This window comes from Kitasatospora sp. NPDC049285 (assembly GCF_040678815.1).
In the GTDB taxonomy this organism is placed as follows: Bacteria; Actinomycetota; Actinomycetes; order Streptomycetales; family Streptomycetaceae; genus Kitasatospora.
Window position 1 is genome coordinate 1 of the sequence record NZ_JBFAQR010000044.1, and the last position, 55,794, is coordinate 55,794.

The following is a 55,794-nucleotide window of genomic DNA, read 5'->3' on the forward strand; positions in this document are numbered from 1 at the left end:
CGGACCTCGGTGAGCAGGGCCTCCGTGCCGTCGGGGGTGGGCGTGAAGGTCTTCACCAGGCCGGTGGCGGGGTCGGTGACGGTGAACAGGCCGTCGTGCAGGGCGAGTTCGTGGCGGGATCCGGCCGAGGCGTATACCGGGTCGCCGGGCTCGGGCAGCGGGTAGGCCTGGGTGATGCGGTCGGGGCGCAGGTGGACCACGCCGTCCTCGTCGAGTTCCAGGCGCTCGTCGAAGCTGCAGATCCAGTGCGCGCCCATCCACCGGCCCGCCCGGTACCCGGACTCGAAGTTCCGGGTGAACAGCAGTGGCAGCGAACCGGGCAGGTTCACATCCGTCTGGTCGATGAACATCCGGCCCGTCGCGATGTCGACGGGCTCACCCGGGCACTTGCGTGAGACGTGCTCACGGCCTTCGGTCCGCGGCGACTTCACCTGCTCGCGGCCGCGGCCCTTCGGATGCGAGCCACCGCGCCGGCCGTGACCACCGCCGCCGGAGCGGGGGTGGTTCAGGCCCTTGCCCTCGCCCTTGAAGATCTTCTCGAGGTCCTTGGCGTGCTTCTCCTCGATGTCCCGGACGTTCTTGGCGACCTTCTTCAGGTTGTCGCCCGCATGCCGGTAGAAGTTCTTCAACGCCTTCCCGGCGTCCTCCACCAAGGTCTTGCCCAGCCGCTGCGCCCCGTCCTCCAGCGCCTTGACGATCTGGTTGCTCACCACAGTCCCCCGTGAACGACGGTGCCCAGCAAGTGGGTTCAATCATCGACGGGGGAGACGGTAGTCGAACGGTCGGCGGTTGCGGCGGGATTTGCGGGGGGTCAGAGCATCGCGGCCGCGGGCTTGACCATGCTGCGGGCGGTCTTGGCGTCGACGTACTCGCCGAGCGCGGTCATCACCCACTCGCCGGAGAACTGGCGGACCAGCTTGCACATGGCGACGCCGGTGCGGGCCTCCGCGTGGGTGAGGTCGAAGCGGACGAGCTCCTCGCCGGTGGAGGCGTCGAGGAGGCGGCAGTAGGCGTTCTTGACGTCGGTGAACTTCTGGCCGGAGAAGGAGTTGACCACGAAGACCAGGCCGCAGACCTCGGCCGGCAGGCCGCCCAGGTGGACGGTGATCGCCTCGTCGTCGCCCTCGCCCTTGCCGGTGAGGTTGTCGCCGGAGTGGGCGATGGCGCCGTCGAAGAGGGACAGCTTCATGAACCAGGCGGTGTCGATCTTGCCGCGTTGGGCGTCGAAGGCGATGACCGAGGCGTCCAGGTCGATGTTGCGGCCGCGGCCGGCGGGCTCCCAGCCGAGACCCATCCGGACCGAGGCGAGGAACGGCTTCCCGGCCTTCTCCAGTGAGACCGAGCCGCCCTTGACCAGGTTGACCCGGCCCTTGTCGAGGGTGATCTTGCCGACGGCGGGCGAGCCGGACGGCATCGGCGGCGGGGCGGCGGGCACCCCAGCGGTGGGCATGGCGGGCGGCATCGGCGGGGCCGCCGGGGGCGCCGGCGGCGCCGGCGGGGGCGTGGCGGGGACCGAGGGGGCGGCAGGGGCCGCGGCGGCGGCAGTTGACGCACCGTCGTCGACCGCGACGCCGAAGTCGGTGGCGATGCCCGCCAGGCCGTTGGCGTAGCCCTGGCCGACGGCGCGGATCTTCCACTCGATGCCGCGCCGGTAGACCTCGACCACCACCAGGGCGGTCTCCCGGCCGAGGCGCGGCGGGGTGAAGGTGAAGAGCTCGCGGCCGGAGTCGGCGTCCCGGACGGTGGCGGTCGGCTCCGTCCCGGCGAAGGTGGCCTGCTGGTCGTCGAGGGAGGCGGTGACCACGATCCGGCTGATGTCGGCGGGGACGGCCGCGGTGTCGACGGTGATCGCGTCGGGCGCGCCGCCGGTCGCCGGGCGGTGCGTGACGCCGGGGCCGTGCGGGGAGTTGAAGAAGACGAAGTCGGCGTCCGAGCGGACCTTTCCGGACTCGGTGAGCAGCAGTCCGGAGACGTCCAGCCGCTTGGGCGCGGTGACCTCCACGACCACTCGGGGCGCGCCCAGCGGTGCGTTCCCGCCCTGGCTCAGAACAGACACGTGCTCCTCCTCGACTCGGCGCACCCCACCCTAGCCAAGTCGCCGCTCCACCGGAGGTTCGCCGCAAGCGGAACCCCGGCGATTCCCGGCGAAGGCGCTTGCCCGGTTCGGGCAGGCTCGGCGAGCATGCGGTCATGCCAGCACTGCAACGATCCGAAGCAACTGACCGTGCCCGCCTGCTGGAGGTCCGCGGCTACACCGTCGACCTCGACCTGACGCGTGGCGCGGAGCGGTTCGGCAGCACCTCCGTGATCCGGTTCGGGTGCGCCGAGCCCGGCACCGACAGCTTCGTCGACCTCGAACCGGCCGTCCTGCACCGCGCCGTCCTCAACGGCCGCGCGCTGGACGTCGCCGCCCTGGACGGCAACCGGCTCGCGCTGCCGGAGCTGCGGGCCGAGAACGAGCTGCTGATCGAGGCCGAGATGCGCTACTCGCGCACCGGCGAGGGCCTGCACCGCTACACCGATCCCGCCGACGGCGCGGTCTACCTGTACGCCACCTGCGGGCCCGACCTGGCCGCCAAGGTCTTCGCCTGCTTCGACCAGCCCGACCTGAAGGCCCCGATCACCCTCACCGCCACCGCGCCCGAGGAGTGGACCCTGGTCGCCAACGGCGCCCGGGTGAAGGCCGCGGACGGGCACTGGGAGTTCGCCGCGACCAAGCCGATCTCCACCTACCTGTTCACGGTGGTGGCCGGTCCGCTGCACTCGGTGTTCGGCGAGCACGACGGCATCCCGCTCGGCCTGCACGCCCGCCGCTCGCTGGCCGCCGAACTCGACCGCGAGGCCGCGGAGTTGTTCGAGGTGACGGCCGCCTCGCTGGACCGGCTGCACGAACTGTTCGACGAGCGCTACCCGTTCGGCGAGTACCACCAGGCGTTCGTCCCCGAGTTCAACTGGGGCGCGATGGAGAACCCCGGCTGCGTGGTCTTCCGCGACGAGATGCTGTTCCGCTCCCAGGCCACCGAGGCCGACCGGGAGCGCCGCGCCATGGTGATCTGCCACGAGATGGCGCACATGTGGTTCGGCGACCTGGTCACCATGCGCTGGTGGGACGACCTGTGGCTGAACGAGTCCTTCGCCGAGATGCTCGGCTACCGGGTCGCCGGCGAGGCCACCCGCTTCACCGGCACCTGGACCAGCTTCGCCGTCCAGCGCAAGGGTTGGGGCTACGACGCCGACCAGCGCGACTCCACCCACCCGGTGGCCGGCAACGGGACCCGCTCGGTCGCCGAGGCCATGGTCAACTTCGACGGCATCTCGTACGCCAAGGGCGCCTCCGCGCTGCGCCAGCTGGTCGCCTGGCTCGGTGACGACGCCTTCTTCGCCGGGATCAACGCCTACTTCGCCGAGCACCGCTACGGCAACGCCGAACTCCCGGACTTCCTGGCCGCGTTGGCCGCCAGCAGCGGCCGCGACGTGCACGCCTGGGCGGAGTCCTGGCTGCGCACCAGCGGCGTCGACACCCTCCGGGTGGAGGCCGAGCGGACCGCCGGCGGCGCCCTGGCCTCGCTGCACGTGGTGAACGAGGGCAGCCGCCCGCACCTGATCGAGGTCGGCGGCTACCGCCGGGACGGCGCGCGCCTGGTGCCCGCCGGCCGGGCCGCGATCGAGGTCGGACCGGGTCGCCGGGTCGCCGTCCCCGACCTGGTGGAGGCCGGAGCCGAGCTGGTCGTCCCCAACGACGGCGACCTCACCTGGGCGAAGGTCCGCCTGGACGAGCACTCCTGGCGGATCGTCGGCGAGTCGCTGTCCACGCTCGCCGACGAGGTCACCCGGGCGGTGCTCTGGGAGCACGCCCGTGACCTGGTGCGCGACGCCGAGCTGGCGCCGAGCGCCTACCTGGAGCTGATGGAGCGTCACCTCCCGGCCGAGGAGTCGGTGGTGATCGTCCAGACGGTGCTCACCTTCGCGCGCGCCGGGGTGGTCGGCCGGTACGCCGCTCCCGCGGAGCGGGCCGCGGCGCTCGCTGCGGTGAGCCGCACCGCGCGGGTCCTGCTGGCGGACGACCGGAGCGAGGACGTCCGGGTCGCGGCGCTCCGGGCCGCGGCGGACAGCGCCGGGACGGACACCGAACTCGCCGAGCTGCGCGGCTGGTTGGCGGGCGACGGGGTGCCGCGGGGCCTGCACCTGAGCCCCGAGGTGCGCTGGGCGGCGATCGTCCGGCTGGCGTCGGTCGGCGCGGCCGGCGAGCCGGAGATCGCGGCGGAGCTGGCCCGCGACCCCGGCAGCGAGGCGGAGACCGGCGCCGCCCGGGCCCGCGCCGCGCTGCCCGACCCGGCGGCGAAGGCCGCCGCGTGGCAGGCGCTGTTCACGCCCGACGCGCTCTCCAACCACCTGGTCGAGGCCGCCGCCGAGGGCTTCTGGCGCTCTGGCGAGGAGTCCCTCCAGGCCGACTACGCGCGGGAGTTCTTCGCCCGGATCGGCGAGGCGAACGGTCGCGGCGACATGGTCGCCAGGTTGCTCGGGCGCGTCCTCTTCCCGAACGCGCAGGCCGACGACGCCACCGTCACCGCCGCTGAGGCCGCCCTCGCCGAGCCCGGTCTGACGCCGTCCCTGCGCCGGACCCTGAACGACGCGACCGACGACCTGCGCCGGACCCGGGCCGTGCGGGCCGCGTTCGCCGGCTAGCCGGCAGGAGTCGTCAAGCGCAGGACACGTGGGATCAGGAGGCGTCCGGCGGGCAACTGCCGGGCGCCTCCGGCGTGTTCGGGGGCGGCCGGGCCGCGGGTCAGAAGGTGCCGCGAGCGGTGAGGGCGCGGGTGGTGGGGAGGGCGAAGGCGGAGGCCGTCCAGGATTCGGGGGCGGCGGCGGTGGGGGCGGGGAGCGCGCCGGTGACGGTGAAGGTGTAGGTGCCGGCGGCGAGGGTGAGGCCGGGCGGGGTGGCGAACCGGTAGATCAGGGTGTCCCGGTCGAGCGAGATGGTGGTCAGGGCGCCGGGGAGGTCGGTCCCGGGGGTGGTGCCCGGCAGGGCGGTGGGGCGCTGCAGGCGGAACTCGACGAGTAACGCGGTCATCGGTTCGGCGAGTTCGAGCTGCACGGTGTGCCGGGTGCCGGTGCGGCCCAGCGAGTCGATCCGGGCCTCGCCGGTGAGCGTGTGCGGCGGCGCGGGCGACGCGGTGGGGCGCAGCGAGGGCGGGGCCGACGGGGAGGCGGACGGGCTGGGGCTGGTGGTGGCGGCGGTCGGGCTCACCGAGGGGCGGACCGCGGCCACCGGGGTGGCCGGAGCGGTGCTGCCGGCGGCGGTGGCCGGGCGGGCGCTCGACCGGGTCGGGGTGGCACTCGGGCGGGTGGACGGGGTCGTGGCGGACGTCGGCTGCTGCCCGTCGGCGTCCGTGTCGGGCGTCGGCCCCGGGCCCTGGCCGGCCGTGGTGCTCGGCGCGGGGGCGGGCTCGGAGGCGTCCGGGCTGGGCACCGGCGGACCGCCGACGCTGACGCCGGGGCGGCGGCCGACCTGCTGCTGCTCGCTCAGAAGCCAGGTGGTGGCCAGGCTGATGCCGACCACGGTGGACATCGCCATCGCGGCGCCGGAGAACCGGATGGTGGGCAGCCGCAGCCGCCCGCCGAAGGGCCGCGCGCGGCCGTGTCGTCCTCCGCGGCCGGTGGCGGCCGACCGGGAGTGCTCGCGGAGCGCCACCGGGCTCTCCCCTTCCTGGTGTGGTTCCACGCCTTCCGCCCGGTTCGCGGGTTCGGCGCGGGGCGGGAGGGTCGAGATTACCAGCGGTCTGACGGACCGCCAGATCTGTGACGAAACCGATGTCTGATTTCGAGTTCCTTGCCGTGGCGGGGAGTTGGCGGCTCCCGATGGACGGAATAGGCCAGTCCGAACGGCCGCTGCAACCCCCTGCAACCGTTGCGGTGACCTGGGCCGTGCAGCAGGCTGGGCCAGGAACCCAGCCGCTTCGGAGAGATCGTCATGCCGTGCGACCCGCTGTCCGCCGCCTCCAACCAACCGCTCGCCGCTACCCCCACGGGCGGCGACCCGGACGGGACCACCGCGCCCCCGTCGCTGGTCGAAGAGGTCCTGGTGCTGCGGATCGCACTGGACCAGGACCTGGTGGGGGAGGTGCGCACCCTGTTCCGGTACGCCGCCGAGCGGCCGTACGAGGTGCGGCTGACCTTCCACCTGGGCCGTCCCGACGAGGCGGACTGGGTCTTCTCCCGTGAACTGCTGCGCGACGGAATGGAGTCGCTGAGCGGCCAGGGGGACATCAAGCTGTGGCCCGCGTACTGCCCCTGCCACGGATCGACCCTGCATCTGGCGCTGGAGTCCCCGCACGGCAGCGCGCTGCTGGAGGCCTCGCGGCCGCAGGTGCGGGACTGGCTGGAACGCACCTACGCGCTGGTTCCGGAGGCCACGGAGGCCGAACTGCTGCCCAGTGACGAGGAGTTGGCCGAGCTGCTGGCCGACGGCTGAGCGCTTTGCCGGTACCTGCGGAATCAGGCCGGTTCGCGCGGGCCGCGCCGGTCGGGTAGCCGCAGGGCGCCGCAGGCGAGTTCGGCGCGCAGTTCGCGGACGGCGGGGGCGGCCGAGCCGGGCAGCAGGTCGGCGGGGTCGTCGGGGCCGAGCACGGTGATCTCGGCGGCGGTCGACAGCCGGTACGGGCGGGCCTCCAACAGGCCGCCCAAGTGGCGTCTGAGCCGGGAGAGTTCGGCCCGGATGGTGACCGTGCGGGTGTAGTCGTCGAAGAGCGCCTCGGCGAGGTCGGCGGCGCTCAGCCCGTCCCGGTGCAGTGAGAGCAGCAGCAGGAGTTCGGTGTGCCGGGGGCTCGGGCTGTGCGACCAGCCCCCGGCCGCGCCGCGGACCCGCAGCTCGGGGCGGTCGGGGGCCCGCAGGTCGAGTTCGAGGACGGCGGCCTCCGCCTGCTCGGAGAGTTCGGCGGCGCCGGTGCCGGTCGGGCGGATCAGCCAGCCCTCGGCGAGCGGTTCGACCGCGCACTCGCCGAGCGTGGGCACCCAGTGAGTGGCGGCGGTGCCCCAGGTCTCCGGCGGCAGGGCGAGGCGGGGCGTCGCGGGCAGCCCGACCGCGGCGGCGGTCCAGCCCGCGCCGTCCACCACCAGGGCCGGGCCGCGGAAGCGGGCCAGCAGCGGCACCGCGACGGTGCGCAGCCGGTGCAGCGCCTCCAGGTGCCGGGCCCGCAGTTCGGTCTCGGCCAACCGGCCGGCGGTCAGCGTGAGTTGGCGCAGGTACGGGTTGTCGCCGGTGGCCGGTCCGCTCAGGTCGATCACCCCGGCCACCCGGCCGGTGCGCGGGTCGCGGATCGGCACCCCGACGCACGTCCAGCCGTGGTGGCTGCGCAGGTAGTGCTCGGCGGAGTGCACCTGGGCGGGGCGGGCGATCCGGGCGGCCAGGCCGATGCCGTTGGTGCCCACCTCGTCCTCGGACCACTGCGCGCCCTGCTCGAAGCCGATCGCGTCGACCTCGCGCTTGAGCCGTCGCTCGCCGTCCATCCACAGGATCCGGCTCTTCGGGTCGGCGACCGCCAGCACGATCGGGGCGGTGTCGCCCGGCATGAACAGCGTGGAGCGCAGCGCCGGCAGCACCTGGTCCAGACCGTTCTCCCGGCGCAGCTGCTCCAGTTCGGCCGGTGCGACGCGATGCGCGCTGCGGCCGCGCTCCGGGTCCAGGCCGAGCCGGCGCAGCCGCGCCCAGGAGTCCTCGATCTCCGGCCGGACCAGCGCCGTCTCACCGGCCATGGTCCGTTCGTACGCCCGGGCCAGAGTGCCCGTGACCAGCGGCCGGCGGACGCCTAGCCGTCGGGTTCCCCGCTGCATGCCGCGCCCCCGTCCCCGTCACCTCTCGTGCGCTGCCAGGGTAAGGCCGCGCGGCCGGGACACGCCGGGTCGGCGGAAAAGAATCGTCCCTGCTGGAGCGGTGGTGCACACTGGTCGGTTTTCGGTGTGCGCCGCCGTGTGCGCCGGGTGGTGCGCCGGTCACGGTCTGACGTGGTGTCAGGCGTTCCGGTGCCCGCGCGGAGGCCGTGGCCGGGACGGACTCAGCGGCCGGCCGGCTGGTCGCCCTGGGCGATCTCGACCTCCTGGTGGAGGTCGTGGGTGGCCTCCACGGCGGTGGTGGCGGCCAGGGCGAGGCAGGTGGCCAGGGCGAGCGCGCCGAGGGTGCGGGTGGTGGGCCGGTGCGCGGGACGCGGGGAGAGCAGGGCCAGCACCCGGCGCGGGACGGGTCCGGTGTGGGCGGCGGGGGCCAGGCCCGGGCGGGTGCGGCCCGGGGCGGCGGAGGCGGCGAGCGCGGCGCGGCCGATCGCCCGGGCGGTCAGCGCGCGGTCGCCGACCTCGGCGGCGGCGCACTCGTCGGCCCAGCGCTCCAGGTGGTAGCCGAGCGCCCCGCGCAGCGGGCGCAGCGCCGGATGGCAGGCGGCGGCGTACTCCGCGGCGGCCAGCAGGACGTGGTGGCGCCCGGCCAGGTGGGCGCGCTCGTGGGCGAGCAGCGCGGCCCGCTCGGGTCCGCTCAGCGCGGCGAGCATCCCGGCGGTGGCGACGATCCGCGGCGGCCGGCCGGGCAGCGCGTAGGCGTCGGCGGTGTGGTCGGGCAGCACGGCCAGCGGGAAGCCGGCCGGGTCGGGCCGGCGGGCCGGGGCGCGGAGCAGTCGGCCGAGCGGGCGGGGCCGGACGCCGCGGCGGGCTGACGGTGCGTCAGCGTCCGGCCGGCCCGTGGCGCGGCGCAGCAGGGCGGCGGTTCGGCGGGTCAGTTCGCGCAGGCGGGTGGCGGGCGGTGCCGGCGGCGCGTCGCCGAGGGCCCGGCGGGCGCGGCGCAGGTCGCGGCGCTGGCGGTGCGCGGTGCGGACGGCGAGGCCGGTGATGGCGAGCAGGGCGAGCGCGGCCGCGGCGGCGGTGTGCGGGATCGCCGCGGGGTGCCAGTGGGCGGGGGAGAGGCGGGCCAGGGCGGCCGGGTAGGGCAGGTGGAGCAGGCCGGTCAGGGTGAGCAGGCCGAGCGAGGCGAGCGAGGCGGTGCCGAGGGCGACCGCGGTGACGGCCAGCGTGAGGGCGGCGGCGCGCGGGGCGAGCAGCTCGGCGACCCGCCGGGCGAGCGGGACGGCGAGCAGCGGCAGCAGCAGCGGGGCCCAGACGGCGAGGGTCACGGCTGCTCCCCGAGCAGGTCGCGCAGCAGCCGCTCGTCCTCGCTGGTGAGGTCGGAGACGAAGCGGGCGAGCACGGTGGAGCGGTCGCGGCCGCGGTCGAGTTCGGTGCGCATCCGGCGGGCGGCGAGGCCGTCGGCGTCCTGGACGGTCGGCGTGTAGGCGAAGGCGCGGCCGGCCTTGGTGCGGGCGACGGTGCCCTTCTCGTGCAGCCTGGCCAGGATCGTGGCGACGGTGGTGCGGGCCAGCTCCGCGCCGATCGCGGCCTGCACCTGCTGCGGGGTGAGCGGTTCGCCGGCGGCCCACAGGGCGGCCAGTACCTGGGCTTCCAGTCCCCCCGCGGGGCGACGGGCGGGTGAGTCCGTCATGTCGCGCGTTCCTCCGGCGTTCGTCTACAGTCCTGTCGACGTCTACATCACTGTAGACGTCCCGGGGGTGCCCCGTCCGGACACCCCCAAACGTAACGGGAGGTCCGCCAACCTTGCCTCTGTCCCCCGCGATCGCGGCCGGGAGTGAGCTGTATCGCACGCCCGGTCTGGTAGATGTTGTCCCCATGGCACCACTTGTTCATCCCCCGTCCCGCCTGCTCGCCTACGACGGCAGCGGCCTCGACGGCGGCCTCTACACCCGGGTGCTCGGGTGGGCCGAGGCCGCGCCCTCCTGGCTGGACCAGGCGATCAGGATCTGGTCGGCGCTCGGCCTCGCGGTGTTCGCGGTGCTGATGGTGGCCGGCTGGTGGAAGGCCCGCAGCGCCGACTCGGTGGTGATGGCGCGGGTGCTCGCCTCGCCGCTGATCGTGGTCGCCGCGTACGTCGCCAACTCGGCGCTGAAGGGGGTCGTCGAGGAGGTGCGCCCCTGCCGGCAGCTGGCGGTCGGCGCCACCCTTGAGGCCTGTCCGGGGGCGGGCGACTGGTCGTTCCCCAGCAACCACACGGTGATCGCCTTCGCCGCCGCCACCGCGCTCTGGTTCGCCGACCGCCGGCTGGGCTGGATCGCGGGCCTCGCCGCCGTGCTGATGGGCGCCTCCCGGGTCTGGGTGGGCGTGCACTACCCGCACGACGTGGCGGTCGGCGCACTGGTCGGGGTGCTGGTGGCGATCCCGCTCGCGCTGCTCGCCGGACGCGCCGCGCCGCTGGTCGACCGGCTGCGGGCGAGCCGGCTGGCGCCCGTGCTCGGGACCAGGTTGGGCTGATCGACGCGGGCGTGACGGCCTCTTGTGCCGTCGCGCCGCACGGGGAGAGCATGTGAGCCGGGCCGGGCCGAACGCCCCGCCCGGCTCGGTGTTTCTGCAGCACTGCGGAGGGATGCGCCATGCCGTACCGACTCGATGTCATCCAGGGGGACTGGCCCGCGGAGGAGCTCGGGAAGGGGGTGGAGGGCATCCTCGCGGAGAGCATGGTGCTGACCCTGGCCACCGCTGGGCACGAGCGCGGGCCGCACGCCAACCTGGCCTTCTTCGCGTACGACGCCGACCTGGTGCTGTACTTCGTCAGCGAGCGCTCCACCCGGCACAGCCTTCACCTCGCCGAGGAGGCCCGGGCCGCCGCGACCGTCTTCCTGCCGCCGCCGGTCTTCGGCGAGCAGCTGCGCGGCGTCCAGCTGACCGGCGGCGCGGGCGAGGCGTGGGGCCTGCAGGCCGAGGCGGCGCTCGCCGCCTACCAGGCGCGTTACCCCGACTTCGCCCGCGACCCCGAGGTGCGGGCGCAGTTCCTGGAGGGCCGGGGCGCGGCCTCGCTGTACCGATTCCAGGTGGAGGAGCTGACCGCGGTGGACGAGCCGCAGTTCGGGCGCCGCAACTACCTGCACGCCCGGGTGGTGCGCTGACCTGCGGCACCGCGGCCCTCCGGGTGCCGGACGACGGGCCATCGGCTCCAGGTTGTATGGACAACTCTTGCGGTCGGTTCACCTGCGCGTCGTGAGTCGGACGACCTGCGGCCACCTTGCCGCCCGAGGCTGTCCGCATGAGAGTCATCGTCGTAGGAGCAGGCGTGCTCGGCAGCATGCACGCCTGGCAGGCCGTCGAGCGCGGTCACGAGGTCGTCCACCTGGAGCGCGAGGCCGAGGCGCGCGGCGCCTCCGTCCGCAACTTCGGCCTGGTCTGGGTCAGCGGCCGCGCCGCTGGCGAGGAACTGGCAACCGCGCTGCGCGCCCGCGAGCTGTGGGAGCAGATCGGGGCCCGTGTCCCCGGCCTGTACTTCCGGCCCAACGGCTCGCTCACGCTGGCCCGTACGGAGGCCGAACTCGCGGTCGCCGAGGCCGCGTTGAAGCTCCCCGACGCCGCCGAGCGGGGCTACCGGATGCTCAGCGCCGCCGAGGTGCGGGACGCCAACCCGGCGCTGCGCGGCCGCTTCCTCGGCGGCCTGCAGTGCACCCGGGACGCCGCCGTCGAGCCCCGGGTCGCGCAGCCCGCGCTGCGCGCCGCGCTGGAGGCCAGCGGCCGCTACACCTTCCTGCCCGGCCGCGAGGTGCGCGACCTGGTCGGCGCCTCCGCCGTCCGCGACGACCACGGCCAGCTGCACGAGGGCGACCTGGTGATCCTCTGCACCGGTGCCTGGCTCGGCGGCCTGGTCCGCGAGCTCGCCCCCGAACTGCCGGTGCGCAAGGTCCGGTTGCAGATGATGCAGACCGACCCGCTGGGCGACGTACTGACCACCTCGGTCGCCGACGGCGACAGCTTCCGCTACTACCCGGCCTTCGCCGGCCCCGAACTGGAGGCGCTGCGCGCCGCGCAGCCGCAGCCGCCGACCGCCGCCGAGCACAAGATGCAGCTGCTGATGGTCCAGCGCCAGGACGGCGGCCTGACGATCGGTGACACCCACGAGTACGACCACCCGTTCGCCTTCGACGTGGACGAGGACCCGTACGAGCACCTGGCCGGCGTCGCCGAGGAGCTGCTCGGCCGGCCGCTGCCGAGGATCCGCCGCCGCTGGGCCGGCGTCTACGCCCAGTGCGTCGACACCACCCGGGTGGTGCACCGCCAGCAGGTCGCCGACGGCGCGTGGCTGGTCACCGGCCCCGGCGGGCGCGGCATGACCTGCTCGCCGGCCATCGCCGAGACCACCGCGGACCAGATCGGCCTCTGAGTCCGCCGATCGCCGCCGACGCCGCGTCAACCTCATTTCCCACCGAGACAGTTGGATCATCACATGAGCAAGCTTGATGTCACCCTGGTGGTGCTCGACATGGCCGGCACCACCGTCGCCGACGACGGCCTGGTCGAACTCGCCTTCACCTCCGCCGCCCGCTCGCAGGGCGTCGAGGCCGGCACCGCCGAGCACGCCACCATGCTGGAGCACGTCCGCGCCACCATGGGCGAGTCCAAGATCTCCGTCTTCCGGCACCTGTTCGGCGACGAGGACCGCGCCCAGCAGGCCAACCTCGCCTTCGAGGCCGCCTACCACGACCTGGTCGACGAGGGCCGCTGCGAGCCGCTGCCCGGCGCCGCCGACGCCATCGCCGAACTGCGCGCCCAGGGCCGCAAGGTGGTCCTCACCACCGGCTTCTCCCGCTCCACCCAGGACCGCATCCTCGCGGCCCTCGGCTGGCAGGACATCGCCGACCTGACGCTCTGCCCCGCCGACGCCGGCCGCGGCCGCCCCTACCCGGACCTCGCCCTCACCGCCCTGCTGCGCACCGGCACCGACTCGGTCCGGCAGGTCGCGGTGGCCGGCGACACCGGCTACGACATGCTCACCGGCACCCGGGCCGGGGCCCTGGTGGTGGCCGGCGTGCTCACCGGCGCCCACGACGAGGCCCGGCTGCGCGCCGACGGCGCCACCCACGTGCTGGCCTCCGTCGCCGAGCTGCCCGGCCTGCTGGGCTGACGGCGGCTCAGGCTTGCCGGTTGCCGGTTGCCGGTTGCCGGTTGCCGGGCCGGCGGATGACGGCCGATGGCTGACGCCTGATGGCTGACGGCAGCTCAGGGGGCGTGCCGGTTCGGAGCAACGGGGGCGCGGCGGCCGGTGACGGTGCTGGTCCTGGACCGGTACGCGTGCTTATCTGAAGGTATGTCGCTGTCGTTGCGGTCGGTGGGCGTGCTCGCGCTGGGCCTGGTGCTGCTCACCGGCTGCGGGTCGTCCGGGTCGGGGGCGGGCGCCGGGTCCGCCCCGGCCAGCCCGTCCCCGTCCGCGCCCGCGACCAGCAGCGCGAGCGCCGAGCCCAGCGGGAGCACCGCGGTGACCACCACCCAGCCCGCCACCCCGACGCCCTCCGCCAGCCCGTCCCCGTCGCCCGGCTCCAAGTGGACGCCGGAGCAGCTGGCCGGGCAGCGGATCGTCTACTCCTACCCCGGCACCGTCCCGCCCGCCGCCCTGCTGGACCGGATCCGGGCCGGACGCGTCGCCGGGGTGATCTTCTTCGCCGAGAACGTCGGCGCCGACCCGTCGGTGCTGCGCGGCGCCGTCGACCAGCTCCGGCAGGCCCAGCGGGAGAGCCCGGTCGCCCAGCCGCTGCTGCTGATGACCGACCAGGAGGGCGGCAAGGTCCGCCGGCTGCCCGGCGCGCCCGTCGAGTCGGCCCGCCAGGTGGGGCTCTCCGCCGATCCGGTCGCCGCGGCCACCCGCACCGGCGGCGCCGCGGCCGCGAACCTCACCGGGTACGGGCTGAACACCAACCTGGCGCCGGTCCTCGACGTCTTCCGGACCCCCGGCGACTTCGCCGACAGCCTGCAGCGCTCCTACAGCAACGACCCCGCCACCGTCGGGCGGCTCGGCTCCGCCTTCATCCGCGCCCAGCAGGGCGCCGGCGTCGCCGCCACCGCCAAACACTTCCCGGGCCTGGGAACCGCCCCCGCCGGTGCCAACACCGACGAGGAACCCGTCACCCTCCCGGTCGCCCTCGACCGGCTGCGCGCCGTCGACGAACGCCCCTACCAGGACGCCGTCGCCGCCGGGGTCCGCCTGGTGATGCTCTCCTGGGCGATCTACCCCGCGCTGCACCCCGGCGTCCCCGCCGGGATGTCCTCCGTCGCCATCCAGGACGAGCTGCGCGGCCGCCTCCACTTCACCGGCGTCACCATCACCGACGCCATCGAGGCCCAGGCCCTCGCCCCCGTCGGTTCCACCGCCGACCGCGCCCTGGCCGCCGCCTCGGCCGGCTCCGACCTGCTGCTCTGCTCCGCCCGCGACGTCGCCCAGGGCGACCAGGCCGCCGCCGCCCTCGCCACCGCGCTCTCCGCCGGCCGGCTCAACCGCGACGCCTTCACCGCCTCCGTCGACCGGATCACCGCGCTGCGCGGCACCCTGAAGTGACGATCCGTCAGGCGGCCCTAGGCTGGAGCCCATGGCGGACTTCCTCGTACCGGCCGCACTGGCAGGCGTCTTCCCGGCGACCGGGGAGGACTCGAAGGCCGACCTCGTCGACCGGATCCGCGGCGCCCGGCAGCGGATCGACATGTTCGGCCTCACCCGGAACTTCTACGCGTCGGCGGAGCTGATGCCGCTGTTCCTCGCCAAGTCGCACGAGGTGCCGATCCGGATCTACGCCATGGACCCGTACTGCGCCTCGCGGCGGGACCGCTACCGGGTCGAGCCCGCGGACGCCGAACGGGGCGACCCCGACCGGTACGAACGCGAGGTGCTGCGCCCGCTCGCCGACGCGGCCGCCGCGGACGGCGGGGACCTGCGGATCCACCTGTACGACTTCCCGTGCAGCTTCGCGATGGAGCGGATCGACGACTCGGTCCGGGTCATGCTCTACGGCCACGGCAAGCGTGGCACCGACGGGCCGATCCTCACCTTCGACCGCTTCCACAGCGGCGATCGCGGGGCCGGACCGACGCCCTACTGGACGTACTTCGTCGGGCAGTTGGAGTGGCTGGAGGCCCTGGCCGAGGCGCCCGGGATCCCCGAGCCGTGGCGGTCCAAGGGCGTCCACGTCCGGGAGTACCGGTAGGCGCGTTCCGGCGCGGTGGCACCTGCGGCCCGGCTAGGGTCTGACGCGCAGTCACATCGCTTTGAGGGGGGCGGATGGCGGGCACCGAGGAGCATCGACGGGACGGGCTGGTCGTCGCCGGTGACGCGACCGTCACGGCGTCGGACGGTGCGGTCGCCGCGCTGTGGATGGGCGAGGTGACGGTGGGCGCCGTCGACGGTGGCGTCGCCGCCGGGTCGATCCAGACGTTCAACTACCACGCCGCGCCGCCCCCGCCTGTCTCCTGGCCGCTCACCGTCGGACTTCCGCCCGCCGCGGACGCGGCCGCCCAGCCGCGCACCGCCGCCGCCGAGGAACTGGCGCAGGCGCTGGCGGAGCACCGGTCCGTGCTGCTCAGCGGCCCCGGCGGGGTCGGCAAGTCACAGCTGGTCGCCGCCCACGCGCAGCACGCGCTGGACAGCGGCGCCAGCCGGTTCGTGCTGTGGGCGGACGCCACGGACGGGCCCTCGCTCACCACCGCCTACGCCGAGGCCGCGCGGAAGCTGAACCTGGTCGACCCGAACGACCGCGACCTCGACCGCCAGGAGACGCTCTTCCTGGAGTGGTTCCGTACTCCCGGCCCGTCCGCGCTGATCGTCCTGGACAACCTGGCCGACCCGGAGACCCTGGCCGACCGGCTGCCGCACAGCACGGCCGGGGACCGGCAGGTCGTCGCGACCACGCGGCGGCGCGGGGCCGACGCCGACGGGGCGTTCGGCGCGGTGGTGCCACTCGGGACCTTCGGGCCGGACGAGTCGCTCGCCCTGCTGCGCGGACGCCTGCGCGCCCGTCCGGCGACCGCCTACCTGGCGGCGGACGAGCACACCCCCAAGCTGGCCGAACTCGCCGAGGAGCTCGGGCACTTGCCGCTGGCCATGGGCTACGCCGCAGCGATGATGGCGCACGACGAACTGACCGCCGACGAGTACCTGGACGACCTGCGGGAGCAGTCCGCGACCCTGGACGAGGCGCTGACCCCCCGCCACGTGGACGGCCGACCCGGTGTCACCGCCGCCCTGCTGCTCGCCCTGAAAACGGCGCAGCGCCAACACCCTGAGGGCGCCGCGATCCCGGCCTTGCGGCTCGCCTCCTGCTACGACCCGGCCGGGCACCCCGAACGCCTCTGGAAGGCGTCGGAGGTGAGGGAGTTGCTGGTCCGTCAGGGTGCGCAGGAACAGCGCCGGTCGGGCCGCCGCGGCATCGGCGACGCGGCGCTGCGGGTGCTGCACGAGTACGGGCTGATCACGCACGAGCGGCGCGCCGAGCCACGGGCCGTCCAACTGCACGCGCTCACCGCGCGGGCCGCCCGCGACGACACGCCGCCCGCGGAGCTCGCCGCACAGACCGCCTGCGCGGCCACCGCCCTGCTCGGCCTGTGGCCCGAGTTCGACTACACCGACGCCGGGTGGGAGGAGGTCCTGCGGGCCAACACGCGCGCCCTGCACCGCCACCTGGGCGACCTGCTGTACGACGCCCCGGACGGCCCCCGGCTGCTCACCCGCCACGCCCGCAGCACGGCTGCCGCCGGACTGCTCCGTGACGCGGCGGACCTCTGGGAACAGCACGCCGAGACCACCGAGCGCAGGCTCGGACCGGACGCGCCCGAGACCGTCGCGGCCCTCTCCGGTCGGGCCGAGACGCTGGTCTCCGCCGGAGACCACCTCCGCGGTCTGGCCCTCGCCGAGGACGCGGCCGGGCGCGCACTGCGCACGGCAGGCCAGGACTCCGAGCCGTACCTCTCCGCGCGGCTGGTCGTGGTCGAAGCCCACCTCGCCGCCGGCCGGTACGAGCAGGCCGCGGCGCTGGCCCGCGAGCTGGTCCGCGACACGGCGACCGCGCTGGGTCCGGACGACCGCGTGGCCCTCGCGGCCCGGCTGGCCGCCGCCGACGCCGAACGCGCCTGCGGGCGGCTGCAGCTGGCGGCCGAGCACGAGCAGGCGATCCTGGACCGGTCGAGCATCTCCGACCTCCTCGACCGGAGCGGCGAACTGCGGCTGGAGGGAGCGGCGTTGATGACCGGCCTGCTCCGCACCGGCGACGCCCGGGCCGCCCACCAGGCGGCCACCCACCTGCTGGAGCGCCGGACGCAGCTGCACGGCCCCGACCATCCGGAGACCGCGGGAGCGCGGCTCGCCGTCGCCATCGCCGCGCTGCGCAGCGGGCAGCCGGCCGCGGCCCTGGAGCAGGGGACGGCGGTGGAAGCCGCCCTGGCAGCCGTGCTGGGCGACCGGCACGAGGCGGTGCACGTCGCGCGGTTGGTCGTCGCCACGGCACTGCTCGCGCTCGGTCGGTTGGCCGAGGCGCTGGAGGCCTCGGTGGCCGGGCGGACGGCTGCCGCCGATGCGCTGGGGGAGGAGCACCCGACCGCGCTGCACAGCGCCACCGTGCTGGCCACGGCCCTGACCGCCGCGGGCCGGCACGCCGAGGCCCTGCCGGTGCTGGAGCGCACCCTGGAACAGCGCACCGCCGTCCTCGGCCCGATCCACCCGGACACCCTGGCCGCGCAGGCCAACCTCGCCCTGGCCAGGAACCTCGCCGGTGAGCTGGCCGAGGCGGAGAAGACCCTGCGGGAGGTGCGCGAGGCCCTGGCCGCCCAGCGCGGCGACGGCCACCCGGACACCTTGACGGTGCGGCACAACCTGGCGGTGACCCGGTCGAGGTCGGGCCGCGACCGGGAGGCCGCGGAGGAACTGGTCGAGGTCGTCCGGCTGCGCACCGAGCTGCTCGGCCCCGCACATCCCGACACCCTGACGGCGCGTCAGTCCCTGGCGAGCGTCCTGGCCCGTGGCGGGCGGACCCAAGACGCCCTCGCGGAGGGCCGCGCCGCCCTGGAGGTCCAGGCGCAGACGCTCGGTCTCGCCCATCCCGACACGCTGCGCAGCCGCCTGAACGCGGCGTTCGCCCTCCAGCTGGGCGGACGCGTCGCGCAGGCGGCGGACGAGGTCACCGGCGTCGCCGTCGACGCGGCCCGGGTGCTGGGCGAGGACCATCCGGTCACGAAGGCCGCGTGGTCGAACCTCAGCGCGGCCCTGTCCGGCCTGGGCCGGCACCAGGAGGCGCTCGACCTGGCCCGGTCACTGGTGGAGCGGACGACGCCGGGCGATCCCACGCTCGCGGCGCTGCGCACCGGGCTGGCCCGGAGCCTGCGGGACGCCGGCCGGGCATCCGAGGCGGTCGCCGTCCAGGAACAGTCCCTCGCGGACGCCGAGTCCGCGTTCGGCCCCGACCACCCGACCACCCTGCTCGCCCGCGGCGACCTCGGCAACATGCTGGCCGAGGCGGGCGAACCCGCCCGAGCGGTCGAACTCGCCCACACCACCTTGACGGGCATGTCGGAGCGTTACGGGGAGGCCCACCCGCAGAGCATGAAGGCCGCGGGCAACCTCGGCGCGGTCCTGTACGCGGCCGGTCTGGTCGAGCAGTCGCTCGCGGTGACCGAGGCGATCGCCCGGACCCACGAGCGGGTGAGCGGACCGCTGTCGCCCGCCGCGATCACCGCGCGGGGCAACCTGGCGGTCGCGCTGAGCGGGATCGGCCGTACCGCCGAGGCGATCGAGATCGGCCGGGACGTGGTGGACCGGCGGACCGAGTCGGGCGGTCCCCGCCGTCCCGACACGCTCACCGCGAAGGCGAACCTGGCGGCCGCCCTGCACGGGGCGGGCGAGTTCGACGAGGCACTCGCGCTCGGCCGCGAGGTCGCCGAGGTCCGGCGCGAGGTGCTCGGCCCGGAACACCCCGACACGCTCACCTCCGACGTCGGCCTGGCGGTGCACCTCTGGCAGGCGGATCGGGTGGACGAGGCGATCGCCACCGAGAAGCGTGTCCTACGGGTGCGGGAAGCGGCGCTCGGCCCCGCGCACCCCGACACCAGGCTGATCCGCAACAACCTCGCGCACAGCCTGTCCGCCCTCGGCCACTTCCGCACCGCCGCCGAACTGCACGCCAGGAACGCGGAACTCGGCGCCGAGGTCCTCGGCCCCGACCACCTGTCCGTCCTGCAGGACCGCAGCGCCCATGCCCGCGAACTGAGCGAGGACGGACGGCACGCGGAGGCGGTGGCCGAACTGCAGGACGTGGTGGCCCGGGCGGACGCGAACGTCGAGGACGCGGGGCCCCGGTCCGACCTGCGGCTCGACCTCGGTCTGGTGCTCGACGAAGCGGGACGCGTCGGCGACGCGCTCACACTGATGCGGCAGGTCGCGGCGGAGAGGGCCGCCCGGCTGGGACCGGAAGCGAGGGACACGCTGACGGCTCTCGGCAACGTCGCGGTGTTCCTCGGGAAGCTCGGCCGGACCGGCGAGGCGCTCACGCTCCAGCAGGAACTGCTCGGCATCCGCGAGCGGCTGGCGGGGCCGGACCACCCGGACAGCCTCACCGCCCGCGCCGACCTCGCCGCGGCCACGCACCGTTCGGGCCGCTTCGCCGAAGCCGCGGCCCTGATGGAACCGGTCCAGGCCGCCCGGCTCGCGGCGCTCGGGCCGGACGATCCCCGGGTCCTGCTGCTGACCGGCAACCTGGCGGGCTCGCGGTCGCGCGCCGGTCTCCTCGATGCGGCCATGGCGATGGAGGAGGACGTGCTGGCGCGGCGCGAACGCGTCTACGGCCCACAGAACCCCAACACCATCTGGGCCCGCGGCAACCTCGGGGCCAGCTACCGCCGAGCCGGCCGCACCGCTGACGCCGTCCGGCACCTGCGGCGGGCCCACCAGGACTCGCTCACCGTGCACGGTCCGGGCCACCCGGACGGTGAGAGCATCACCGTCGGCCTGGCCGCCGCGCTGGTCGCCGACGGGCAGCCCGCGGAGGCGGCCGAACTCGCCGGACCCGTCCGGGCCGCGGCGCTCGCCGCCGGCACTCCGGGGCATCCGACCGCCGTCCAGGCGGCCACCGTGCTGGCCCGGGTCGCGCTCGCTACCGGGCACCCCGAGCAGGTGGCCCAGATCGCCGCGCCCGCGCTCGCCGCCGCGCCGGCCACCATCGGTGCGGACCACCCCGACACGCTGATCCTCCGTCACCTCGCCGCCCTCGCCGCGGGATCGGAGGCGGCCGAGCCACTCGCGGCACTGGCCGCCGCCCTCGGCGAACAGCACCCGGAATACCTGCGGGCGCTCCACGAGGAGCCGCCGGCGCGGGCGTAGGGCGTGGCTTTCGGATCACGCCGGGCGGTCGCCGCCGGGGCACGCACCTCGACGGCTTCTCGTCAGTCGCCGACGGCCCCCCTTGGGGCTGGGGGAGACGCCCGCTGTCCGACGTGATCCGGACGCCACGCGCTAGCGGTACACCAGCGCGATCAGGAGGACGGACGCGGCGAGCAGCAGGGTCAGGCGGAAGGCGCCCACGGCCATCGAGACCGGTTCGGTGGGCGGCGGCGGGAGGTGCTTGCGGAGGGGGACAGGCCGGGCGGCCAGCGGGCGGGGCGGCCGCGGCCGAGTGGGCAGCGGGACGGGGGACCTGGTCGTCTGCGCGTCCTCGGGGTGGTCCGGCCAGGTCGGTGCCAGGCCGGTCGCCTCGCGGTACAGCGCGGCGAGCCGGCGCCGTGCGATCGGCGTGGCGGGCGGGTTGCTCGCCGGGTCGGGCCAGCGCAGCGCCGCCAGGCGGCGGGCCGGGGTGTGGTAGCGGCGCTCGAAGCCGTCGAGCTCGGCGAGGTCGAACGTCTCGTCGAGGTAGTTCCACCGCCCGGCCTCGTCGAGCAGCATCGACTCCCGGTAGGCCTCCGCCAGCCGGTGACGCACCGTCAGGTCGTCCGGGTAGCTGGACACCAGCCCGCGGATCCGCCGCCTGGCCTGACCGGACTCCCCGGCACGCAGCTCGGCACCGGCCCTGGCGAGAGTGGACTGAATCGACATGCCCGGATGCTCTCCGCCGCCCCACCCGCAGGTCAACCCGGTTTCCCCACGGGGCCGACAGCCGGGCCGACGCCCGGAGCAGTGAGACGTCCCGCGTGGTCAGAGCATCCAGCCGACGGCGGTCACCGCGCCGACGACGGCGAGGAACGCCACCACCACGGCGGCGACGACGAGGAGTACGCAGCCGGCGGTCCCGTCGTCGTGGCTGCTGGTGTCGGAAGGCCGCGCGGCGTCGAGCTCGTGCCAGTGGACCGGTCGGCCGAGCCGGTCGCCGGCCGTCTCGCGGAGGGCGGCGAGCCGGGCGCGGGCGTGCTCGGTGGCGGCGTGGCGTTCGTGACCGCGCCAGGCGAGGGCGGCCATCCGGTCCAGTGGATCGGGGTAGCGGGCCTCGAACGCGGCGGTCTCGGCCGGGTCGGCGTCCTCCTCCAGGTAGTTCCACCGCCCGGCCTGGGACGGTTCGCCGTACAGCCGGTACACCTCGGCCAGCCGCCGACGGGCCACCAGCTCGGTCGGACAGCTGTTCACCAGGCTGCGCAGGCGCTGCCGGGCGACGGGTGTCCGACCGGCGCGCAGATCGGCTTCGGCCTTGGCGAGGGTGGACTGAATCGGCATGCCGGGATGCTGGCGGCTCGCCCCGGTGCAGGTCAAACGGCTTTCCGGCAGGCGGGCCCGGTCAGTGGGTGGAGCGGAGGTTGAGCAGGACCACGCCGACGATGACCAGGGCGATGCCGAGCCACTGGAGGCGGCCGAGGGACTCGTGGAAGAACGTGGCTCCGATGGCGGCGACCGCGGCGGTGCCGGCGCCGGACCAGACGGCGTAGGCGACGGAGACCGGGATGTGCTTGAGGGCGCGGCCGAGGAGGTAGAAGGAGAGGACGTAGCCGGCGGCGACGGCGAGGCTGGGCCAGAGGCGGGTGAAGCCGTCGGTGAGCTTGAGCATGCTGGTGGCGCAGACCTCGCTGGTGATGGCGAGGGCGAGCAGCAGGTAGGGCATCAGGCCTCCGGGCGGTCGGCGGCGGTGAGGCTGGCGAGCAGGGCCAGGTCGGCGTGCTCCAGGCTGTCCAGCAGGGTGACCCGGACCGCGGCGGGGATCGGCACGGTGGAGGGCACGGCCAGCACGGCGCAGCCGGCGGCGCGGGCGGAGGCGACACCGGTGGGGGTGTCCTCGACGGCGACGCAGTCGGCGGGGTCGAGGCCCAGGCGGGCGGCGGCGGCCAGGTACGGGTCCGGCTCGGGCTTGGTGCGGGGGGTGTCCTCGGCGGCGAGGGTGGTGGTGAACCACTGCGGGCCGAGCGAGCCGAGCACCAGGTCGACGACGCGGCGCGGGGAGGCGGACACCAGCGCGGTGGGCACCTCGGCGCGGCGGAGTTCGGCGAGCAGCGAGAGGGCGCCGGGACGGGGCACGATCTCGGCGGCGACCTTGCCGGCGAAGGAGTCGTTGAGGCTGGCGATCAGCTCGGCCTCGGGCCGGTCGGTGTTGCTGGCGCGGTGCAGGTGGGCGGCGGTGTGCTCGACGGCGCGGCCGAGGACCTCGGGGAGGTCCGCGTCGGTGAGGGCGAAGTCGAGCTCGGCGGCCAGTTCGGCCGCGGCCTGCCACCACAGGTGTTCGGTGTCGACCAGGGTTCCGTCCATGTCAAAGAGGACGGCGGCGGGGTGGGATGCAGGCATGGCGGTACCTTACGAGGATCGGGAGGAGGGCCCGCGACGCATGGGCGCGGCACGGGCACGGCGGACTCGGGGGCGGTCGGCCGACCGACCGGTCGTCAGCACCGGTCGTCGGCCAGGAGCCTGACGGGGCGTCGGGGCACGGTGACCCGACGTCCCGTCCGAGCGTTCGTCAGGCGCCGGCCGGGACGCGGTCGACGAGGACCGGGCGGGCCGGGAGGGCGAGGGCGGCGCGGGTCCCGATGGGGAGCGCCGCGGCGGCCTCGGTGGGGAGGTCGGACTTGATCTCGGTGCCGTCGGCGAGGCGCACCGTGAGGCGGGTGACGGCGCCGAGGAACGCGGCGGCGACCACCTGTGCGGGGCCGTGGGCCGACGGGGCCAGCTCGACGTTCTCCGGGCGGACCAGGACGTGCAGCTCGCCGTCGGCGGGCAGGACGCCGTCCACCGGGTGGCGGCGGCCGAGCACCTCGACCTGGCCGTCGCCGGTGCGCACGCACGGGATGCGGCTCATCGTGCCGACGAACTCGGCGACGAAGGCGGTGGCCGGGCGGGAGTACAGCTCCGACGGGGTGGCGCACTGCTCCAGGCGGCCGGCCCGCAGGACGGCGACCCGGTCGGCCATCGAGAGGGCCTCCTCCTGGTCGTGGGTGACGAACAGGGTGGTGATGCCGAGCTCCTGCTGGAGGCGGCGGATCTCCTCGCGCAGCGCCAGGCGGACCTTGGCGTCGAGGGCCGACAGCGGCTCGTCGAGCAGCAGGACGCGCGGCTGCAGGGCCAGCGCGCGGGCCAGCGCGATGCGCTGCTGCTGGCCGCCGGACATCTGGTGCGGGTAGTGCTCGGCGCGCTGCGGCAGGCCGACCAGCTCCAGCAACTCCTGCGCGCGGCGGCGCCGTTCGGTCTTGCCGACGCCGCGCATGCGCAGCCCGAAGGCGACGTTGTCGGCGGCGGTCAGGTGCGGGAAGAGGCTGTAGGACTGGAACACCATGCCCGCGTCGCGCTTGTGCGCGGGGATCCGGGTGATGTCCTCGCCGTCGACCAGGACCTGGCCGGAGTCGTGGGTCTCGAAGCCGGCCAGGATGCGCAGCGCGGTCGTCTTGCCGCAGCCGGACGGGCCGAGCAGCGCGAGCAGTTCGCCCGGGTTGACGGTCAGGTCGAGGCCGTCGAGGGCGGTGGTGGCGCCGAAGGTGCGACGCAGTCCGCGGAACTCGACGGTGGCGCTGGTGGCGCCGGCGGTGGTCTTGGCGAGAGTGGCGGTGCTCATGGGGGTTGGTCTCCGGTCAGGCTCAGGAGGTGGCGGTCTTGTGGCGGCGCTCGCGGCCGGCGGCGGCCAGCAGGAGCAGCAGCACCCAGGTGATCAGCAGGCTGAGCACGGACACCGCGACGGACATCTGGCCCTTGCTGTTGCCGACCGAGTAGATCCACACGGCGAAGGGCTGGTAGCCGAGGATCGAGGCGGCCGTGAACTCGCCGAGGACCAGGGCCAGGGTGAGGAACGAGGCGTTCAGCAGCGCGCCGCGCAGGTTGGGCAGGATCACCGAGACGACGGCGCGCGGCCAGCTCGCGCCGCAGTTGCGGGCGGCCTCGACCAGGGTGCGGACGTCGACCGCGCGCAGTCCGGCGTCCAGCGCGCGGTAGGCGAGCGGGAGGGCCATCAGCACGTACGCGATCACCAGCACCAGCGGGAACTCCGGCTGCTGGATGAACACGAAGGTCTGGAAGAACGGCGTGTCCATCAGGTAGTCGGGGCCCCAGCGCAGCACGCCGATCAGGCCGGCGGTCAGCGCGACCGGCGGCACCACCAGCGGCAGGGTGCAGACCACTTCGAGCACCGGGCGGAGCTTCGGCGCGCCGATCCGGACCGCGATCATCGCGGGCACCAGCAGGAGCAGCAGCACCACCACGGTGGCGGCGGCCAGTTCGAGGGTGAGCACCAGGGCGTCGGTGAAGCCGGGGGCGCTCAGCAGACCGGTGTACGCGTCGAAGGAGATGCCGTTGGCGTCGTCGATGGAGAACCAGACCGACGCGGCCATCGGGATCAGGAAGTACAGGCCGGCCAGCAGCAGCACCGCTCCGCGCCAGACCCGCAGACGGGAGATCAGCTGAGCCATCGGGCACTCCGGCGCTGGAGGGGCAGGTAGACGGCCATCACCAGGACGGCGACGATGATCATGTCCAGGCTGAGCGCCAGCGCCAGGTTGCCCTGGCCGACCAGCACGTTGCCGGAGAGCGCGTCGGCGATCTGACGGCTGATCAGCGGGACGGTCGCACCGACCATCGCGGCGGCGGTGGCGTACGCGGCGAAGGCGCTGCCGAACAGCAGCACGAACCCGCCGAGCAGCGACGGGAACAGGATCGGCAGGGCGACGTGGCGCCAGTACTGCAGGGTGGTGGCCCGGTTGTTCTGGGCCGCCTCGCGCCACTGCACCCGCAGGCCCTCCAGGGCCGGGGTGATGGTGAGCACCATCAGCGGCACCAGGAAGTACAGGTAGGCGACGGTCAGGCCGGTGAAGCTGTACAGCGACCAGCCGTGGTCGGTCAGGTGGAACATCTTGGTGAGCTCGCCGGCGTTGCCGAGGGTGGCGACGAAGGCGAAGGCCAGCGGCAGGCCGCCGAAGTTGGCGAGCACGCCGGAGGCGGTCAGCGCGGCCTCGCGCAGCATCCGGAACCGGGAGGTGATCACCGCCTGGGCGATCGGGACGCCGACGACGGTGCCGATCAGCGCGGTGAGTCCGGAGAGCTTCAGGCTGGACAGCAGCGCGGTCCAGTAGGCGCCCTGCACCGAGTCGGTGACGTTGGCCGTGGTGAAGCTGCCCGCGCCGGTGTCGGCGTCGGAGGAGACGGTGAACGCGCCGGTGATGATGGCGACGGCCGGCAGGCCGAAGCCGATCACGAAGAAGGCCAGCAGCGGAACGGTGGCCAGCCAGGAACCGCCGCGCAGCAGGCGGCGCTTGGCGGGCGGCGTGGGGGAGAGCGCGGTGCCGGGGGCCCCCGGGCCGCCACTGAGGTCAGTGGCGGCCGGGGTCGGCACCGGGGTGGGAGCCGTGGTCATGTCGGTGATCAGCCCGCGATCGCCTTGGCCCAGTTCTCGGTCACGACCTTCTTGGCCGCGTCGATCTGGTCCGAGGTCGGGAAGTTGGTGAAGGGCTTCTCGACGACCGGCAGCTTGGCGGCCGCGGCGGTGTCCAGGGTGCCGTCCTTCTTCATGGCGTCGAACAGCGCCGGGGTGGCGTAGCCGCCGATGAAGCCGTTCTGGCCCTCGGCCGAGAACAGGAACTCCTGCCACAGGCGGGCGGCCGCCGGGTGCGGGGCGTCCTTGTTGACGGCCTGGTTGTAGAACTGGGCGTAGGAGCCGTCCGACGGGACGGAGACCTGCCAGTCGATGCCCTTGCCCTTGAGCTCGTCGGTGTAACCGGCGTTCAGGTACGACCAGTCGATCGAGATCGGGGTCTCGCCCTTCTCGATGGTGGCCGGGGTCGACTCGACCGGGTTGAAGTTGCCGGACTGCTTCAGCTTGGCGAAGAAGTCGATGCCGGGCTGGATGTTGTCCAGCGAACCGCCGTTGGCCAGCGCGGCCGCGTACACGCCGCCGAAGGCCGAGCCCGACTTGGTCGGGTTGCCGTTCAGCGCGACCTGGCCCTTGTACTCGGGCTTCAGCAGGTCGGCGAAGGTCTTCGGGCAGTTGGGGACCTTCTTGGCGTCGCAGCCGATCGAGACGTAGCCGCCGTAGTCGTTGACCCGCAGGCCGTCCTTGTCCTTCATGGTGTCGGCGATCTTGTCGAAGGCCACCACCTTGTAGGGGGCGAGGATGCCCTCCTTCGCGGCGGACAGCGCGAACGCCGAGCCCAGGTCGACCACGTCGGGGGCGCGGTCCTGGCCCTTGCGGGACTTGATCGCGTTGATCTCGTCCTGCGAGGAGCCGTCCGGGTTCTCGTCCTCGATCTCGATGCCGTACTTGGCCTTGAACGAGTCCATCAGCTTGCCGTAGTTGGCCCAGTCGCGGGGAAGGGTGATGACGTGCAGCTTCCCCTCCTTCTTGGCGGCCTCGACCAGCTTGTCCATCCCACCGAAGTCGGCGGCGGAGGTGGCGGTCTTGGCGTCCTTGGCACCGCCCTTGGCGGCGTCACCGGACTTGGTCGAGCCGGCGGAGCCGCAGGCGGAGAGGGAGAGCGCGGCGGCGGTCAGCACGGCCGCGATGGCGGCGGCGCGGGGGCGGTGCACGGTCACGAGAGGGTCTCCTGGAAGAAGTGGAGCAGAAGAGTTCACGAGTGGTGTATCGCTGCGGGGGCGAGGAGTTCACGTGGCCAAGTTGGCCAGCCAACTTTCGTCGCCAGAGGTAAGTACGCCCGATTCCGGTGACGGGAAGGTGAACGGACGACTCAGTACAGGGGGCGGCTGCGGGAACGGTCGCGCCCCGGTCCGATCGTCCGATTCGCAGCGGCTACAGTCAGTGGTGTACGCGCGATCGCGCTGCGCACTCGTTCTGCACACGCTTCACCCGCTGCTCCAACTCCGCTCCAGCAAAGGGAAATCGACGCACGTGGCACTCGACCAGGACCGCGCCGCCGGCTCGCTCTACCGCAAGGTGGCGGCCGACCTGCGCGAAGCGATCACCTCCGGCTCGTTCGGGGACTCCGGTCGACTCCCGGCGGAGGGCGCCCTCGCCGAGCAGTACGGCGTCTCCCGCGGCACCGTCCGGCAGGCGCTCGCCATGCTGCGCGCCGACGGGTTGGTCACCTCCCGTCGCGGCACCCGCCGGGTGGTCCTCGGCAGCGCCCGGGTGCAGAGCTTCTCCGAACTGCTCTCCTTCACCCACTGGGCCCGCTCCATGGGCGAGGAGCCCGGCGGCCGCCTGGAGTCGCTGATCCGCCGGCCCGCCGACGCCGCCGAGCGCGAGCAACTGCGCCTGGAGCCGGGCACCGAGGTGTACGTGACGCTCCGTCTGCGCACCCTCTCCGGCACGCCGGTGATGGTCGAGCGCACCGTCTACCCGCCCCGGGTCGGCGAGGTCGTCGCCCAGCTCCCGCCGGACGTGGTCTCGCACACCGAGCCGCTGCGCGAACACGGCATCCTCTTCACCGACGCCGACCACACCATCGACGTGGTCGCCGCCAACGCCGACGACGCCCGCCTGCTCGGCTGCCGCCGCGGCAGCCCGCTGCTGCGCGAGAAGCGCCGCACCACCGACCCCACCGGCACCCCGGTCGAGTGGTCCCAGGACCGCTACCTGCCCGGCACCGTGGCCTTCTCCATCCACAACTCGCTGGCCTCCTCCGCGCTTTCGCGGCACGCCCGGGACAACGACTGAAATCCGGATGCCGGTCCGGCCGCCGGCGGTGACGATCGCGGGATGACCGACATCGGACGCACCGACATCGCAGGTACCGACATCGCACGCATCGACCCGGCCGACCTGCACCCGACGGCGGGGTACGCGCACATCACGGTGGTGCAGGCCGGGCGGACGGCCCACCTGGCCGGCCAGTGCCCGCTGGACCGCTCCGGGACGCTGGTCGGGAGCGGAGACCTGGACGCCCAGATCGACCAGGTGGTGGCCAACGCGATGACCGCGCTGGCCGCGGTCGCGGCCGGTCCGGAGCGGGTGGTCCGCTCGGTGATCTACGTGGTCGACGACCGCAGCGCCGTCCTCGCCGCCGCCTGGGACCGGCTCAACGCCTCCCCCCTCGCCCCCGCCTTCCGCACCGCCAGCACCCTGCTCGGCGTCGCAGCCCTCGGCTACACCGGACAACTGGTCGAGATCGACCTGACGGTGGCGCTGCCCTAACCGTGCGTCAGCACGGCCTCGGTCCAGCGGCGCAGCACGGTGAGCAGGGTGGACAGGCGGCGGACACCGTCGGGGAGGGCGGGGAGCAGCAGGACGGCGGGCAGGCACGCCGCGGTGACCATGACGACGGGCAGCACGGCCAGTGCCACGACGACCGGGCGCTGACAGGCCGTCAGTCCGCGGAGGACTTCGGTGGACATCACTGTGCCTTTCGCCACCGATGCCGTGGAGGTGGCGCAGGGCCCGGTCGGCCTGCGGATGATGTGGACCGACCGCCTGCTCGTCGAGGTCGCCGACGACCACGGCGAACTCCCCGCCCTGGAGACGGTCGACCCGTTCGAGGAGGAGGGGGCCGGCCGGGGCCTGCTGCTGGTCAGCAGGCTCGCCGACCGGTGGGGGGCCGAGCGTCGGACGGGTGGTCGCACGGTCTGGTTCGAACTGCGGATCCGGTCCGACTAGCTCATCAACTCCAGCAGCAGCGAACGGAATTCGGCGAAGGCGGGGGTGACGGCGGCGGGGTCCTTGGCGGCGTCGTCCAGCCGGCGGACGGCGACCGCCTCGGCGCTGTGGGGGCGGGCGGCGAAGGCGGCGGCCTCCTGCTCGGACATCGGGCCGCCCTGGAGGGCGAGGGTGTGCACGGAGGCGGGGGAGAGCTTGGCGAAGTAGTCGGGTTCGGCGGTGCAGAGGTAGCGCTTGGCCTCGACGTGCAGGCGGACGGGCTCGGTGACGGCGGTGGGGAAGTAGCGGGAGAGCCAGGTGGCGGCGGTCTCGCCGTGGCGGTTGTCGGTGCCGGCCATCAACTCCAGCCCGCTGCCGTGGAAGTGGCCGATGTCGTGGAGCAGGGCCGCGGCGACCAGCGCGGGCGGGGCGCCGGCGGCACGGGCCAGCGCGCCGGCCTGGAGCATGTGCTCGGCCATGGTGACGGCCTCGCCGAGGTACTCGCCGGCGCCCTCGCCCTCGAACAGCGCCTCCAGCTCGTCGAGGGCCGCGGTGTTGCGGCGCAGCACCGCGAGGGTGGAGGCGAGCGAGTCGAGGTCGGCGTAGCAGCCCTGGAGGTGGCGGCGGCCCTCCTGCTCGAAGGCGGTGCGGGCGTGCAGCAGGCGGGTGTTGTCGAAGATCAGGCAGTCGCCGGGGCCGAGGCGGAACTCCAGCTGGAGTTCGGGCCGCAGGGTGATCGCGGCGAAGCCGCGGTACGCGGCGTAGAAGGCGTCGAGTTCCTCGCCGGAGAGCCCGCGCAGGGTGTCGATGGACCGGTTGTTGAAGCGGACCTCGCGGATCGCACCGCGCGGGTCGAGGCCGATCATCGGCATCTCGGCGGACAGGTCGGCGTCGCGGTCGCGGTAACGGAACGGGACGGGCGTACGGGCGAGCAGCGCGAACGCCGCCGGGTCCTCCGCGCGCAGCAGGGCGGCGGCGCGGAAGCCGTCGACCAGTCCGGAGTCGCCGCCGACGGCGTCGTTGTCGAGGCAGTGCAGCAGCTGCAGGGTGGGCACCGGGTCGCGGTACGGGTTGTCGGTGTGCGGGGCGATCGCGACGCTGGTGAACGCCAGGTTGGCCGGGTCGGGCTCGACCCGGACGTCGAACAGCTCGCCGTAGTTGGTCTCCCGCACGAAGCCGAACGTCCGCGCCACGGCCAGCACCTGGCCCTCCTCGACCGGCACGCCGCGCAGGACCGCGAAGCCGGAGCGGCGCACCGCGGCCAGCACCGCGATCTTCTCCTCGGGCTCGGCCAGGTACACCGGCCAGTCCGCCTCGGGCAGGCCGCGGGAGAAGTCCGCGGCCTGCCACAGCCGCTTGGCGTGCTCGGTGCGCCCGTCGCCGTCCGGGTCCGCCTCGGCCCACCCGGTCGGGTAGAACGAGCGGTGGCCGTCGGACCAGACGACCCGCAGCCCCTGCTCCTCCTGCACCGCCTCGGTGGCCTGCAGGCCGTCCGGCAGGTCGCCGATCTGGAAGCGCTTCTGCCCGCTGCGCGGGTCGCGGCAGTCGGTGCACGGGCAGTTGTCGCGCAGCCAGTAGGGAGTGGGCACGGTCATGGCGGAGCCTCCAGAGTTGTATAGACAACTTCGCGGGAGGCTCAGCCAAATCGTCGTCCGCGTACGGCGGTTGCCCGCCAGGTGAACGGCGTGGAACCGGCCGTCGAACCCTGGATGCGGTCCGGTCAGCCCGCCTGCTCCCAGGCGGCGGTGGCCGCCGCCACCGCGGGGGCCGCGGGGGCGCCGAGGGCCTCGGCGAGGAGTTCGAGGGCGGTCAGCACGGTCTCGGCGGTGGCGGCCGGGCCGTAGTGGTTGAGCCGGAGCATCGTGGCGGCCAGCGGGCCGCCGCCGGCCTGGACGGGCAGCTGCGGGGCGTGGCGGCGGAGTTCGGCGGCCAGCTCGGCGGCGTTCAGGCCGCCGCTGGTGCGCAGGGTGGTGGCGACCGGGGCGGCGTGCTCGGCGCGGTGCACGTACGGGGCGAGGCCGGGCAGTGCGGCGGCGCCCGCGCGGGTGGCGGCGGCCGCGGCACGGTGCCGGGCGATCACCGCGTCGAGCGTCTCGGCGGCGATCGCGGTCAGGCAGGCGTCCAGCGCCAGCATCTCCAACTGGGCGGGGGCGTGAGGGAGTTGGGTTCGCCCGGCGTCGGTCCAGCGCTCCTTCCAGTCCAGCAGCGAGAGATAGGAGCGGCGCGGCGCGGCCGGGTTGGCGGCGATCCGCCGCCAGGCCCGCTCGCTCACCGACACCGCGGAGACCCCGGCCGGGCCGCCCATCGCCTTCTGCCCGCCGATCACGCACAGGTCGATGCCCCAGGCGTCGGTGAGCAGCGGCTCGGCGGCCACCGAGGCCACCGCGTCCACCATCAGCAGCGCGCCGTGCTCGCGCACCACCGCGGCGATCTCGGCGACCGGGTTGGTGTTGCCGGTGGCGGCCTCCGCGTGCACCAGCGAGACGAAGTCGATCTCCGGGTGCGCGGCGAGCGCCTCGGCGACCTGCTCGGCGCCGACCGCCTCGTCGTACGGCACCGCCAGGTCGACCACCTTCGCCCCGGCGTCCCGCAGCCAGCCGCCGAAGGTCTGTCCGTACGGGCCGGTGACGACGTTCAGCGCGGTCGAACCCGGGTGCGCGGCGCCCTTGATCGCGGCCTCCAGCGGCAGCAGCGCCTCGCCCTGGGTGACGATCACGTCCGCCCCGGTGTGCAGCAGCGCCGCCACCCTGTCCTCGATCGCGGCGAACTCGGCGGCGGTGAGCGGTGGGAGGTCGAGCAGCATGCGCAGGCCTTTCGGGACGGGAGGGTCGCCTCGACGGGAGGCGGGTCGCCGTCGAACAGTCTGCCCCAGCTCACCCGCCGCACCGGCTGCGGCGCTGGGTAAAGTGCGGGGCATGACAGACGGTGGGGTGCTGCACATCAAGGGCCGGGTGCTGGTCGGGCCCGAGGACGTCCGCGACGAACTCTGGGTGGTGGACGGGCGGGTGACCTTCCGCCGCCCCGCCGCCGAGCCGTCCGGCACGCTCACCGGCTGGGCGCTGCCCGGCCTGGTGGACGCCCACTGCCACGTCGGCCTGGACGCGCACGGCGCCGTCGACCGCGCCACCAGCGAGAAGCAGGCGCTCACCGACCGGGACGCCGGCACCCTGCTGATCCGGGACGCCGGCTCCGCCGCCGACACCCGCTGGATCGACGACCGCGACGACCTGCCGAAGATCATCCGGGCCGGCCGGCACATCGCCCGCACCCGCCGCTACATCCGCAACTACGCCCACGAGATCGAGCCCGGCGACCTCGCCGCGTACGTCACCGCGGAGGCCCGGCGCGGCGACGGCTGGGTGAAGCTGGTCGGCGACTGGATCGACCGCGGCGTCGGCGACCTCACCGCCTGCTGGCCCGCGGACTCGCTGCGCGAGGCGATCGCCGCCGCGCACGCCGAGGGCGCCCGGGTCACCGCGCACTGCTTCGCCACCGAGTCGCTGCCCGACCTGCTCGCCGCCGGCATCGACTGCGTCGAGCACGCCACCGGCCTCACCGAGGAGCTCATCCCCGAGTTCGTCGCCCGCGGCGTGGCGATCGTCCCCACCCTGGTCAACATCGCCACCTTCCCCGGCCTGGCGGACGGCGGCGAGGACAAGTTCCCGCACTGGGCCGCGCACATGCGCCGCCTGCACGCGCGCCGCTACGACACCGTCGCCGCCGCGCACGACGCCGGCATCCCGATCTACGTCGGCACCGACGCGGGCGGCTCGCTGGCCCACGGCCTGGTCGCCGAGGAGGTGCTGGAGCTCACCCGGGCCGGCCTCACGCCCGCCGAGGCGCTCTCCGCCGCCACCTGGTCCGCCCGTGCGTGGCTCGGCCGCCCCGGCCTGACCGAGGGCGCCCCCGCCGACCTGGTCCTCTACGACGCCGACCCGCGCGCCGACGTCCGGGTGCTGGCCGCGCCGACGCACGTGGTGCTGAACGGCCGGGTGCTCTGAACTCGGCGTGTCGGTGCGGCCGATAGGCTTCGGGCATGGCTGCGCGACCGTTGCACGAGATCGTTGAACCCGGCTGGGCCCAGGCGTTGGCCCCGGTGGCGGGGCGGGTCGCCTCGATGGGCGAGTTCCTGCGGGGCGAACTGGCGGCGGGGCGCACGTACCTGCCGCCGGGGCCGCAGGTGCTGCGGGCGTTCCAGCAGCCGTTCGCCGACGTCCGAGTGCTGATCGTCGGGCAGGACCCGTACCCGACGCCGGGGCACGCGGTGGGCCTGAGCTTCTCGGTGGCCCCGCAGGTGCGGCCGATCCCTGGCAGCCTGGTGAACATCTACCAGGAGTACGGCCGCGACCTGGGCTTCCCGCCGCCGTCCAACGGCGATCTCACTCCGTGGACGGCACAGGGCGTGCTGCTGCTGAACCGGGCGCTGACCACCGCTCCCGGCTCGCCCGCCGCGCACCGCGGCAAGGGCTGGGAGGAGGTCACCGAGCAGGCGATCCGCGCCCTGGTGGCGCGCGGCGGCCCGCTGGTGGCGATCCTGTGGGGCCGCGACGCCCGCAACCTGCGGCCGCTGCTCGGCCAGGTCCCGGCGGTGGAGTCGGCGCACCCCAGCCCGATGTCCGCGGACCGCGGCTTCTTCGGCTCCCGCCCGTTCAGCCGCGCCAACGACCTGCTGGTGCGGCAGGGCGCGCAGCCCGTGGACTGGCGACTGCCTTAACTGCACGGGCAACTGCCACGGCCTGCTCGTGATCCCGCTCACGCGAGGACAGGAGCGGCCTGGTGTGGGTCGTCGCACCGGCCCTGCTCCGGTCGGCTTTTGGACGGGAGGCGCGGCCCGGCGAGGTGCCGGGCCGCCCTGCGCGGTTCGGCGGACTCGTGTCAGCCGAACGTCCACTGCTGGTTGCTCTGGTTCGAGCCGCAGGCCCAGAGCTGCACCTTGGTGCCGTTCGCGGTGCCGTACCCGTTGACGTCCAGGCACAGCCCGGTCAGCACATTGGTGATCGTGCCGTTGGAGTTGACGGTCCACTGCTGGTTGGTGCCGCCGTTGCACTGCCAGATCACGGCGGCGGTGCCGTTGGCCGTGCCCTTGCCGTAGTCGTCCAGGCACATCGGGGTGGACGTGTTGGCGTAGAGGCGGAACTCCTTGGCGGAGGTGCGCGTCAAGGTCTGCGCCGTGCCGCCGTTGCAGTCCCAGATTTGGGCCTGCGTCCCGGCGGTGGTGCTGCCGTTGTTGATGTCCAGGCACTTGCCCGCGCCCACGGCGTGTAGCGCGCCGGACGACCCGCCGGTACCGCCGCCGCTCGGATGCATCTGCACCACGACCACCGAGTACGCGGGGACCGTCTGGGTGGTGCCGCTGCCAGTGGTGGACGAGGTGATCGAGGTGCTGTTCTTCAGGTAGCTGTACACGGTCGGGGCGGCCGAGGACGGCGTGAACCCGGTGTAGGAGAGAGACACCGTGGTGCTGTTGTTCGGGTCCTTGTTGATCAGCATGACGTTCACGTCGCCGTTGCCGCGGCGCACCGCGTGCGCGGAGATCAGCGAGGTGGAACTGGTGGCCTGGACCAGCGAGTCGCCGGACTGGGCCAGCTTGCTGATCATCGAGATGCCGTAGTAGGGCGCGAACGGGGTGTCCAGCGGCGGCTCGCAGGATGAGCCGCTGGCCACCACACCCCCTTCGTCGTAGTCGGTGGCACCGTCCACCGTGGTCACGTGGGAGCAGTCGCTGCCGTTGTGCATGGCCCAGACGTCGACGGTGAAGGCACCGTGCTCCGCCCAGGTCAGTATCTGGTCCGGGGCGAACAGCCCGTTCGGGGCGGTGTCCTTGTACTTGTCGGCGTTCGTCTCGGTGATGGCGATGCTCACGTTCGACGCGTTGCTGCCGGCGTACTGGTTGATCAGCGACCGCACCGTGCTGGCCATGGTCGGCGCGTTGGTCTGCGGCTTGGCGAGCAGGTCGGCTTCGCTGGTGCTGGTCGGGTAGTCGTGCACGATCACGAAATCGATCTTCGGACCGGCGATGGACAGGACCGTGTGGTTCCAGTCCTGGGTGTCACCGGGGCCGACGATGCCGTCCGGCCAGCTCCCGGGGGTGGTGAGCACCGCCCCGATCTTGATGCCGGGGTCGACCGCCTTCATCGCCGAGACGAACTGCAGGAGGTTGGTGGCGTAGGTGGTGGCGCTGTGGCTGGAGTGCTTGTCCGTCTCCCACTGCGCGCCGTACTCGCCGTTGCCGGGGATCTCGTTGCCGATCTCCCAGTACTTGACGCCGTAGCCCTTGGTGACGTTGGCGTACCGCACCCAGTCCGCCGCCTCCTGCGGCGTGCCCGACCCGTAGTCCGCAGTGATGATCGGCTGCGTGTTCGCGGCCCGTAGGGTGCCCATGAACGTGTCGAAGTCGGTGTTCGGGGCGACGAAGTGGCCGTCGGCGGTGTTGGTCTGCCAGTGGTAGACGTCGGCGTAGCTGCCGCCCGGGTAGCGCATCATCCCGATACCGGCGTTGTTGAGGAGGCCGGGGATGTCCGAGCGGTTCATGTTGGCGTCGTAGACCTGGGTGTTCAGGCCGGGGGTGGTGGACGAGTAGTTCGCCAACCAGTGGGTGCTGTCGACCGTCACCGTCGCGGAGGTGGCGGCGGCGGCCGGGGCGGCGGTGGTGAACGCGCCGACCGACAGAGTGGCGGCGGTGAGCGTCGTGGCGGCGGCCAGGGCGAGCAGGCGATCGCGCCCGGCGCGGAGTAACTGTTTCACGAAACCCTCCATCGGGGTCGTGTTCGGGTGGGGATGGGGTGCTCCCGTCTGCGGAACGGGGGTTTCCAACCGTGCGCTCAGGCACGGCAGGCGGGGTGGGGGTGGAGCCCTCATCACACGGTGGGGCGGCCCCGGGAGGTGGGGCGGAGTGGTTCAGGGGTGGGCGCGGGTCGGCTCAGGCCGAGCAGGCCGCGCCGTCGCGGCGGCTCCCGCGTCCGACGCGGCCGCACTGCCGAGTACCGAGCGTTCTGCAATTCAGCTGACTGCTCATACGGAGGCGGCCCTTCCCCTGTGAGGCGTCAAACCGTTAGGACGATTGGCGGTGAACGTATCGACCGCTCTCTCGCCAGGCAAGGGGAGAAACCAAAGCAAAAAACGCTTTCTGTTTCTGTTGACAGCCCGGACCGCCGCGTGGCAGCGGCGAAACGCTTCGCCTTCTGCTCCGGTCCCACGTGCGAGGGTCGACTGGCTGCCGCCCTATTCCGCGCCGCCGGGCAGGAAAGTTTCGGCGCCTGCGGGCGGAGAGGACTGGTACGCTGCGGGCCCGCGCCTGGTCCGGCCGTGCGGCCACCGCGAAGGTGTCGCACCCGCCGGGGCCGGGCTGTCGGGTCGCTCGGCCGGCCACGGGGGCGGCGAGGACGCGAAGGATCGGAAGGCGGCTTTGGCTGACGTCGCAGCGGAAGGACCGGCGGATGGTGGCGAACGCCCCGGGGGTGACTCCTCCAGGCCGGTGACGATCGCGTACATCGCCGAGTCGGCGGGTGTATCGGTTCCGACCGTCTCGAAGGTGCTCAACGGCAAGTCGGGAGTGTCACCGGGCACCCGTGCCCGCGTCGAGGAGCTGATCGGCCGGTACGGCTACCGCAAGCTTTCGGGGGCCAACCGCAACAACGTGGTGGAGCTGGTGTTCCGCGAGCTGGAGAGCATGTGGGCGGTGGAGATCATCCGGGGCGTGGAGCGGGTGGCCAGTAAGCACCGGGTGGGGCTGATGCTCTCGCGCCTCGGCCTGCACGACTCACCCGTTCCAGCCTGGGACGACACCGTGGCCCGCCGCCCGAACTGCGTGCTGTCGGTGGCGCAGCTCTCCGAGGCCGAGCGCGAGCAGCTCCAGGCGAAGGGCATTCCGTTCGTCGTCTTCGATCCGACCCGTGAACTGCCCGACGGCGTCCCCTTTGTGGGCGCCACCAACTGGTCCGGCGGCCGGGCCGCGACCCGCCACCTGACCGAGCTGGGCCATCGCCGCATCGCGATGATCAGCGGACCGCAGGACGTGCTGTGCTGCGTTGCCCGGTTGGACGGCTACCGCTCGGCGCTGCAGGCTGCCGGCCTGCCGGCCGATCCGGACCTCGTGGTCCACGCCAATCTGACCCGGGAGGACGGCTACGCCGCGGCGTGCGACCTGCTTTCCCGGTCCGACCGCCCCACCGCGATCTTCACCGCGAACGATCTCCTGGCACTCGGGGTCTACCGGGCCGCGCGCGAAGCCGGCCTGCGCATCCCCGAGGACCTGAGTGTGGTCGGTTTCGACGACCTGCCGGTGGTCTCCTGGGTGGACCCGCCATTGACCACCGTCCACCAGCCGCTGATCGAGATGGCCGTCGCGGCGACCGAACTGGCACTGACCCTCGGCCGCGGCGAGCCGGCACCCCAGACCGGGCTGGAGATCGCGACGACCCTCACCGTACGGGAGAGCACGGCGCCACCGAAGGACTAGCGGCTCCGCCGGACCCGGGGCCAGGAGATCCAGAGTCTCCATCAGAACCGGAACGGTTCGATCCGCGGCGAGCCAAGGGGAGTCGGGCGGTGAACACGGTGCCCTGGGCGGGGCGACGACGGTCAGCGTGCCGCTGTGGGCCTCGGTGAGCTTTCGGACCCGCAGCACGGCTGAGGACCGCTCGGACACAGGATGAAGCGAGGGCCTGACCTACCGGCGGTGGAGCAGGCCCCCGTGGTCTGTTCGGCCTGAGCCGACACCGGGCCGAGAAGTCGCAGGTGTTGGCGGGGGGATGGGCGGTCGCGGCGAGGCGTCGCCGTCGGACTGGTTCGCCGGCCGGGTGGTCCACCCTCCGACGGCTCCGCCGCCGCGATGGCTCGCCGCTCCAACACGGCTTCCGCATCCGCCAGTTCGGCAAGAACGCGCTCTGCCTCGCGTAGCGACTCCACCTGCTTCGTCGAGGCGGCCCTCCGGCCTGCAGCAACCTCGCCCGCAAGATCAAGCGCCATCAAGAGGCCGTCCTCCGCACGACCGTCGAGAAGCTGTCCAACGGCCTGACGGGTCGACGAGCACCAGCCCCGTCCGATCATCCGCAACAACAGGGCCTCCCGGGCAGCTTGTCGGCGTGGACACCCCTCCAGGCGCCAACAGACCCGGCGGCACCGGCGAGAGCACCCGCGCGGTGTGCCCTTCGCTTCTCCCGGCGACCGGTCCCGGTGGTTGCTGCCCCGACACGGCCGGGAAACACCCGTGCAATGCCGACCGCCTAGCTTCCTCGCACGATCGACGTCTACGCGTGGAGACGCGCCTGCTGAGCAGGCCGGACCCGCGAGTGAGCAAGGAGGGTTGCCGTGCAGCGGAACAGTGCTGAGCGAGCTCTGGACAGAAACCTCCCGGGCGAGTCCGGTCCGGGCCGGCGGGCGTTCCTGGCCCGGGCCGTGGGACTGGGCGGCCTGCTGGTGGCCGGCGGCCCGCTGCTCGCCGCCTGCGGCAGCAGCGGGTCGTCGTCGAGCGCCGCCGCCTCCGGCGGGCCGGCCTCGGGCAAAGCCTCGCTCGGTACTGCCGCGTTGCGCCTCGGCTGGGTCAAGAACGTGGAGTTCGCTGGCAGTTACCTCGCCGACAGCAAGGGCTACTACGCGGCTGAAGGGTTCAGCAAGGTCACGCTGATCCCCGGCGGGCCCAGCGCGCCGTCCGCCGAGGCCGACGTCAGCGGCGGCAAGGCGCTGCTCGGCCTGAGCTCGCCGGACATCACCGGCGCGGCGATCCTCAAGGGCGCCAAGCTCAAGATCGTCGCGGCGCAGTACCAGGCGAACCCGTACGCCATCCTCTCGATGGCCTCGAACCCGATCGCGTCGCCGCAGGACATGTACGGCAAGAAGATCGGTGTCCAGGCCATCAACGAGTCGATCTGGAACGCCTTCCTCAAGGCCGCGAAGCTGGACGCCTCGAAGATCACCAAGGTGCCGGTGCAGTTCGACCCCACGCCGCTGACCCAGGGGCAGGTCGACGGCTGGTTCTCCTACATCACCAACGAGCCCAACGCCCTTCGGGCCAAGGGCCTCAGCGTGGTGACCTTCGCGCTGGCCGACCACGACTACCCGATGGTCAGCTCGGTCTACGTCGCCACCGACGAGGCGATCAAGACCAAGCGCGAGGCCATCAAGGCACTGCTGCGGGCCGAGATCCGCGGTTGGAAGGACAACCTCGGCGACCCGGCCGCCGGAGCGAAGCTGGCGGCCGAAACGTACGGCAAGGACCTGGGCCTCGACGAGGCCGAGCAGGTACTGGAGTCCAAGTCGGAGAACGACCTCATCGTCACCGCCGACACCAGGAAGAACGGCATCTTCACGGTCACCGACGACCTGGTGGCGAAGAGCATCGCCACGCTCAAGATCGCGGGGGTGGACATCACGTCGGCCCAACTGTTCGACCTCTCACTGATCAACGAGATCTACCAGGCCGACCCTTCGCTCGTCTGAGCAGTCTGAGCCGTCTGAGCCGTCTGAGCCGTCTGAGCCGGCCATGCCGTCGGCCCACGTCGTCTGGGTCGTCCGAGTCGACCGGGCCGGCCGAGCTGCCCGAGCCACCCACCGCAGGAGTTCCCATGAACCACATCCCGGCACCCGCCGAAGCCGGGCGCGGCCCGGGCGCGCCGCCGGCCGACGCCCCGTCCGGACTCTCCGTGCGCGACCTGCGCAAGGAGTTCCGGATGGGCCGAGGGCGGACCACCGCGTTGGACGGTGTGGACCTGGACAGCGAGCAGGGACAGTTCCTCTCCCTGCTCGGCCCTTCCGGCTGCGGCAAGTCCACCGTGCTGCGCATTCTCGCCGGACTGGAGGACCCCTCCTCGGGCACCGCCACGGTGCACGGCGAGTCGCCCCGCACGATCCAGCAGCGCCACCAGCTCGGCATCGCCTTCCAGGACAGCGCCCTGCTGCCCTGGCGCAGCGTGGAGGCCAACGTCCGCCTGCCGTTGGAGATCGCCGGCCTGCGTCCGCAGCCCGAGCAGATCGCCGAGCTCGTCGCGCTGGTCGGCCTGACCGGCTTCGAGAAGGCCCGCCCGGCTCAGCTCTCCGGTGGGATGCGCCAACGCGTGGCGATCGCCAGGGCGTTGGTGGTCGAACCCGAGGTCCTGCTGCTGGACGAGCCGTTCGGAGCGCTCGACGACATGACCCGGCAGCGGCTCAACCTGGAACTCCAGCGGATCTGGCAGGCCCGGGCCACGACCACGCTGCTGGTCACCCACTCCATTACCGAGGCCGTGCTGCTCAGCGACGCGGTCGCGGTGATGACCCCGCGCCCGGGCAGGATCGCGGCCCGCGTGCCGATCGACCTGCCGCGCCCGCGCACCCCGGAGATGATGCGCACGCCCGAGTTCCACGCCTACCAGGACCAGCTGTCCGAACTGCTCTTCGGCGGTGCGCTCCCGGGCGACGCCACGTGAGCGCCGCGCTGGTGCGGCGCTGGGCGCCGACCGCGGGCGGGGTCGCGGCGTTGCTGGGCCTGTGGACGCTGCTCGCCCTCACCGTGCTCTCCGCCGGGGTCCCGACGCCGTGGGCGGTGGCCGCCCAACTCGGCTCCGACGGGTGGGCGTTCTACCAACCGCAGCTGCGTCAGACCGGCTCGGAGGCACTCGTCGGCTACCTGGCGGGCAACGTCCTCGCGCTCGGCTGCGCACTGCTGGTGCTGCTGGTCCCCGCGCTCGAACGGGTCGTCATGCAGCTCGCCGTGGCCTCCTACTGCATGCCGGTGATCGCCATCGGCCCGTTGCTGGCACTCACCCTCGACGGCGACCAGCCGATGGTGGTGATGGCCGGTCTCTCGGTCTTCTTCACGACCCTGATCGGCGCGCTGCTGGGCCTGCGCTCGGCCGACCCGACCAGCCTCGATCTGGTCCGCGCCTACGGCGGAGGGCGATGGCAGCAACTACGCCGGGTCCGCCTGGCCGCCGCCCTGCCCAGCACGCTGGCCGCGCTGCGGATCTCCGCGCCGGCCGCGCTGCTCGGGGCGATCATCGGCGAGTACCTGGGGCGGGTGGACAACGGCCTGGGTGTCGCCATGACGATCAGCCAGCAGCAGCTCGACATCGCGCGGACCTGGGGGATCGCGCTGGTCTCGGGAGCCGTCGCGGGACTCGGCTACCTGCTCACCGCCCTGCTCGGGCGGCTGGCCGCCCCGTGGGCCCGCGACACCACGGCAGGAGACAGCCTGTGACCGCCACCGCCGTACTCCGCCGGCTGCTCGCGGTCGTCGCCTCCGCGGCCCTGGTCCTCGCGGCCTGGTGGGCGCTGGTCACGGGCCTCAGCCTCGATCCGCTGATCGCCAAGACGCCGCTCGACGTCTGGCACTACCTCGGCACCGAACCCGACGCGGCCGCGCACCGCTCGCTGCTCGCGGACGGCCTGGCCACCACCCTGCTCGACGCAGTGGTCGGCTTCGTGGCGGGGCTGCTCGCCGCGCTGGTGGCCGCGGTGCTCTTCGTCCTGGTCAGGGCGGTTGAACGGACCTTCCTGCCGCTGGCGTTGACCGTGCGATCGGTGCCACTGGTGGCGATGACCCCGCTGATCACCCTGGTCTTCGGCCGGGGCCTGGCCGCAGCCGCCGTGGTCAGCGGGGTGGTGGTCTTCTTCCCCGCCCTGGTGACCCTCACCTTCGGCCTGCGCAGCGCCTCCCGGCAGCTGGTCGACCTCTGCCGCGCGTATGGCGCGGGGCCGTGGACGGTCACCCGCCGGGTCCTGCTGCCCAGCGCCCTGCCCGCGCTGTTCGCCGGCGCCCGGGTGGCGGTGCCCGGCGCGATGGTCGGCGCCATGCTGGTGGAGTGGCTGGCCACCGGCAAGGGGCTGGGGTACGCGATGCTCCAGGACGGGTCCACCTTCGAGTACGAGCATCTGTGGGCGGCGGTCGTGCTTCTGACCGTCACGTCGGTGGCGCTGTACTACGCGCTGGCGGCCGCGGAGGCGTCGGTGCTGCGCCGGTTCGGCGCGCGGGCCTGACGGAAGGCCTCTGCCGTCAACCTCACTCGAAGGAGTGAACTGACGCTCTGTATCACTAAAGTGACGGAGCGTTCGAACGAGACTGGCGGGAGTCGAGAGCGCGAGTCCCCTCCCCGTGCGGTGTGCGCCGGGTGAGGTCGCGGGCGCGCTCTGTCAGTCACCATGTGTGGGGGTTTCCGTCATGCCTGCTGTTCCCGTGCGTTCCTCGCGTTCCCTGCGGTCCGCCGCGGCCGTCGCGCTCGCCGCCTCCGCCCTGGCGGTGGCGCTGCCGCTGCCGACGGCGCGGGCGGCCGACGGCGGGACACCCGCGCGGCCGGGCAAAGCCAAGGCGGTGACCGCCGAACTCGACCTGGACGTCACGCTGTTGAACGCGGTGGACGTCCCCGTGAACGTGGCCCTGAACAAGGTGGAGTCCCCGGCCCAGCGGGACGCGGCGATGCTCACCGCCACCGTGGACGGCGTCGACCAGGGCCGGCCGGTCAACCTGGTGAAGGCGCAGGTCGGCAAGTCGGTGACCCGGGCCGACGAGCGGCAGGCCACCGCCTCGGTGCAACTGGTCGGCGCGGACCTGCACGTCCCCGGGCTGCCGCTGACCACGCTGCTCGGGCTGGAGGCGATGAGCGCCGAGGCCACCTGTCCGGTGGACGGGCAGCCGACCGCCGAGGTGACCGCCCCGGCCCGCCTGACGGTGCTCGGCAGGTCGGTCGCGGTCGGCCTCAACTCGCCCACCCACGTGGAGGTTCCGGCGATCGGCACGGTGGACGTCGAGTTCTCGAAGAAGACCGTCACCACCACCACCGCGGCCGCCTCCGCGCTGGAGGTGAAGGTCTCGATCAACCCGCTCAACCTCAACGTGGCCAAGGTGAACGGCACCCTGACCGTCGCCTCGGTCTCCTGCGAGAAGCCGGTCGCCGCCGTCGGGCCCGCCGCGGCGGTCTCCTCCGCCCCGCCGTCCTCCGCCCCGGCCACCGCGCAGGGCCGCGCGCTGCCGAAGGCCGCCACCGAGGAGTCGCTCGCGTACACCGGCTCCAGCGGGACCACCGCACTGGCGGCCGGCGGTGTCACCCTGCTCGTGGCGGGCGGCGCGGCGGTGTGGATGACCCGCCGCCGGCGCGCCGCGCACGCCCGGCACCGCTGATCCCACCCCCTTTCGCCCCAGTCGTCTCAGTGGCCCGCTCACATCGCGAGACGTGCACTCTCCGACCGTGAGCGTGCCACTGCGGACCGTTGGTTCACATGCGCGTTACATAGGAGGAACAACCGGGAAACGGCGACTTGCGACGCTACGCGGGCACCCACCACCCAAGCAGTGAGGTTCACCCCCATGGCAATCAAGGCCGAGTACATCTGGATCGACGGCACCAAGCCGACCGCGAAGCTCCGTTCCAAGACCCGGGTGCTGGCGAACGCGGACAAGATCCCGACCTGGGGCTTCGACGGCTCGTCGACCAACCAGGCCGAGGGCCACGCCTCGGACCGCGTGCTCGAGCCGGTGAAGGTCGTCAAGGACCCGATCCGCGGTGGGGACAACATCCTGGTGCTGTGCGAGGTCTTCGAGATCGACGGCACCCCGCACGAGACCAACACCCGCGCGCTGCTGCGCCCGGTCGCCGAGCAGTACGCCGCGCAGGAGGCGATCTTCGGCATCGAGCAGGAGTACACCTTCTTCAAGGGCTCCCGCCCGCTCGGCTTCCCGGAGGGCGGCTACCCGGCCCCGCAGGGCGGCTACTACTGCGGCGTGGGCGCCGAGGAGGTCTTCGGCCGCGAGATCGTCGAGCTGCACCTCGACCGCTGCATCGACGCCGGCCTGGCGATCTGCGGCATCAACGCCGAGGTCATGCCCGGCCAGTGGGAGTTCCAGATCGGCCCGGTCGACGCGCTGACCGTCTCCGACGACCTGTGGATCGCCCGCTACCTGCTCTACCGCACCGCCGAGGAGTTCGGCATCGACGCCACCCTGGACGCCAAGCCGGCGAGGGGCGACTGGAACGGCGCGGGCGCGCACACCAACTTCTCCACCAAGGCGATGCGCGAGGGCTACGAGGCCATCATCACCGCCTGCGAGTCGCTCGGCGCCTCCCAGGAGAAGGTCCTGGAGCACGTCAACCAGTACGGTGACGACATCCAGTCCCGCCTGACCGGCAAGCACGAGACCGCCCCGTGGAACGTCTACTCCTACGGCGTGTCCAACCGCGGCGCCTCGGTCCGCATCCCGTGGCAGGTCGAGGTGGAGCAGAAGGGCTACATCGAGGACCGTCGCCCGAACGCGAACGTCGACCCGTACGTCGTCACCCGCCTGCTGGTCAACACCTGCTGCGAGGCCCTGGAGAAGGCCGGCCAGGTCTGATCCGCGCCCCCCGGGTTGCACGCAAGCGCCCGCCGGCCCCTCTCGGGGGGGAGCCGGCGGGCGCTTCCGCGTCCGGCGGGACGGTGCCCGCGCACATGACGGCCCGTCAGGTGCGGACGAAGCCGTGGGTGGTGCCGACCGGTACGAACCCCCGCCGGGCGTACCACTGTTGCGGCCAGTCCTCGGCGTCCGCGACCAGGAAGCGCAGCCCGTCCGGGTGCCGGTCGGCCGCCAGCCGCAGCGCCGCCGCCAGGACGGCGTCCGCCAGCCCGCGGCGCTGCCGGTCCTCCGCGGTGGCGAGGTCCTCGATCTGCGCGGTGCCCGCCTCGTCCTGGTACAGGTCCGCCCAGGCCCCGACCTCGCCGTCCGCGTCCCGCGCGGCCAGCATCAGCACCCGCTCCGCCCCCGCCGCCCGGGCCCGCCGCCGGTTCACCAACTGGGCGATCGACTCCTCGTTCGCCCACGGCAGCCAGGCGCGCCACTGCCGCTCCAACGCCGGTGCCAGCTCGGCCAGTTCCACCGGCTCCGCGCCCCCGCCGGGCGGCACCGGGCCCTGGTGGACCATCACCACCTCGGTCTCGTGCCGGTACCCGGCCGCCACCAGCAGCGGCGCCGCCGCCCGGCCGTACGCGTCGTCGAACACCGCGATCCGCCGGTGCCCCAGGTGCCCGAGCACCCGCTCGGCCTGCGCCGCCACGTCGGTCCCGCTCGGCGGCGCGTCCACGATCAGCTGGTTGTGCTCGTGCGAGTACCCGAACTCCGCGTGCAACACGGCGAACCCGCCCGGGACCTCCACCACCTCCGCAGCCTGCCGGCGGGCGAAACGGCGGCGGAACTCCAGCGCGGTGCGCAGCGTCTGCTCGGACATCCCGCCATCCTAGGCCGGACCGCGACGAGGGTGGCTGCGCCGGGGTGGTGCGGTGGGCTGCGCCGGGGTGGTGCGGTGGCGGGGTGGGATCCCTAGGCTGGGCGGCATGGTTGACGAACCGTCCGTGGAGGACTTCACGCCCGAGCAGGTGGCCCGCGGGCGGGCGCTGCGGCGGGCCCAGCTGCCGTGGCTGCTGGGCGGGCAGCTGCTGACGCTGGCGGTGACCGCGGTGCTCGGGTTCACCACGGCCGGCGCCGCGCTGGTGACGGCCGTCGGCGGGTGGTTCGGCGGGAGTTGGGCGGCCGAGGTGCTCGCGGGGAGCGCCGCGCTGGTGCTGCTCGGACGGGTGCTGGCGCTGCCGTTCGGGGCCCGGGTGCGGGTGGTCCGCGCGCGGTACGGGCTGGTGACCCAGGGCTGGGCGGGCTGGGCGGTGGACGCGGTGCGCGCGACGGTCCTGGCCCTGGCGCTGCTGCTGCCGGCGACGCTGGCGCTGTACGCGCTGATCGGCTGGTCGCCGTCGCGCTGGTGGCTGCCCGCCGCGCTCGGCGCGGCGCTGCTGGTACTGCTGCTCTCCTTCCTCCAACCGCTGCTGTTCGAGCCGCTGTTCAACCGCTTCCACCCGATGCCGGACGGCGAGCTGCGCACCGCGCTGCTCGACCTGGCGCGCCGGGACGAGATCGCGGTGCGCGACGTCCTGGTCGCGGACGCCTCGCGCCGGACCACCGCGCTGAACGCGTACGTCTCCGGTTTCGGCCCGACCCGGCGGATCGTCGTCTACGACACGCTGCTGGAGACCGCCGAGCCCCGCGAGGTCGAGCTGGTCGCCGCGCACGAACTCGGCCACGTCAAGCACCGCGACGTGCTGGTCGGCACCGCGACGGCCGCGCTCGCCGCCGCCGTGTCGGTGCTGCTGCTGGCGCTGCTGGTCTCCTGGCAGCCGCTGCTGGACGCGGCCGGCGCGGACAGCGTGCAGGACCCGCGTTCGCTGCCGCTGCTGGCCGCGCTCGCCGGGCTGCTCGGCGCGGCGAGCATCCCGTTCCAGTGCGCCGCCAGCCGCCGGATCGAGGCCCGCGCCGACCGGCACGCCCTCGAACTGACCGGCGACCCGGGGCAGTTCATCGCCATGCAGCGCCGGCTGGCGCTCGCCAACGTCTCCGACCCGGACCCGCCCCGGCTGCTCGTCCTGCTGCTCTCCACCCACCCGACCGCCACCCAGCGGATCGCCGCCGCCCGAACCTGGCAGGCCGCCCGGCGCTGACCTGCCGCGGCGTCAGACTACGAAGTTCTTGTCGATCAGCATCTGCAGCACGTTGACGTGGAAGTCGGGGAAGTCCATCGGGACGATGCCGAACCGGGCGGCCTGGCCGGTACGGGCGCTCAGGTACGGGTAGACGGACTGGTCCATCAGCGTCTGCTCGGCGTTCTTGGGCCACAGGCCGCCCGCGTAGCTCAGGAAGTTGACGTACATCTGCGGCGAGCCGGGGTCGCCGAACGCGGCGTCGAACTGCTGCACGATGGCCCGGCCCTTGGCCTGGAGCGGGAACAACTGGTTGATCTGCCACAGGTCCTGGGTGCGGAAGTACGCGTTGGTGCCGCTGGACCACTGGATCACGCCCCAGTCGTTCGCGAAGTCGGCGACCAGGACGATCCGCCCGCGGGCCACGCCGAGGGTGGGCCAGCCGGACAGGTGGAACAGGCCCCGGTACCCCAGGTCGTCCAGGTAGTGGTTGACCCGCCGCCGGAACTCGGCGTCGCCGAGCGCCTGGCCGCCGGCGTTCTCGTTGCGCAGCCGCATGACGACGGTCTCGCCCGGATGGGCCGTCAGGAACGCGCGGCACTGGTCGAGGACGTCCTGCAGCCGGACGTACTGGTAGGCGTCGGAGTGGTAGATGCCCAGCTCGTCGGCGGTCCCCTGCAGGCCGTTGCACCGGATGTCCAGGAACCGCACGCCCTGGGTGAGTTGCTCGGGGACGCCCCAGTTCTGGGTGTGCGACCACTCGGTGCCGTGCGCCGGGTCGGTGCAGCAGGAGTCGTGGGTGCCGGGAATGGTCAGGCCGAGCAGCGACCGCCCCGGGTCCAGGTACGCCATCCAGTCCGCGGTGGGCTTCCCGCCGGGCGTGCTGCGCGGTGCGACCGCCGCCCGGGCGGCGGTCGGGCCAGCGAGTCCGCCGAGCGCGGTGGCGAGGGCCGCGACCGTGCCCCGGGTCAACAGCGTGCGACGTGCCATGGTCATGGATGCACTCCCTGGTCGGCCGGCTCCCCCCGGATGTTGTCCCGTTCATGCCCACCCCGTACGGGAGTTACTCACCCGTAGCCACGGCGCGTGGCGCGGTGGCGGCGGTCAGGCGACGCCGAGCTGGTTGGGCATGCCGGTGGCGCTGATGCTGATGCCGGTTCCGGTGGCCAGCCAGATGCTGTAGTTGGCGTCCCGGCCCTGCTGGAGGACCCGGCCGCGGGCCTGGCGGACCTCGTCGGGGCCACTGGCCGGTCCGAGGCCGAGGTGCGCGGCGCACTGGACGACCTGGCCGACCGCGCCTCCCTCCGGCCTTCCCGGGACGCCCCGGGCGGCCTGCGGGTGGTCAGCCCGCAGGTCGCGCTCGACCTGCTCGTGCGCCGGCAGGAGGCGGACCTGGCCCGCCACGCCCAGGAACTCGCCGCCAGCCGGGCCGCTGCCGCCGAAGCGGTCGCCGCCTACGGCGTCCTGACGCCCGATCGGGTCGTGGACGGCACCGAGCGGCTGGTCGGGATGGACGCCATCGAGGCGAAGCTGGAGCTCCTCGCCAAGGACGTCCGTCGCGAGTGCCTGTCGGTGATGCCCGGCGGCGCCCAGTCGCAGGCCAGCCTGGACGCCTCCCGGCCGCTGGACGCCGACGCCGTGGACCGCGGCATCGCGTTGCTCACCCTGTACCAGGCCGGCGTCCGCAACGACCCGGCCACCCATGCCTACGCCCAGTGGCTGACCGAGTCCGGCGGCCAGGTCCGCACCGCGCCGCTGCTGCCGCCCCGCATGCCGATCTTCGACCGGGAGGTGGCCGTCCTGCCGATCGACCCGGACAACACCCGGGCCGGCGCGCTGTGCACCCGCGAACCCGGCGTCGTCGCCTCGCTGTCGGCGGTCTTCGAACAGGCCTGGGCGACCGCCGTTCCGCTCGGCGCGGCCCGCACCCGGGAGGCCGGGAGCGGTCTGACCCCGGGCGAACGCGAACTGCTCACCCTGCTCGCCCGCGGCATGACCGACGAGGCCGCCGCCATGCGCCTGGGCATCGGACTGCGCACCGTGCGCCGTCAGATGGCCGCGCTGATGGAACGCCTGGGCGCCGCGAGCCGCTTCGAAGCCGGCCTCAAGGCCGCCCAGAAGGGCTGGCTCTGACCCACCCGGCGCGTCGGCCACGAGCGGAAAACCGCTGGGCGCACGGCCGGCCCGTGGGCGAGAATCCGGCCACGCCTGGAGGAAGGGGACGGCGATGGCCAGACCGCTGCTGATGCTCGACGTCGACGGCCCGCTCGCGCCCTACGTCGGAAAGCCCTACCGCCGGCCGGAGGGGTACCTGACCCACCGGGTGCCGTCGCGGGCGTGGCTGGCGCGGCAGCGCGAGTGGGGCGTGCGGAATCCGAAGCCGATGCGGGTCTGGCTGCACCCGGACCACGGACCGGCGCTGCTCGCGCTGCCGTACGAGCTGGTGTGGGCGACCACCTGGCGCGAGGAGGCGAACGAGCACCTGGCGCCGCTGCTCGGGCTGCCGCAACTGCCGTACGTCGACTGGCCGTCGATGCACCACGGCGACCCGGACGGGCTGCACTGGAAGACCAGGCACCTGGTGGCGTGGGCCGCGGGGCGGCCGTTCGTGTGGGTGGACGACGAGGTGGAGCCGCAGGACGCGGAGTGGATCGCGGCGCACCACCCGGGCCCGGCGCGTACCCTGCGGATCGACCACCGGATCGGGCTGCAGCCCGCGGACTTCGACGAAATCGAGCGTTGGGCACAGGAGTGGGCATGAGGATCGGCGCGCTGTACCGGCACCCGGTGAAGTCGCTGCTGGGCGAGCAGGTGACCCGGGCGCTGATCGACCGGCACGGCCTGGACGGCGACCGCCGCCGGGCGCTGCTCGACGTGGAGTCCGGCCGGATCGCCAGCGCCAAGGAGCCGCGCACCTGGCGCCGCCTGCTCGGCCTGCGCGCCGAGCAGCAGGACGGCGGCGGGGTGCGGATCGCCGGCCCGGACGGCACCGAGCTGGACGAGGCCGGGATCTCCGCGCTGCTCGGACGGGCGGTGCGGCTGATCGACCGGCGGCCGGACGGCGCGGTGCTGCACCGCTCGGTGCCCGAGCAGGTGCTCGCCGCCGGGATCGACGCCGAAGTCGAGCACACCGTCCAGCAGTTCGGCAGCGCCGCCGAGCCCGGCAGCTTCTTCGACTTCGCCCCGCTGCACCTGCTCACCACCGCGAGCCTGGCCGGCGCCCCGGCCGTCCGCTACCGACCCAACCTGGTGGTCGAACACGACGGCCCGCCGTTCGCGGAGAACGCCTGGGTGGGCCGCGAACTGCGGATCGGCCCCGCGCTGCACCTCGAGGTGATCGCCGCCAGCCCGCGCTGCGCCGTCCCCACCCTGGCCCACGGCCCGCACCCCGCCGACCCCGAAGCGCTCCGCCGTCCCGCCCGCCTCAACCGCATCCACCCGCTGCCCGGCATGGCCGCCCTCCCGTGCCTCGGCGTCTACGCCCGGATCCTCGCCCCGGGCCCGGTCGGTGTCGGCGACCCGGTGGAAGTCCTCTGACGGCGACGGCGGCCTGACGGCTCGTCACCCGGCGATCGCTGCGGCCAGGGCGGTGAGGAAGCGGTCGGTGGTGGCCCGGTCGCGGACGGCGAGACGCAGCCAGTCCGGGCCGAGGCCGGGGAAGGTGTCGCCGCGGCGGACGGCGAAGCCGGCGGTGCGCAGACGCTCGCGGACGCGGTCGGCGCCGGGCAGGTGGATCAGGACGAAGGACGCGGCGGGTTCGCCGTGCACCCGGACGGCGGGCAGCGCGGCGAGGCCCTTGAGCAGGTGGTCGCGGTCCTCGGCGGTGGTGCGGGCGGCGGCCTCGGCCTCGGCCAGGGCGGCGGGGGAGGAGCACGCCTCGGCGGCGGCCAGCGCAGGGGTGGAGACCGGCCACAGCGGCTGGGCGGCGGCCAGCCGCGCGACCAGGTCGGCGGGGGCGAGCAGGTAGCCGATCCGCAGTCCGGCCAGGCCCCAGGTCTTGGTCAGGCTGCGCAGCACCACCAGCTGTCCGGGCAGGTCGCGGACCGCCGCGAGCGACTGCCGCTCGCCCGGGTCGGTGTCCATGAACGCCTCGTCGACCACCAGGGTGCGCCCGGGGCGGGCCAGGGCGGCCAGGGCGGCCGCCGGGTGCAGGACGGAGGTGGGGTTGGTGGGATTGCCGACCACCACCAGGTCGGCGTCGGCGGGCACCGCGCCGGGGGCGAGGGTGAAGCCGTCCTCGGGGGTCAGCAGCACCCGGTGGACGGGGTGCCCGGCGTCGCGCAGCGCGGCCTCGGGTTCGGTGAACTGCGGTTGCACCACGGTGGCCTGACGCGGGCGCAGCACCCGGGCGAGCAGCACGAAGGCCTCCGCGGCGCCTGCGGTGAGCAGCACCTCCTCGACCGGCCGGCCGTGCCGGGCGGCGACGGCGGCGCGCGCGGCGGTGCCGTCGGGGTAGGCGGCCAGGGTGTCCAGGGTCGCGGCGAGGTGGTCGCGCAGCCAGCGCGGCGGCGTGCCGGTGCGGACGTTGACGGCCAGGTCGACCAGCCCGGGGGTGCGGACCTCGGCGTCGCCGTGGTGGCGCAGATCGGGTTCGGGATTCAACTCCACGGCTCCTGGCTCTCGTTGACGGTGGATTCGCTGACATTCGGCGACCCGGCCGCGGCCGCGGCCACCGCCACCGTGGCCACCGGGGAGGCGGAGCGGGGCGCCAGCAGCCGTCCGCCGGCGCCGGCGGCGGCCAGCGCGGCGGCCTCGGCGACGCTCGGGGTGCCGACCGCTCCGGCCACCGTCGCGGACGGCGTGGGCACGGGCACGGCGGCGAGTCGGGCGGCGGGGTAGCCGACCAGGGGGACGCCCAACCGGCGGGCGGCGTCGAGCAGTCCGGGTTCGGCGGTCTTGGCGTCCAGGGTGGCGAGCAGCGTGACGGCGGCGCGGTCGAGGCCGAGCGCGGCGAGCGCGTCGTCCGCGAGCCGGAGCACCTCGGCGGCGTCCGCGCCGCGCCGGGAGCCCACGCCGAGCACCACCCGGACGGCCGACATTGCGTCAGCCGCGGGGCGCTTCGCGTCCGTCCCGTGCGCCACGTCCGGCCCCTCCTGTCCGCCACCTGGTCGGCCCCGGGCGTTTCGCGCCGGTCCCGGGCGGGTCTCCACCGGGCCGCCGGCGGGCTCGGGGCCGGGAAGGATCCCACCATGTCGGTCCGAGGCGGGTCAATCGGGACAGGTGTGAGATGCGCTGCTCCGCTGGCCGAAAAGTGCTGGTCGGAGGCGGTTGCACAGCCAACTGTTCGGCTGTTCTTCACTCGTCCGGACAGCCTCAGGTCGCTGCTCGCCCCTAGGGTTTCCGGCGCTCCAACTGCCCTTGCCCGAAAGCCCTTTCGCCCCGGAGGACAGCTATGACCGCCTCGCTCGGCCGCAGCGCCAAGCGCCGTCTGACCGCGCTCGCGAGCACCGTCGCCCTGACCGCCGCCTCGTTCGGCCTGTGGGCCGCGACCGGCAGCACCGCCCAGGCCGCCGGGCTGCCGACCCCCGACCACGTGATCGTCGTGGTGATGGAGAACCACGCGTACAGCCAGGTGATCGGCAGCTCCAGCGCCCCGTACCTGAACAACACCATCAAGGCCGGCGGCGCGAACCTGACCCAGTCGTACGGTCTGACCCACCCCAGCGAGCCGAACTACTACATGCTGTTCTCCGGCTCCAACCAGGGCCGCACGGACGACAGCTGTGTGAGCGTCGGCTCGATCAACAAGCCGAACCTGGCCTCCGAGCTGATCGCCGCCGGCAAGACCTGGGGCAGCTACAACGAGACCCTGCCGAGCCAGGGCTCGACCGTCTGCTCCAGCGGCAAGTACGCGCAGAAGCACAACCCGTGGTTCGGCTTCTCCAACGTGCCGACCAACACCGCGTACACCTTCGCGCAGTTCCCCACCGACTACACCACCCTGCCCAAGGTGTCGTTCGTGGTGCCGAACCTGTGCAGCGACATGCACGACTGCTCGGTCTCCACCGGCGACAACTGGATCAAGAACAACCTGGGCGCGTACGCCACCTGGGCGCAGACCCACAACAGCCTGCTGGTCGTCACCTTCGACGAGGACAACAGCCTCTCCGGCAACCGCATCCCGACCCTGGTCTACGGCCAGCACGTCATCGCGGGCTCCAGCAGCTCCACCACGTACAACCACTACAACGTGCTGCGCACCCTCGAGGACCTGGCGGGCCTGAGCACCCACGCGGGCAACGCCGCCTCCGCCACCGACATCTCCGGCATCTGGAACTGACGCCTGATGTACCTCGCGGACTCCCGCTCCACCAAGAGCCGCAGCACCACGGCCGTCGCCCCGGGCACCCGCCCGGGGCGGCGCGCCGCCGCGGTGCCCGGCACCGTGCTCGCCCTGGGCGCGGTCAGCCTGGTCACCGACGTCTCCTCGGAGATGGTCAGTGCGGTGCTGCCCCTGTACGTGGTCACCGCGCTGGGCCTGTCCCCGCTCGGCTTCGGCCTCCTCGACGGGATCAACAACGGCGTCGGCGCCCTGGTGCGGCTGCTCGGCGGACACCTCGCCGACCGCGGCGGCCGCGGCCACAAGCTGGTCGCCGGCTTCGGCTACGGGCTCTCCGCGCTGTGCAAGCCGTTCCTGCTGCTGGTCCACACGCTGCCCGCGATCAGCGCGGTGCTCGCCGTCGACCGCACCGGCAAGGGCCTGCGCACCGCGCCCCGCGACGCGATGATCTCGCTCGCCACCGAACCCGAGCACCGCGGCCGGGCGTTCGGCGTGCACCGGGCGATGGACACCACCGGCGCGCTGATCGGCCCGCTGCTCGCCTTCGCGGTGCTGCGCCTGGTCGACGACCGGTCCGAACGGACCAGCTACAACGCGGTGTTCACGGTCAGCGCGTGCGTCGCCGTGCTGGGCGTGCTGCTGCTGGTGCTGTTCGTCCCGGACCGGATCACCCGGCAGGGCGAGGCGGTCGACGAACCGCCGACCGTCCGGCCCACCCTGGCCGACGCGGTCGCGCTGCTGCGCCGCCCCGCGCTGCGGCGGCTCACCCTGGCCGCGGTGCTGCTCGGCCTGACCACCGTCAGCGACGCCTTCCTCTACCTGCTGCTGCAGCGCGAACTCGACCTGCCCGCCCACCTGTTCCCGCTGCTTCCGCTCGGTACCGCCGCCGTCTTCCTGCTGCTCGCGGTGCCGCTCGGCCTGGTCGCCGACCGGATCGGCCGCCGCGCGCTGTTCCTGGCCGGCCACGGCGTCCTGCTGGCCGGGTACGCCGTGGTGCTCTCCCCGCTGGACGGCGCCCTCGCCGCGGTACTGGTCCTGCTGCTGCACGGCACCTTCTACGCGGCCACCGACGGGGTGCTGGCCGCGGCCACCGCCGCCACCGTCCCGGACGGGCAGCAGGGCGCCGGGCAGGCGCTGGTCGGCACCGGCCAGGCGCTGGCCAGGTTCGCCTGCTCGCTCGCCTTCGGCACCGCCTGGAGCCTGTGGGGCGGACGGACCGCGCTCGCCGCCACCGCCGCCGCGCTCACCGTCGCCGCGGTCACCGCCACCCTGCTGCTGCGACCCTCCGACCCCGACTCCGCGGCCTGACCGCCGTCCCCCGTACTACCGAGAGGCCCCCCGGATGACCGCCCCCACCGCCGTCGACCCCGCCGCCGACACCCCCGAACCGCCGACCGGCGACCCCGCGCTGCGCCGCCGGATCCTGGTCCTGGTGCTCGCCGTGCTGCTGCTGGCCGGGATCGGCGGCGGCGCGGTCTGGTACGCCGCGGACCGGTCCGACCGCCGCGACCAGGAGCAGGCCGGCGGTCCGGCCGTCCACCCGGGCACGGTCACGCTCGAGCCGACGAGCCGTCAACTCCTGGTCCGCAACCTGGCCTGGGGCCCGCACCGCGACGAGGTCGCCGCCGTGCCCGCCGACCGGCCCGACGGGCCGCGCACCGCCTCCGGCGTGAAGTGCCTGCGCTTCCACGCGGCCGGCGGCACCGGCATCTGCCTGCAGGCCGAGCACGGCGCGCTCGACGACACCTACCGCGCCACCGTCCTCGACGCGCAGCTGCACGAGCTCAGGCACTTCCCCGCCCCCGGCATCCCCACCCGCGCCCGGGTCTCGCCCTCCGGCCACCTGGTCGGCTGGACGGTCTTCGTCAGCGGCGACTCCTACGCGGGCACCGACTTCTCCACCCGCAGCGCCATCGTCGACACCCGCACCTGGCAGTTCTACGACAACCTGGAGACCTTCGCCGTCCTGAAGGACGGCCACCCGCTCCAGGCGCCCGACGTCAACGTCTGGGGCGTCACCTTCGCCGACGACGAGCACTTCTACGCCACCGCCGCGACCGGCGGCCAGACCTACCTGGTCCGCGGCGACCTCGCCGCGCGCACCCTCACCACCCTGCACCAGAACGTCGAGTGCCCCTCGCTCTCCCCGGACGGCACCCGGGTCGCCTACAAGAAGCGGGTCGCCGACGCCGACCCCGCCGCGCCCTGGCGCCTGTACGTCCTCGACCTGGCCACCATGACCGAGACCGCCACCGCCGAGAGCCGCAACATCGACGACCAGGCCCTGTGGTCCGACGCCCACACGCTGCTCTACTCCCTCCCCGGCGACTACGGCTCGGACCTGTGGACCGTCCCCGCCGACGGCACCGGCGCGCCCGCGCTGCTCACCCGCTCCGCCGTCGCCCCGGCCTACCTCGGCTGAGTCCCCATCGGCTGAGTCACCGTCAGCCGAAAGACCGTCAGGCAGGGTGCCGTCAGTCCTGGTGGCGGTTGCGCCAGCGGTCCATCAGCAGGGGGAGTTCGACCCGCAGGAAGGCGAAGAACTCCAGGGACTCGGCGAGGCGTTCGCCCGCGGGGGTGTCGGGGCCGAGGGTCAGGACGCCCTCGGCGAGGCTCGCCTCCCAGCGGGCCAGCGAGCGGTCGCGGTTGGCGGTGGCCTCGTACCAGACGTGGTCGTGGACGCGGTAGCGGTCGCGGCGCGAGCCGGGCTCGCGTTCGCGGCCGACCAGCTCGACCTGGGCGAGGTAGCGGACCGCGCCGGAGACCGCGGCGGGGGAGATCTGCAGCAGCTCGCCGAGCTCGGCGGAGCTGAGCCGGCCGGAGTCGGTGGCCAGCAGCGCGGTGAACACCCGGGCGGGCATCCGCGGGAAGCCGGCGTCGACCAGGACGGCGGCGAAGCGTTCGACGAACTCCGCCACCGCCGCCGGATCCCGCTCCGCCTCCGCGCCGCCCGTCGGTCCGTTCCGCTGCTCGCCCATGCTGCCCCGATCCACAACGTTCATGAACTTCACGAATTTGTGAAACCAGAGTACCGTCGGCCCCATGACGACCGCCATCTCGGTGTCCGGCCTGGTGAAGACCTTCGGCCGCACCCGCGCCCTGGACGGACTCGACCTCGAGGTCGAACGAGGCGAGGTCCACGGCTTCCTGGGGCCGAACGGCTCCGGCAAGTCCACCACCATCCGCGTCCTGCTCGGCCTGCTGCGCGCCGACTCGGGCACCGCCGCGCTGCTCGGCGGCGACCCCTGGCGCGACGCCGTCGAGCTGCACCGCCGGATCGCGTACGTGCCGGGCGACGTGACGCTGTGGCGCAACCTGTCG

Annotated in this window: 53 protein-coding genes (1 of these 53 only partly in view); 29 read left to right on the forward strand and 24 right to left on the reverse strand. The window is 73.8% G+C overall.

All coding sequences use genetic code 11. From position 1 onward, the window contains the following. Both AB0K51_RS24405 and AB0K51_RS24410 read right to left on the reverse strand, forming a co-directional pair. The coding region (locus tag AB0K51_RS24405) for a DUF6531 domain-containing protein (protein WP_363458980.1) at positions 1–710 on the reverse strand (710 nt) is incomplete at its 3' end. A gap of 101 nt (positions 711–811) precedes the next feature. After that, a complete protein-coding gene (locus tag AB0K51_RS24410; RefSeq protein ID WP_363459082.1) occupies positions 812–2,047 on the reverse strand; it encodes a TerD family protein in 1,236 nt (411 codons plus the stop codon). A gap of 143 nt (positions 2,048–2,190) precedes the next feature. On the opposite strand from AB0K51_RS24410, the gene pepN reads away from it, so the two are divergent. Beyond that, entirely contained in the window at positions 2,191–4,686 is a 2,496-nt protein-coding gene (pepN, locus tag AB0K51_RS24415; RefSeq protein WP_363458982.1) for an aminopeptidase N, read from the forward strand. 100 nt (positions 4,687–4,786) lie between these two features. Here pepN and AB0K51_RS24420 read toward each other — a convergent pair whose 3' ends face one another. Continuing rightward, on the reverse strand, positions 4,787–5,692 hold the full coding sequence (locus AB0K51_RS24420) for a hypothetical protein (protein WP_363458983.1): 906 nt from the start codon (positions 5,690–5,692) through the stop codon (positions 4,787–4,789). A gap of 279 nt (positions 5,693–5,971) precedes the next feature. Between AB0K51_RS24420 and AB0K51_RS24425 the strand changes: the two genes are divergently transcribed. Continuing rightward, positions 5,972–6,472 carry an SsgA family sporulation/cell division regulator gene (locus AB0K51_RS24425; protein WP_363458985.1) on the forward strand — a complete coding sequence of 167 codons (501 nt, stop codon included), beginning with the start codon at positions 5,972–5,974 and terminating at the stop codon, positions 6,470–6,472. A 23-nt stretch (positions 6,473–6,495) separates the two neighbouring features. Here the strand turns inward: AB0K51_RS24425 and AB0K51_RS24430 are convergent, their stop codons facing one another. From AB0K51_RS24430 to AB0K51_RS24440, 3 genes are all read right to left on the reverse strand, one after another. Next, positions 6,496–7,752 (reverse strand): transcriptional regulator, encoded by a 1,257-nt coding sequence (locus tag AB0K51_RS24430; protein WP_363458987.1) that lies wholly within the window; start codon positions 7,750–7,752, stop codon positions 6,496–6,498. Positions 7,753–8,051: 299 nt separating this feature from the next. After that, entirely contained in the window at positions 8,052–9,152 is a 1,101-nt protein-coding gene (locus tag AB0K51_RS24435; RefSeq protein WP_363458988.1) for a M56 family metallopeptidase, read from the reverse strand. Beyond that, positions 9,149–9,517, reverse strand: coding sequence for a BlaI/MecI/CopY family transcriptional regulator (locus AB0K51_RS24440; protein WP_363458990.1), 369 nt, complete (start codon positions 9,515–9,517; stop codon positions 9,149–9,151). Before AB0K51_RS24440 ends, AB0K51_RS24435 begins: the two co-directional genes overlap by 4 nt. A gap of 185 nt (positions 9,518–9,702) precedes the next feature. On the opposite strand from AB0K51_RS24440, the gene AB0K51_RS24445 reads away from it, so the two are divergent. The 7 genes from AB0K51_RS24445 to AB0K51_RS24475 all read left to right on the forward strand — a co-directional run bounded on the left by AB0K51_RS24445 (position 9,703) and on the right by AB0K51_RS24475 (position 20,197). Continuing rightward, positions 9,703–10,341 carry a phosphatase PAP2 family protein gene (locus AB0K51_RS24445; RefSeq protein ID WP_363458992.1) on the forward strand — a complete coding sequence of 213 codons (639 nt, stop codon included), beginning with the start codon at positions 9,703–9,705 and terminating at the stop codon, positions 10,339–10,341. Between the two features lie 119 nt (positions 10,342–10,460). After that, positions 10,461–10,973 (forward strand): pyridoxamine 5'-phosphate oxidase family protein, encoded by a 513-nt coding sequence (locus AB0K51_RS24450; protein WP_363458994.1) that lies wholly within the window; start codon positions 10,461–10,463, stop codon positions 10,971–10,973. A 137-nt stretch (positions 10,974–11,110) separates the two neighbouring features. Beyond that, the gene (locus AB0K51_RS24455; protein WP_363458995.1) at positions 11,111–12,232 is read left to right on the forward strand and encodes a TIGR03364 family FAD-dependent oxidoreductase; all 1,122 of its coding nucleotides are present in this window, start codon (positions 11,111–11,113) and stop codon (positions 12,230–12,232) included. Positions 12,233–12,295: 63 nt separating this feature from the next. Next, the gene (locus tag AB0K51_RS24460; protein ID WP_363458997.1) at positions 12,296–12,973 is read left to right on the forward strand and encodes a phosphonatase-like hydrolase; all 678 of its coding nucleotides are present in this window, start codon (positions 12,296–12,298) and stop codon (positions 12,971–12,973) included. A 183-nt stretch (positions 12,974–13,156) separates the two neighbouring features. Next, positions 13,157–14,398 carry a glycoside hydrolase family 3 N-terminal domain-containing protein gene (locus AB0K51_RS24465; protein ID WP_363458999.1) on the forward strand — a complete coding sequence of 414 codons (1,242 nt, stop codon included), beginning with the start codon at positions 13,157–13,159 and terminating at the stop codon, positions 14,396–14,398. Positions 14,399–14,429: 31 nt separating this feature from the next. Further along, on the forward strand, positions 14,430–15,041 hold the full coding sequence (locus AB0K51_RS24470; protein WP_363459000.1) for a hypothetical protein: 612 nt from the start codon (positions 14,430–14,432) through the stop codon (positions 15,039–15,041). Positions 15,042–15,115: 74 nt separating this feature from the next. After that, positions 15,116–20,197, forward strand: a complete 5,082-nt coding sequence (locus AB0K51_RS24475; protein WP_363459002.1) for a tetratricopeptide repeat protein — start codon at positions 15,116–15,118, stop codon at positions 20,195–20,197. 132 nt (positions 20,198–20,329) lie between these two features. Here the strand turns inward: AB0K51_RS24475 and AB0K51_RS24480 are convergent, their stop codons facing one another. The 8 genes from AB0K51_RS24480 to AB0K51_RS24515 form a co-directional block, all read right to left on the reverse strand. Continuing rightward, the gene (locus AB0K51_RS24480) at positions 20,330–20,905 is read right to left on the reverse strand and encodes a DUF6584 family protein (RefSeq protein ID WP_363459004.1); all 576 of its coding nucleotides are present in this window, start codon (positions 20,903–20,905) and stop codon (positions 20,330–20,332) included. Positions 20,906–21,004: 99 nt separating this feature from the next. Then, positions 21,005–21,517 carry a DUF6584 family protein gene (locus tag AB0K51_RS24485; protein ID WP_363459006.1) on the reverse strand — a complete coding sequence of 171 codons (513 nt, stop codon included), beginning with the start codon at positions 21,515–21,517 and terminating at the stop codon, positions 21,005–21,007. A 61-nt stretch (positions 21,518–21,578) separates the two neighbouring features. Then, positions 21,579–21,899: a multidrug efflux SMR transporter gene (locus AB0K51_RS24490; RefSeq protein ID WP_363459007.1), complete on the reverse strand. Its 321-nt coding sequence runs from the start codon at positions 21,897–21,899 to the stop codon at positions 21,579–21,581. After that, positions 21,899–22,573 (reverse strand): HAD family phosphatase, encoded by a 675-nt coding sequence (locus AB0K51_RS24495; RefSeq protein ID WP_363459009.1) that lies wholly within the window; start codon positions 22,571–22,573, stop codon positions 21,899–21,901. Before AB0K51_RS24495 ends, AB0K51_RS24490 begins: the two co-directional genes overlap by 1 nt. A 169-nt stretch (positions 22,574–22,742) precedes the next feature. Further along, positions 22,743–23,831: an ABC transporter ATP-binding protein gene (locus AB0K51_RS24500; protein ID WP_363459011.1), complete on the reverse strand. Its 1,089-nt coding sequence runs from the start codon at positions 23,829–23,831 to the stop codon at positions 22,743–22,745. 22 nt (positions 23,832–23,853) lie between these two features. Then, complete coding sequence (locus tag AB0K51_RS24505; protein WP_363459013.1) at positions 23,854–24,678, reverse strand: ABC transporter permease subunit; 825 nt, start codon at positions 24,676–24,678, stop codon at positions 23,854–23,856. Further along, entirely contained in the window at positions 24,666–25,619 is a 954-nt protein-coding gene (locus AB0K51_RS24510; RefSeq protein ID WP_363459015.1) for an ABC transporter permease, read from the reverse strand. Before AB0K51_RS24510 ends, AB0K51_RS24505 begins: the two co-directional genes overlap by 13 nt. Positions 25,620–25,627: 8 nt before the next feature. Then, a complete protein-coding gene (locus AB0K51_RS24515; protein WP_363459016.1) occupies positions 25,628–26,794 on the reverse strand; it encodes an extracellular solute-binding protein in 1,167 nt (388 codons plus the stop codon). A gap of 313 nt (positions 26,795–27,107) precedes the next feature. Here AB0K51_RS24515 and AB0K51_RS24520 point away from each other — a divergent pair, with 313 nt between their 5' ends. Both AB0K51_RS24520 and AB0K51_RS24525 read left to right on the forward strand, forming a co-directional pair. After that, a complete protein-coding gene (locus AB0K51_RS24520; protein WP_363459018.1) occupies positions 27,108–27,875 on the forward strand; it encodes a GntR family transcriptional regulator in 768 nt (255 codons plus the stop codon). 42 nt (positions 27,876–27,917) lie between these two features. Next, a complete protein-coding gene (locus AB0K51_RS24525; RefSeq protein WP_363459019.1) occupies positions 27,918–28,352 on the forward strand; it encodes a RidA family protein in 435 nt (144 codons plus the stop codon). Here the strand turns inward: AB0K51_RS24525 and AB0K51_RS24530 are convergent. Continuing rightward, positions 28,349–28,552 carry a hypothetical protein gene (locus AB0K51_RS24530; RefSeq protein ID WP_363459021.1) on the reverse strand — a complete coding sequence of 68 codons (204 nt, stop codon included), beginning with the start codon at positions 28,550–28,552 and terminating at the stop codon, positions 28,349–28,351. The two genes, AB0K51_RS24525 and AB0K51_RS24530, sit on opposite strands and share 4 nt — an antisense overlap. Here AB0K51_RS24530 and AB0K51_RS24535 point away from each other — a divergent pair. Then, positions 28,545–28,811 carry an ATP-binding protein gene (locus AB0K51_RS24535; protein WP_363459023.1) on the forward strand — a complete coding sequence of 89 codons (267 nt, stop codon included), beginning with the start codon at positions 28,545–28,547 and terminating at the stop codon, positions 28,809–28,811. The genes AB0K51_RS24530 and AB0K51_RS24535 overlap by 8 nt on opposite strands. Here the strand turns inward: AB0K51_RS24535 and AB0K51_RS24540 are convergent. Both AB0K51_RS24540 and AB0K51_RS24545 read right to left on the reverse strand, forming a co-directional pair. Beyond that, positions 28,808–30,385, reverse strand: a complete 1,578-nt coding sequence (locus tag AB0K51_RS24540) for a TauD/TfdA family dioxygenase (RefSeq protein WP_363459025.1) — start codon at positions 30,383–30,385, stop codon at positions 28,808–28,810. The genes AB0K51_RS24535 and AB0K51_RS24540 overlap by 4 nt on opposite strands. 125 nt (positions 30,386–30,510) lie before the next feature. Next, a complete protein-coding gene (locus tag AB0K51_RS24545) occupies positions 30,511–31,593 on the reverse strand; it encodes an aminotransferase class V-fold PLP-dependent enzyme (protein ID WP_363459027.1) in 1,083 nt (360 codons plus the stop codon). Between the two features lie 112 nt (positions 31,594–31,705). Between AB0K51_RS24545 and AB0K51_RS24550 the strand changes: the two genes are divergently transcribed. Together AB0K51_RS24550 and AB0K51_RS24555 are read left to right on the forward strand one after the other, a co-directional pair. After that, positions 31,706–32,791 (forward strand): amidohydrolase family protein, encoded by a 1,086-nt coding sequence (locus tag AB0K51_RS24550; protein ID WP_363459029.1) that lies wholly within the window; start codon positions 31,706–31,708, stop codon positions 32,789–32,791. A 35-nt stretch (positions 32,792–32,826) separates the two neighbouring features. Then, entirely contained in the window at positions 32,827–33,504 is a 678-nt protein-coding gene (locus AB0K51_RS24555; protein ID WP_363459031.1) for a uracil-DNA glycosylase, read from the forward strand. 161 nt (positions 33,505–33,665) lie between these two features. Here AB0K51_RS24555 and AB0K51_RS24560 read toward each other — a convergent pair whose 3' ends face one another. Continuing rightward, on the reverse strand, positions 33,666–35,534 hold the full coding sequence (locus tag AB0K51_RS24560; RefSeq protein WP_363459032.1) for an RICIN domain-containing protein: 1,869 nt from the start codon (positions 35,532–35,534) through the stop codon (positions 33,666–33,668). 730 nt (positions 35,535–36,264) lie between these two features. On the opposite strand from AB0K51_RS24560, the gene AB0K51_RS24565 reads away from it, so the two are divergent. The 7 genes from AB0K51_RS24565 to glnII all read left to right on the forward strand — a co-directional run bounded on the left by AB0K51_RS24565 (position 36,265) and on the right by glnII (position 44,088). Beyond that, on the forward strand, positions 36,265–37,248 hold the full coding sequence (locus AB0K51_RS24565; RefSeq protein WP_363459084.1) for a LacI family DNA-binding transcriptional regulator: 984 nt from the start codon (positions 36,265–36,267) through the stop codon (positions 37,246–37,248). A gap of 851 nt (positions 37,249–38,099) precedes the next feature. Further along, positions 38,100–39,227 carry an ABC transporter substrate-binding protein gene (locus AB0K51_RS24570; RefSeq protein ID WP_363459034.1) on the forward strand — a complete coding sequence of 376 codons (1,128 nt, stop codon included), beginning with the start codon at positions 38,100–38,102 and terminating at the stop codon, positions 39,225–39,227. A gap of 125 nt (positions 39,228–39,352) precedes the next feature. Beyond that, a complete protein-coding gene (locus tag AB0K51_RS24575) occupies positions 39,353–40,192 on the forward strand; it encodes an ABC transporter ATP-binding protein (protein WP_363459036.1) in 840 nt (279 codons plus the stop codon). After that, the gene (locus tag AB0K51_RS24580) at positions 40,189–40,962 is read left to right on the forward strand and encodes an ABC transporter permease subunit (protein WP_363459037.1); all 774 of its coding nucleotides are present in this window, start codon (positions 40,189–40,191) and stop codon (positions 40,960–40,962) included. The genes AB0K51_RS24575 and AB0K51_RS24580 overlap by 4 nt, the downstream gene beginning before the upstream one ends. Continuing rightward, on the forward strand, positions 40,959–41,741 hold the full coding sequence (locus tag AB0K51_RS24585; RefSeq protein ID WP_363459038.1) for an ABC transporter permease subunit: 783 nt from the start codon (positions 40,959–40,961) through the stop codon (positions 41,739–41,741). The genes AB0K51_RS24580 and AB0K51_RS24585 overlap by 4 nt, the downstream gene beginning before the upstream one ends. A 181-nt stretch (positions 41,742–41,922) precedes the next feature. Then, entirely contained in the window at positions 41,923–42,879 is a 957-nt protein-coding gene (locus AB0K51_RS24590) for an SCO1860 family LAETG-anchored protein (protein WP_363459040.1), read from the forward strand. Between the two features lie 186 nt (positions 42,880–43,065). Continuing rightward, positions 43,066–44,088 (forward strand): glutamine synthetase, encoded by a 1,023-nt coding sequence (glnII, locus tag AB0K51_RS24595; RefSeq protein ID WP_363459042.1) that lies wholly within the window; start codon positions 43,066–43,068, stop codon positions 44,086–44,088. A 106-nt stretch (positions 44,089–44,194) separates the two neighbouring features. On the opposite strand, the gene AB0K51_RS24600 is transcribed toward glnII, so the two are convergent. Beyond that, on the reverse strand, positions 44,195–44,956 hold the full coding sequence (locus AB0K51_RS24600; protein ID WP_363459044.1) for a GNAT family N-acetyltransferase: 762 nt from the start codon (positions 44,954–44,956) through the stop codon (positions 44,195–44,197). Positions 44,957–45,062: 106 nt separating this feature from the next. On the opposite strand from AB0K51_RS24600, the gene AB0K51_RS24605 reads away from it, so the two are divergent. After that, complete coding sequence (locus AB0K51_RS24605; protein ID WP_363459046.1) at positions 45,063–46,214, forward strand: M48 family metalloprotease; 1,152 nt, start codon at positions 45,063–45,065, stop codon at positions 46,212–46,214. A gap of 12 nt (positions 46,215–46,226) precedes the next feature. Here the strand turns inward: AB0K51_RS24605 and AB0K51_RS24610 are convergent, their stop codons facing one another. Beyond that, positions 46,227–47,189 carry a phosphatidylinositol-specific phospholipase C gene (locus tag AB0K51_RS24610; protein WP_363459048.1) on the reverse strand — a complete coding sequence of 321 codons (963 nt, stop codon included), beginning with the start codon at positions 47,187–47,189 and terminating at the stop codon, positions 46,227–46,229. A gap of 108 nt (positions 47,190–47,297) precedes the next feature. After that, complete coding sequence (locus AB0K51_RS24615; protein ID WP_363459050.1) at positions 47,298–47,597, reverse strand: hypothetical protein; 300 nt, start codon at positions 47,595–47,597, stop codon at positions 47,298–47,300. On the opposite strand from AB0K51_RS24615, the gene AB0K51_RS24620 reads away from it, so the two are divergent. From AB0K51_RS24620 to AB0K51_RS24630, 3 genes are all read left to right on the forward strand, one after another. After that, the gene (locus tag AB0K51_RS24620; protein ID WP_363459052.1) at positions 47,565–48,326 is read left to right on the forward strand and encodes a helix-turn-helix transcriptional regulator; all 762 of its coding nucleotides are present in this window, start codon (positions 47,565–47,567) and stop codon (positions 48,324–48,326) included. The two genes, AB0K51_RS24615 and AB0K51_RS24620, sit on opposite strands and share 33 nt — an antisense overlap. 94 nt (positions 48,327–48,420) lie before the next feature. Continuing rightward, on the forward strand, positions 48,421–48,954 hold the full coding sequence (locus tag AB0K51_RS24625) for an HAD domain-containing protein (protein ID WP_363459054.1): 534 nt from the start codon (positions 48,421–48,423) through the stop codon (positions 48,952–48,954). Beyond that, positions 48,951–49,730, forward strand: coding sequence for an MOSC N-terminal beta barrel domain-containing protein (locus tag AB0K51_RS24630; protein WP_363459056.1), 780 nt, complete (start codon positions 48,951–48,953; stop codon positions 49,728–49,730). The genes AB0K51_RS24625 and AB0K51_RS24630 overlap by 4 nt, the downstream gene beginning before the upstream one ends. A 24-nt stretch (positions 49,731–49,754) precedes the next feature. On the opposite strand, the gene cobC is transcribed toward AB0K51_RS24630, so the two are convergent. Beyond that, positions 49,755–50,801, reverse strand: a complete 1,047-nt coding sequence (gene cobC / locus AB0K51_RS24635; RefSeq protein ID WP_363459058.1) for an Rv2231c family pyridoxal phosphate-dependent protein CobC — start codon at positions 50,799–50,801, stop codon at positions 49,755–49,757. Then, positions 50,792–51,274 carry a cobalamin biosynthesis protein gene (locus AB0K51_RS24640; protein WP_363459060.1) on the reverse strand — a complete coding sequence of 161 codons (483 nt, stop codon included), beginning with the start codon at positions 51,272–51,274 and terminating at the stop codon, positions 50,792–50,794. Before AB0K51_RS24640 ends, cobC begins: the two co-directional genes overlap by 10 nt. Before the next feature lie 311 nt (positions 51,275–51,585). Here AB0K51_RS24640 and AB0K51_RS24645 point away from each other — a divergent pair, with 311 nt between their 5' ends. Genes AB0K51_RS24645 through AB0K51_RS24655 form a run of 3 tightly spaced genes read left to right on the forward strand, consistent with a single transcriptional unit; the run spans position 51,586 to position 54,895 of the window. Beyond that, positions 51,586–52,473, forward strand: a complete 888-nt coding sequence (locus AB0K51_RS24645) for an alkaline phosphatase family protein (RefSeq protein ID WP_363459062.1) — start codon at positions 51,586–51,588, stop codon at positions 52,471–52,473. A gap of 6 nt (positions 52,474–52,479) precedes the next feature. Next, entirely contained in the window at positions 52,480–53,781 is a 1,302-nt protein-coding gene (locus tag AB0K51_RS24650) for an MFS transporter (RefSeq protein ID WP_363459064.1), read from the forward strand. A 34-nt stretch (positions 53,782–53,815) separates the two neighbouring features. Then, a complete protein-coding gene (locus AB0K51_RS24655) occupies positions 53,816–54,895 on the forward strand; it encodes a TolB-like translocation protein (protein ID WP_363459066.1) in 1,080 nt (359 codons plus the stop codon). Positions 54,896–54,947: 52 nt separating this feature from the next. On the opposite strand, the gene AB0K51_RS24660 is transcribed toward AB0K51_RS24655, so the two are convergent. Next, a complete protein-coding gene (locus AB0K51_RS24660) occupies positions 54,948–55,451 on the reverse strand; it encodes a MarR family transcriptional regulator (RefSeq protein ID WP_363459068.1) in 504 nt (167 codons plus the stop codon). A 64-nt stretch (positions 55,452–55,515) separates the two neighbouring features. Here AB0K51_RS24660 and AB0K51_RS24665 point away from each other — a divergent pair, with 64 nt between their 5' ends. Continuing rightward, positions 55,516–55,794, forward strand: the 5' portion of a protein-coding gene (locus tag AB0K51_RS24665) for an ABC transporter ATP-binding protein (RefSeq protein ID WP_363459070.1). 627 nt of this gene lie beyond the right edge of the window; only the first 279 of its 906 coding nucleotides appear in the window; the start codon lies at positions 55,516–55,518; the stop codon falls past the right edge of the window.

Coding starts and splice junctions, on each gene's coding strand:
- pepN (WP_363458982.1), top strand. CDS start 2,191: ATGCCAGCACTGCAACGATCCGAAGCAACTGACCGTGCCCGCCTGCTG.
- AB0K51_RS24425 (WP_363458985.1), top strand. CDS start 5,972: ATGCCGTGCGACCCGCTGTCCGCCGCCTCCAACCAACCGCTCGCCGCT.
- AB0K51_RS24430 (WP_363458987.1), bottom strand. CDS start 7,752: ATGGCCGGTGAGACGGCGCTGGTCCGGCCGGAGATCGAGGACTCCTGG.
- AB0K51_RS24440 (WP_363458990.1), bottom strand. CDS start 9,517: ATGACGGACTCACCCGCCCGTCGCCCCGCGGGGGGACTGGAAGCCCAG.
- AB0K51_RS24445 (WP_363458992.1), top strand. CDS start 9,703: ATGGCACCACTTGTTCATCCCCCGTCCCGCCTGCTCGCCTACGACGGC.
- AB0K51_RS24450 (WP_363458994.1), top strand. CDS start 10,461: ATGCCGTACCGACTCGATGTCATCCAGGGGGACTGGCCCGCGGAGGAG.
- AB0K51_RS24455 (WP_363458995.1), top strand. CDS start 11,111: ATGAGAGTCATCGTCGTAGGAGCAGGCGTGCTCGGCAGCATGCACGCC.
- AB0K51_RS24460 (WP_363458997.1), top strand. CDS start 12,296: ATGAGCAAGCTTGATGTCACCCTGGTGGTGCTCGACATGGCCGGCACC.
- AB0K51_RS24465 (WP_363458999.1), top strand. CDS start 13,157: ATGTCGCTGTCGTTGCGGTCGGTGGGCGTGCTCGCGCTGGGCCTGGTG.
- AB0K51_RS24470 (WP_363459000.1), top strand. CDS start 14,430: ATGGCGGACTTCCTCGTACCGGCCGCACTGGCAGGCGTCTTCCCGGCG.
- AB0K51_RS24475 (WP_363459002.1), top strand. CDS start 15,116: ATGGCGGGCACCGAGGAGCATCGACGGGACGGGCTGGTCGTCGCCGGT.
- AB0K51_RS24480 (WP_363459004.1), bottom strand. CDS start 20,905: ATGTCGATTCAGTCCACTCTCGCCAGGGCCGGTGCCGAGCTGCGTGCC.
- AB0K51_RS24485 (WP_363459006.1), bottom strand. CDS start 21,517: ATGCCGATTCAGTCCACCCTCGCCAAGGCCGAAGCCGATCTGCGCGCC.
- AB0K51_RS24490 (WP_363459007.1), bottom strand. CDS start 21,899: ATGCCCTACCTGCTGCTCGCCCTCGCCATCACCAGCGAGGTCTGCGCC.
- AB0K51_RS24495 (WP_363459009.1), bottom strand. CDS start 22,573: ATGCCTGCATCCCACCCCGCCGCCGTCCTCTTTGACATGGACGGAACC.
- AB0K51_RS24500 (WP_363459011.1), bottom strand. CDS start 23,831: ATGAGCACCGCCACTCTCGCCAAGACCACCGCCGGCGCCACCAGCGCC.
- AB0K51_RS24505 (WP_363459013.1), bottom strand. CDS start 24,678: ATGGCTCAGCTGATCTCCCGTCTGCGGGTCTGGCGCGGAGCGGTGCTG.
- AB0K51_RS24510 (WP_363459015.1), bottom strand. CDS start 25,619: ATGACCACGGCTCCCACCCCGGTGCCGACCCCGGCCGCCACTGACCTC.
- AB0K51_RS24525 (WP_363459019.1), top strand. CDS start 27,918: ATGACCGACATCGGACGCACCGACATCGCAGGTACCGACATCGCACGC.
- AB0K51_RS24530 (WP_363459021.1), bottom strand. CDS start 28,552: ATGTCCACCGAAGTCCTCCGCGGACTGACGGCCTGTCAGCGCCCGGTC.
- AB0K51_RS24540 (WP_363459025.1), bottom strand. CDS start 30,385: ATGACCGTGCCCACTCCCTACTGGCTGCGCGACAACTGCCCGTGCACC.
- AB0K51_RS24545 (WP_363459027.1), bottom strand. CDS start 31,593: ATGCTGCTCGACCTCCCACCGCTCACCGCCGCCGAGTTCGCCGCGATC.
- AB0K51_RS24550 (WP_363459029.1), top strand. CDS start 31,706: ATGACAGACGGTGGGGTGCTGCACATCAAGGGCCGGGTGCTGGTCGGG.
- AB0K51_RS24555 (WP_363459031.1), top strand. CDS start 32,827: ATGGCTGCGCGACCGTTGCACGAGATCGTTGAACCCGGCTGGGCCCAG.
- AB0K51_RS24575 (WP_363459036.1), top strand. CDS start 39,353: ATGAACCACATCCCGGCACCCGCCGAAGCCGGGCGCGGCCCGGGCGCG.
- AB0K51_RS24590 (WP_363459040.1), top strand. CDS start 41,923: ATGCCTGCTGTTCCCGTGCGTTCCTCGCGTTCCCTGCGGTCCGCCGCG.
- glnII (WP_363459042.1), top strand. CDS start 43,066: ATGGCAATCAAGGCCGAGTACATCTGGATCGACGGCACCAAGCCGACC.
- AB0K51_RS24600 (WP_363459044.1), bottom strand. CDS start 44,956: ATGTCCGAGCAGACGCTGCGCACCGCGCTGGAGTTCCGCCGCCGTTTC.
- AB0K51_RS24605 (WP_363459046.1), top strand. CDS start 45,063: ATGGTTGACGAACCGTCCGTGGAGGACTTCACGCCCGAGCAGGTGGCC.
- AB0K51_RS24610 (WP_363459048.1), bottom strand. CDS start 47,189: ATGACCATGGCACGTCGCACGCTGTTGACCCGGGGCACGGTCGCGGCC.
- AB0K51_RS24625 (WP_363459054.1), top strand. CDS start 48,421: ATGGCCAGACCGCTGCTGATGCTCGACGTCGACGGCCCGCTCGCGCCC.
- AB0K51_RS24630 (WP_363459056.1), top strand. CDS start 48,951: ATGAGGATCGGCGCGCTGTACCGGCACCCGGTGAAGTCGCTGCTGGGC.
- AB0K51_RS24645 (WP_363459062.1), top strand. CDS start 51,586: ATGACCGCCTCGCTCGGCCGCAGCGCCAAGCGCCGTCTGACCGCGCTC.
- AB0K51_RS24650 (WP_363459064.1), top strand. CDS start 52,480: ATGTACCTCGCGGACTCCCGCTCCACCAAGAGCCGCAGCACCACGGCC.
- AB0K51_RS24655 (WP_363459066.1), top strand. CDS start 53,816: ATGACCGCCCCCACCGCCGTCGACCCCGCCGCCGACACCCCCGAACCG.
- AB0K51_RS24660 (WP_363459068.1), bottom strand. CDS start 55,451: ATGGGCGAGCAGCGGAACGGACCGACGGGCGGCGCGGAGGCGGAGCGG.